Origin of the sequence: Aquimarina agarivorans (assembly GCF_000218485.1) — a bacterium.
In the GTDB taxonomy this organism is placed as follows: Bacteria; Bacteroidota; Bacteroidia; order Flavobacteriales; family Flavobacteriaceae; genus Aquimarina; species Aquimarina agarivorans.
Genome location: NZ_AFPB01000138.1, coordinates 1 through 57,671, shown reverse-complemented (window position 1 = coordinate 57,671; position 57,671 = coordinate 1). Strand labels below are relative to the sequence as shown.

54 protein-coding genes (1 of these 54 running past the window's edge) are annotated in these 57,671 nt (G+C 33.8%); 25 read left to right on the top strand and 29 right to left on the bottom strand.

What is annotated here, in order from left to right:
* Positions 1-606, top strand: partial view of a BamA/TamA family outer membrane protein gene (locus tag GMC_RS0107970; protein WP_238527949.1) — the end only. Its footprint begins 966 nt before the window's first position; the window shows 606 of its 1,572 coding nt (coding positions 967-1,572); its start codon lies off the left edge, out of view; its stop codon occupies positions 604-606.
* Between the two features lie 102 nt (positions 607-708).
* Entirely contained in the window at positions 709-1,443 is a 735-nt protein-coding gene (rlmB, locus tag GMC_RS0107965; protein WP_029489671.1) for a 23S rRNA (guanosine(2251)-2'-O)-methyltransferase RlmB, read from the top strand.
* A gap of 489 nt (positions 1,444-1,932) precedes the next feature.
* Here the strand turns inward: rlmB and GMC_RS0107955 are convergent, their stop codons facing one another.
* The 4 genes from GMC_RS0107955 to GMC_RS0107940 all read right to left on the bottom strand — a co-directional run bounded on the left by GMC_RS0107955 (position 1,933) and on the right by GMC_RS0107940 (position 5,794).
* Complete coding sequence (locus tag GMC_RS0107955; protein ID WP_010521631.1) at positions 1,933-2,688, bottom strand: hypothetical protein; 756 nt, start codon at positions 2,686-2,688, stop codon at positions 1,933-1,935.
* 306 nt (positions 2,689-2,994) lie between these two features.
* Positions 2,995-4,347 (bottom strand): UDP-N-acetylmuramate--L-alanine ligase, encoded by a 1,353-nt coding sequence (locus tag GMC_RS0107950; RefSeq protein ID WP_010521630.1) that lies wholly within the window; start codon positions 4,345-4,347, stop codon positions 2,995-2,997.
* A gap of 44 nt (positions 4,348-4,391) precedes the next feature.
* The gene (locus GMC_RS0107945; RefSeq protein WP_010521629.1) at positions 4,392-4,892 is read right to left on the bottom strand and encodes a tetratricopeptide repeat protein; all 501 of its coding nucleotides are present in this window, start codon (positions 4,890-4,892) and stop codon (positions 4,392-4,394) included.
* 107 nt (positions 4,893-4,999) lie between these two features.
* Complete coding sequence (locus GMC_RS0107940) at positions 5,000-5,794, bottom strand: PhzF family phenazine biosynthesis protein (RefSeq protein WP_010521628.1); 795 nt, start codon at positions 5,792-5,794, stop codon at positions 5,000-5,002.
* 257 nt (positions 5,795-6,051) lie between these two features.
* Here GMC_RS0107940 and GMC_RS0107935 point away from each other — a divergent pair, with 257 nt between their 5' ends.
* The 5 genes from GMC_RS0107935 to GMC_RS0107905 all read left to right on the top strand — a co-directional run bounded on the left by GMC_RS0107935 (position 6,052) and on the right by GMC_RS0107905 (position 16,983).
* The gene (locus tag GMC_RS0107935; protein WP_040472486.1) at positions 6,052-7,086 is read left to right on the top strand and encodes a hypothetical protein; all 1,035 of its coding nucleotides are present in this window, start codon (positions 6,052-6,054) and stop codon (positions 7,084-7,086) included.
* Between the two features lie 41 nt (positions 7,087-7,127).
* Entirely contained in the window at positions 7,128-12,374 is a 5,247-nt protein-coding gene (locus GMC_RS20635) for an alpha-2-macroglobulin family protein (protein ID WP_029489668.1), read from the top strand.
* A 32-nt stretch (positions 12,375-12,406) separates the two neighbouring features.
* Positions 12,407-13,375 carry a hypothetical protein gene (locus GMC_RS0107925; RefSeq protein WP_010521627.1) on the top strand — a complete coding sequence of 323 codons (969 nt, stop codon included), beginning with the start codon at positions 12,407-12,409 and terminating at the stop codon, positions 13,373-13,375.
* Between the two features lie 647 nt (positions 13,376-14,022).
* A complete protein-coding gene (locus GMC_RS0107915) occupies positions 14,023-15,951 on the top strand; it encodes a hypothetical protein (RefSeq protein WP_010521626.1) in 1,929 nt (642 codons plus the stop codon).
* Between the two features lie 369 nt (positions 15,952-16,320).
* Positions 16,321-16,983 carry a hypothetical protein gene (locus GMC_RS0107905; protein ID WP_010521625.1) on the top strand — a complete coding sequence of 221 codons (663 nt, stop codon included), beginning with the start codon at positions 16,321-16,323 and terminating at the stop codon, positions 16,981-16,983.
* Between the two features lie 152 nt (positions 16,984-17,135).
* Here the strand turns inward: GMC_RS0107905 and GMC_RS0107900 are convergent, their stop codons facing one another.
* The 4 genes from GMC_RS0107900 to GMC_RS0107885 form a co-directional block, all read right to left on the bottom strand.
* Entirely contained in the window at positions 17,136-18,032 is an 897-nt protein-coding gene (locus GMC_RS0107900) for a globin family protein (RefSeq protein WP_010521624.1), read from the bottom strand.
* 426 nt (positions 18,033-18,458) lie between these two features.
* A complete protein-coding gene (locus GMC_RS0107895) occupies positions 18,459-18,971 on the bottom strand; it encodes a DUF4136 domain-containing protein (RefSeq protein WP_010521623.1) in 513 nt (170 codons plus the stop codon).
* 113 nt (positions 18,972-19,084) lie between these two features.
* On the bottom strand, positions 19,085-20,080 hold the full coding sequence (gene obgE, locus GMC_RS0107890) for a GTPase ObgE (RefSeq protein WP_010521622.1): 996 nt from the start codon (positions 20,078-20,080) through the stop codon (positions 19,085-19,087).
* A gap of 129 nt (positions 20,081-20,209) precedes the next feature.
* Positions 20,210-20,782: an adenylate kinase gene (locus tag GMC_RS0107885; protein WP_010521621.1), complete on the bottom strand. Its 573-nt coding sequence runs from the start codon at positions 20,780-20,782 to the stop codon at positions 20,210-20,212.
* Between the two features lie 473 nt (positions 20,783-21,255).
* Here GMC_RS0107885 and GMC_RS0107880 point away from each other — a divergent pair, with 473 nt between their 5' ends.
* From GMC_RS0107880 to GMC_RS0107860, 5 genes are all read left to right on the top strand, one after another.
* On the top strand, positions 21,256-22,413 hold the full coding sequence (locus tag GMC_RS0107880) for a 5-(carboxyamino)imidazole ribonucleotide synthase (RefSeq protein ID WP_010521620.1): 1,158 nt from the start codon (positions 21,256-21,258) through the stop codon (positions 22,411-22,413).
* 75 nt (positions 22,414-22,488) lie between these two features.
* The gene (gene purE, locus GMC_RS0107875) at positions 22,489-22,977 is read left to right on the top strand and encodes a 5-(carboxyamino)imidazole ribonucleotide mutase (RefSeq protein ID WP_010521619.1); all 489 of its coding nucleotides are present in this window, start codon (positions 22,489-22,491) and stop codon (positions 22,975-22,977) included.
* Between the two features lie 775 nt (positions 22,978-23,752).
* Positions 23,753-25,771 carry a M3 family metallopeptidase gene (locus tag GMC_RS0107870; RefSeq protein WP_010521618.1) on the top strand — a complete coding sequence of 673 codons (2,019 nt, stop codon included), beginning with the start codon at positions 23,753-23,755 and terminating at the stop codon, positions 25,769-25,771.
* A 43-nt stretch (positions 25,772-25,814) separates the two neighbouring features.
* Positions 25,815-26,369: a sigma-70 family RNA polymerase sigma factor gene (locus tag GMC_RS0107865; protein WP_010521617.1), complete on the top strand. Its 555-nt coding sequence runs from the start codon at positions 25,815-25,817 to the stop codon at positions 26,367-26,369.
* Positions 26,370-26,390: 21 nt separating this feature from the next.
* The gene (locus GMC_RS0107860; RefSeq protein ID WP_010521616.1) at positions 26,391-26,666 is read left to right on the top strand and encodes a hypothetical protein; all 276 of its coding nucleotides are present in this window, start codon (positions 26,391-26,393) and stop codon (positions 26,664-26,666) included.
* On the opposite strand, the gene GMC_RS0107855 is transcribed toward GMC_RS0107860, so the two are convergent.
* Positions 26,655-27,467, bottom strand: coding sequence for a UbiA prenyltransferase family protein (locus tag GMC_RS0107855; protein WP_029489666.1), 813 nt, complete (start codon positions 27,465-27,467; stop codon positions 26,655-26,657). The two genes, GMC_RS0107860 and GMC_RS0107855, sit on opposite strands and share 12 nt — an antisense overlap.
* Before the next feature lie 107 nt (positions 27,468-27,574).
* Here GMC_RS0107855 and GMC_RS23240 point away from each other — a divergent pair, with 107 nt between their 5' ends.
* The 6 genes from GMC_RS23240 to GMC_RS0107830 are packed head-to-tail and all read left to right on the top strand — an operon-like array spanning position 27,575 to position 33,769.
* On the top strand, positions 27,575-28,123 hold the full coding sequence (locus GMC_RS23240) for a hypothetical protein (protein ID WP_438829878.1): 549 nt from the start codon (positions 27,575-27,577) through the stop codon (positions 28,121-28,123).
* A complete protein-coding gene (gcvP, locus tag GMC_RS19475) occupies positions 28,069-30,420 on the top strand; it encodes an aminomethyl-transferring glycine dehydrogenase (protein WP_438829879.1) in 2,352 nt (783 codons plus the stop codon). Before GMC_RS23240 ends, gcvP begins: the two co-directional genes overlap by 55 nt.
* Before the next feature lie 11 nt (positions 30,421-30,431).
* Positions 30,432-31,013, top strand: coding sequence for an SMI1/KNR4 family protein (locus GMC_RS0107845; protein WP_010521614.1), 582 nt, complete (start codon positions 30,432-30,434; stop codon positions 31,011-31,013).
* A gap of 60 nt (positions 31,014-31,073) precedes the next feature.
* A complete protein-coding gene (locus tag GMC_RS0107840) occupies positions 31,074-31,439 on the top strand; it encodes a group III truncated hemoglobin (protein WP_010521613.1) in 366 nt (121 codons plus the stop codon).
* A 40-nt stretch (positions 31,440-31,479) separates the two neighbouring features.
* Entirely contained in the window at positions 31,480-32,535 is a 1,056-nt protein-coding gene (locus GMC_RS0107835; RefSeq protein WP_010521612.1) for a 3-oxoacyl-ACP synthase III family protein, read from the top strand.
* Positions 32,536-32,563: 28 nt separating this feature from the next.
* Positions 32,564-33,769 (top strand): glycosyltransferase, encoded by a 1,206-nt coding sequence (locus GMC_RS0107830; RefSeq protein ID WP_010521611.1) that lies wholly within the window; start codon positions 32,564-32,566, stop codon positions 33,767-33,769.
* Positions 33,770-33,993: 224 nt separating this feature from the next.
* On the opposite strand, the gene GMC_RS0107820 is transcribed toward GMC_RS0107830, so the two are convergent.
* Complete coding sequence (locus GMC_RS0107820; RefSeq protein ID WP_010521610.1) at positions 33,994-34,353, bottom strand: hypothetical protein; 360 nt, start codon at positions 34,351-34,353, stop codon at positions 33,994-33,996.
* Between the two features lie 246 nt (positions 34,354-34,599).
* On the opposite strand from GMC_RS0107820, the gene GMC_RS0107815 reads away from it, so the two are divergent.
* The 3 genes from GMC_RS0107815 to GMC_RS0107805 all read left to right on the top strand — a co-directional run bounded on the left by GMC_RS0107815 (position 34,600) and on the right by GMC_RS0107805 (position 36,827).
* Positions 34,600-35,181, top strand: a complete 582-nt coding sequence (locus tag GMC_RS0107815; protein ID WP_010521609.1) for an acyltransferase — start codon at positions 34,600-34,602, stop codon at positions 35,179-35,181.
* A 9-nt stretch (positions 35,182-35,190) separates the two neighbouring features.
* Positions 35,191-36,168 (top strand): Gfo/Idh/MocA family protein, encoded by a 978-nt coding sequence (locus GMC_RS0107810; protein WP_010521608.1) that lies wholly within the window; start codon positions 35,191-35,193, stop codon positions 36,166-36,168.
* 260 nt (positions 36,169-36,428) lie between these two features.
* On the top strand, positions 36,429-36,827 hold the full coding sequence (locus GMC_RS0107805) for a BLUF domain-containing protein (RefSeq protein ID WP_238527948.1): 399 nt from the start codon (positions 36,429-36,431) through the stop codon (positions 36,825-36,827).
* Here GMC_RS0107805 and hemF read toward each other — a convergent pair.
* The 6 genes from hemF to hemA all read right to left on the bottom strand — a co-directional run bounded on the left by hemF (position 36,805) and on the right by hemA (position 42,402).
* Positions 36,805-37,713 (bottom strand): oxygen-dependent coproporphyrinogen oxidase, encoded by a 909-nt coding sequence (gene hemF / locus GMC_RS0107800; RefSeq protein ID WP_010521606.1) that lies wholly within the window; start codon positions 37,711-37,713, stop codon positions 36,805-36,807. The genes GMC_RS0107805 and hemF overlap by 23 nt on opposite strands.
* 112 nt (positions 37,714-37,825) lie before the next feature.
* Positions 37,826-38,311, bottom strand: a complete 486-nt coding sequence (locus GMC_RS19470; protein WP_010521605.1) for a transposase — start codon at positions 38,309-38,311, stop codon at positions 37,826-37,828.
* Between the two features lie 235 nt (positions 38,312-38,546).
* A complete protein-coding gene (hemE, locus tag GMC_RS0107790) occupies positions 38,547-39,569 on the bottom strand; it encodes a uroporphyrinogen decarboxylase (RefSeq protein WP_010521604.1) in 1,023 nt (340 codons plus the stop codon).
* On the bottom strand, positions 39,562-40,215 hold the full coding sequence (locus GMC_RS0107785; protein WP_010521603.1) for a uroporphyrinogen-III synthase: 654 nt from the start codon (positions 40,213-40,215) through the stop codon (positions 39,562-39,564). Before GMC_RS0107785 ends, hemE begins: the two co-directional genes overlap by 8 nt.
* Positions 40,216-40,234: 19 nt before the next feature.
* Positions 40,235-41,149 (bottom strand): hydroxymethylbilane synthase, encoded by a 915-nt coding sequence (gene hemC, locus GMC_RS0107780; protein ID WP_010521602.1) that lies wholly within the window; start codon positions 41,147-41,149, stop codon positions 40,235-40,237.
* A 2-nt stretch (positions 41,150-41,151) separates the two neighbouring features.
* Positions 41,152-42,402: a glutamyl-tRNA reductase gene (gene hemA / locus GMC_RS0107775; protein WP_010521601.1), complete on the bottom strand. Its 1,251-nt coding sequence runs from the start codon at positions 42,400-42,402 to the stop codon at positions 41,152-41,154.
* A 201-nt stretch (positions 42,403-42,603) separates the two neighbouring features.
* On the opposite strand from hemA, the gene GMC_RS0107770 reads away from it, so the two are divergent.
* Positions 42,604-43,494, top strand: a complete 891-nt coding sequence (locus GMC_RS0107770) for a helix-turn-helix domain-containing protein (protein ID WP_010521600.1) — start codon at positions 42,604-42,606, stop codon at positions 43,492-43,494.
* Between the two features lie 344 nt (positions 43,495-43,838).
* On the opposite strand, the gene rpmA is transcribed toward GMC_RS0107770, so the two are convergent.
* The 7 genes from rpmA to mutY form a co-directional block, all read right to left on the bottom strand.
* Complete coding sequence (gene rpmA, locus GMC_RS0107765) at positions 43,839-44,099, bottom strand: 50S ribosomal protein L27 (protein WP_010521599.1); 261 nt, start codon at positions 44,097-44,099, stop codon at positions 43,839-43,841.
* 56 nt (positions 44,100-44,155) lie between these two features.
* Positions 44,156-44,794, bottom strand: coding sequence for a 50S ribosomal protein L21 (rplU, locus tag GMC_RS0107760; protein ID WP_010521598.1), 639 nt, complete (start codon positions 44,792-44,794; stop codon positions 44,156-44,158).
* A gap of 650 nt (positions 44,795-45,444) precedes the next feature.
* Positions 45,445-45,921, bottom strand: a complete 477-nt coding sequence (locus GMC_RS0107755; protein WP_010521597.1) for a DUF4199 domain-containing protein — start codon at positions 45,919-45,921, stop codon at positions 45,445-45,447.
* 100 nt (positions 45,922-46,021) lie between these two features.
* Positions 46,022-46,669 (bottom strand): gliding motility lipoprotein GldD, encoded by a 648-nt coding sequence (gene gldD, locus GMC_RS0107750; protein ID WP_010521596.1) that lies wholly within the window; start codon positions 46,667-46,669, stop codon positions 46,022-46,024.
* Positions 46,656-47,978 (bottom strand): gliding motility-associated protein GldE, encoded by a 1,323-nt coding sequence (gldE, locus tag GMC_RS0107745; protein WP_010521595.1) that lies wholly within the window; start codon positions 47,976-47,978, stop codon positions 46,656-46,658. The genes gldD and gldE overlap by 14 nt, the downstream gene beginning before the upstream one ends.
* 74 nt (positions 47,979-48,052) lie before the next feature.
* A complete protein-coding gene (locus GMC_RS0107740) occupies positions 48,053-48,529 on the bottom strand; it encodes a single-stranded DNA-binding protein (protein ID WP_010521594.1) in 477 nt (158 codons plus the stop codon).
* Positions 48,530-48,636: 107 nt separating this feature from the next.
* The gene (gene mutY, locus GMC_RS0107735; RefSeq protein ID WP_010521593.1) at positions 48,637-49,689 is read right to left on the bottom strand and encodes an A/G-specific adenine glycosylase; all 1,053 of its coding nucleotides are present in this window, start codon (positions 49,687-49,689) and stop codon (positions 48,637-48,639) included.
* Between the two features lie 117 nt (positions 49,690-49,806).
* Here mutY and GMC_RS0107730 point away from each other — a divergent pair, with 117 nt between their 5' ends.
* Together GMC_RS0107730 and GMC_RS0107725 are read left to right on the top strand one after the other, a co-directional pair.
* A complete protein-coding gene (locus GMC_RS0107730) occupies positions 49,807-50,097 on the top strand; it encodes an HU family DNA-binding protein (RefSeq protein WP_010521592.1) in 291 nt (96 codons plus the stop codon).
* A 308-nt stretch (positions 50,098-50,405) separates the two neighbouring features.
* Positions 50,406-51,947: an Rne/Rng family ribonuclease gene (locus tag GMC_RS0107725; RefSeq protein WP_010521591.1), complete on the top strand. Its 1,542-nt coding sequence runs from the start codon at positions 50,406-50,408 to the stop codon at positions 51,945-51,947.
* A gap of 26 nt (positions 51,948-51,973) precedes the next feature.
* On the opposite strand, the gene GMC_RS0107720 is transcribed toward GMC_RS0107725, so the two are convergent.
* Together GMC_RS0107720 and GMC_RS0107715 are read right to left on the bottom strand one after the other, a co-directional pair.
* Entirely contained in the window at positions 51,974-52,573 is a 600-nt protein-coding gene (locus tag GMC_RS0107720) for an NUDIX domain-containing protein (RefSeq protein ID WP_040472485.1), read from the bottom strand.
* A gap of 514 nt (positions 52,574-53,087) precedes the next feature.
* Positions 53,088-53,444, bottom strand: a complete 357-nt coding sequence (locus GMC_RS0107715) for a winged helix-turn-helix transcriptional regulator (protein ID WP_010521589.1) — start codon at positions 53,442-53,444, stop codon at positions 53,088-53,090.
* A 98-nt stretch (positions 53,445-53,542) separates the two neighbouring features.
* Between GMC_RS0107715 and GMC_RS0107710 the strand changes: the two genes are divergently transcribed.
* A complete protein-coding gene (locus GMC_RS0107710) occupies positions 53,543-54,529 on the top strand; it encodes a zinc-dependent alcohol dehydrogenase family protein (RefSeq protein WP_010521588.1) in 987 nt (328 codons plus the stop codon).
* 201 nt (positions 54,530-54,730) lie between these two features.
* Here GMC_RS0107710 and GMC_RS0107705 read toward each other — a convergent pair whose 3' ends face one another.
* The 4 genes from GMC_RS0107705 to GMC_RS0107690 form a co-directional block, all read right to left on the bottom strand.
* The gene (locus GMC_RS0107705; protein WP_010521587.1) at positions 54,731-55,492 is read right to left on the bottom strand and encodes a LytR/AlgR family response regulator transcription factor; all 762 of its coding nucleotides are present in this window, start codon (positions 55,490-55,492) and stop codon (positions 54,731-54,733) included.
* Positions 55,493-55,532: 40 nt separating this feature from the next.
* Positions 55,533-55,832 (bottom strand): 2TM domain-containing protein, encoded by a 300-nt coding sequence (locus GMC_RS0107700; protein ID WP_010521586.1) that lies wholly within the window; start codon positions 55,830-55,832, stop codon positions 55,533-55,535.
* Positions 55,833-55,837: 5 nt separating this feature from the next.
* Complete coding sequence (locus GMC_RS0107695; protein WP_010521585.1) at positions 55,838-57,178, bottom strand: 2TM domain-containing protein; 1,341 nt, start codon at positions 57,176-57,178, stop codon at positions 55,838-55,840.
* Positions 57,179-57,245: 67 nt separating this feature from the next.
* A partial coding sequence (locus GMC_RS0107690; protein ID WP_010521584.1) for a hypothetical protein occupies positions 57,246-57,671 on the bottom strand: 426 nt, incomplete at its 5' end.

Genomic DNA, 57,671 nt, shown 5'->3' with positions numbered 1-57,671 from the left:
GGCACTGTTACAGATGACTTTGACGCCAGTTTTTTTCATTTAGAATCCAGATACGTAAAAAAACAGAACAGTTTGTTGTTCCCGATAAAAACAAAGGTAATTGCCCATACCGAAATTGGAAGCAGATCACAAATAGACATTACTACTAATCAGCTAAAAATTGGATTACAATTCAGTCATATTTTTCAATTAAATAGGCGCAACAGTATTTATGTGGCTAATAACGCTCAATTTTTTAATTCAAATAATTTTTTAACTAACGAACTATTCCGACTTGGCGGAATTTTATCCATCCGCGGTTTTGAAGAAAATAGCTTAAGAGCTTCAATTTTTAACGTGTTAAATACAGAATATCGTTTTCAGCTTAGTGAAACAATTTACGCTCACAGTATTGTTGACTTTGCGTTTACTGACAATCAAGCTCCGCAATCAAGTACTAATCCTGAACCTATAGGTCAAAATCAACTGACTAGCTTTGGTGTTGGACTTGGGATGCTGACAAAGGCTGGTTTATTTAGACTAAACTACGCCAATGGCACCAGCGATGATATTCCTTTTGAATTTGGAAATTCCAAAGTAAACCTCAGTTTAACCGCATTTTTTTAAGGCTTTTTTGCTTCTACCTTTAACCAACCCCTCAACTGATAACAGATAACTCTCAACTAAAAAAAAATTCCTAATTCACAATTAACATATTACCTTTGCGACATGAGTAACGAATCACAACTTTTCGGTATCCACGCAGTAATGGAGGCAATAAAATCGGGAAAAACTATTGATAAAATTTTTTTACAGAAAGGACTTCAAGGGAGTTTATCCAAAGAATTAATTCAATTACTGAGAACACATAAAATAACTCCCAATACCGTACCAGTTGAAAAATTGAACAAACTTACTCATAAAAATCACCAAGGTGTAGTTGCTTTTGTTGCGCCTGTTGATTTTTACGATTTGGAAGAATTAGTAATCCGCACGCAAGAATCTGGTGAAACACCATTATTTATAGTACTCGACCAACTTACTGATGCCAGAAATTTTGGAGCCATCATAAGGTCTGCCGAATGCGTTGGTGCCCATGGAATTGTTATTGCAAAAACTGGTGCCGCGCCCGTATCTGCTGATACGGTAAAAACCTCCGCTGGAGCGGTGTTTAATTTACCCATTTGCAAGGTAGCCCATTTAAAAGATGCGCTTTTTTTATTTCAATCTTGCGGCATACAAACCGTAGCTGCTACTGAAAAAACAGAAGATAGTATTTACCAAATAAATTTTAAGCTACCTACTGCTATTATTATGGGTTCCGAAGGAAAGGGAGTATCGCTTGGAATTTTAAAACTTGTTGACCATAAGGCAAAACTACCTATGTTTGGCGAAATTAGCTCGTTAAACGTTTCGGTTGCTGCGGGTGTATTTTTGTACGAAGCTATTAGGCAGCGTATGTAAGCTGCTGTTTATAAGTGTTGTGTGTTTTTTATTTTTCGAGTTTCTTTTGTTTATACCAAGTTCTTGAATCAGATTTAAAGAGCAGTATAAGTGCTATTAATTGTAATACTGATTGTACTAATGAAAAGAATCCTACAATAAAACTAAGTCTAAAAGTGTCAGGGATTACAAAAGGAAACATTAAAAAACCAATCGAGGTGAGAACCGCGTAAATATTTCGAGAAGTAACACTTCCTCTTTTAATGAAATAAGCTAATAGCCCCAAAATAGCTGTGGAAAAAATAATGACGACTAAACTCATTCTATCTGAGGCTATATTGATATTGGTTGTTCCTCTATCAACCGATTACAGCCATAAAGAAATGTAAATATTGGTAATAGTATTATAAATTTTTTAGACATCAGATTTCTGCTTTGTCAAATTGTTTACAACGTTTTGTGTAAAATGCGTTTTAATGCATTTTTACATGGTGTTGTGGTGTCGTCTATTTAGTTGTTTCTTTTATAGTCAAGTTCATTTAACTTTTCATACGTCCAGTTTAGTTCGTTCAATTTCCATTCACCGAGTTCTTTTGGATCCATTATTATTTCCTCTATTTGATTCTTCAAGTCTGCAAGTCCATAGTCTGTGTTTAACCAATCGAATACAATTTTAGAAATCACACCATCTGCGAATCCACTTGACAAAGTATCGTTATTTGCTCCCTTAAATCCTCCACATACCAAATCACTTAAGTGTAATAAGCTGGAGCGATTTATAACCGTCCGCCATTCTCTTAATATTTCCAACATATCAACTTTAGCCTTGTAAAGCATAATGATTATAGAATCAATTTTTTCGAGTTCAGGAATAGGGTAAATAGAAAGAAAATGTTTAAATAACTCCTTCGAATAATTCTGAATTATCTCAATTTCTTTTACAGTCCATTCTTCTATGGAATAGTACTCAAATCTACTTAATATAAGCTCTGCAGAATGGTGTAAAAACTTCAATTCTGCAGTTAACTCCAAAAATCGAGGGAGAAAATGTTTGAACTCTTCGATGTTCGGTAAATCTGTTTTAGCGGCTGTATTATATTCATAAAGAAGTTCAAACGGAATCTGATTTACAGACATACCTGCTAATTCACTTTCCTGATTAGGTGTCATACAGCATTCTGTACAAATGTCTAAAGGAATAGTGACATCGTATTTACTGAAAACCGAATAGCTTTCATCAATTATATTTCTTAGTTCACTTGTCATTTTTTATGCACCACAACGGACTTGTAATCGAGTAGGCAAAGGGATTTTCACCCTAAGCCTCTCACAGAACCGTGCTTGAAAGTCTCCCTTCACACGGCTCTTGTTGTACAAATCTACGCAATACAATTTATTTGAGAGAAGTTCCAATGATAAAACAAAGTCGGGTATTGTTTCCGTACTGTTGCTAACCATTTATACCCCTTCTTAATACTGGTTTTGTAGCGTTTATACCTTTTCCGTGCCCACCAAACTAATCGTTTACTCAGTAGCCGAAAGACTTTTCCATTAGTATTTTCTTTTAATTATTTAAAACAACTCCTTTACAGCATCAAAATCCAAACCACCATAATTCCCACTACTCATTAGCAATAAAGTTTTATTGTCGAACTTTTGCGCAAACAAAAAATCCTTAAAGGCTTTCGACTCAGTATACACTTTTAGATCTGTCTTTTGAAAAGCCGTTTTAATTTGCCGTTCACTAATGGGTTTCATCTGCTTTATAGCTAAAGCTTCTGGCGAATAAAATACAACCGCTTCATCCGCTGCATTTAATGCGCCTTCATATTGTTTTAAAAATTCCGCATTCAAACTACTGTAAGTATGTAACTCCAGGCAAGCAATAAGATTTCTATTTGGAAATTGATTTTTAACCGCTTGTGTAGTTGCCAAAACCTTTGAAGGGCTGTGGGCAAAATCCTTATACGCCACAGCATTGGTAGCTTCGGCAATTTTTTCAAGTCTTTTGGATGCCCCTTTAAAGCTAGCGATGGCTTCATAAAAATCATCTTCATCAATAGCCATATTTTGACAAATCCATTTGGCTCCTGCCAAGTTACTCAAATTGTGCGCTCCAAATATTTCTAACGGAAGTGATCCTTCATTGGTTTCAATTAAAGTTTCACCATCCTTTACTGTATATTCAGGAGTGCGATAAGGTATTTTTCGAATTTGATTTTCGCTTGCTTCTACTAAACGCTTTACCGTTGCATCTTCTTCATTATAAATTAAAATTCCTCCTGGCGTTATTTGATTGATAAAAATCTCGAACTGCTCCTCATAATCTACCAAGGTTTTAAACACATTTATATGATCCCAGGCGATTCCACTTAACAAAGCAATATTGGGTTTGTACAAATGAAATTTAGGGCGTAAATCAATAGGCGATGACAAATACTCATCCCCCTCCAGTACCATAAAATCATTATCCTCAGTTAAATGTACCATGGTTTCAAAGCCTTCCAATTGTGCGCCAACCATATAATCCACCTCTTTATTATGATAATGCAACACATGTAAAATCATTGAGGTGATAGTTGTTTTTCCGTGTGATCCACCAATTACTACTCTGGATTTTAATTTTGATTGTTCGTACAAATACTCAGGATATGAATATATAGCTACCCCCAATTCCTGCGCTTTTAACAATTCTGGGTTATCTGCTTTGGCATGCATCCCAAGGATAACAGCATCCAAGTTGGTTGTAATTTTTGTTGCTTGCCAACCTGTTGACTCTGGTAATAAATTGTATTTTGATAACCTTGATTTTGAAGGCTCAAAAATAGCATCATCGCTCCCAGTAACGTGATATCCTTTTTGGTGTAATGCAATGGCTAAATTGTGCATGGCACTTCCGCCAATTGCTATAAAATGTACGCGCATATGTTAAAATTGTGAAGTAAATATACGCGGTTTACGGCAATTTTCTATTTATTCTTCCGAATATAAGCCATGGCTTTTTCTCCCTCAATAGCATTTAAAACCAATAATTCCTTAGCGTATTTTGTTGCTTTAGTCACGCTTCCGCCAAAAGTTGATGGCAATTCCATAAACAATTGCACCAAAGCTATTCTGGGTTCTTCATACGAGGTATCTAGGGTAGCCGCTTTTATAAAATGTTTTTTTATGTCGTCAATTAAAAAAACGGCACTCAATTTATTATTTTTTGCTTTCATTCCTATAGCGCCTGCGTATTTAAAATGATAACGTGCATTGGTAACATCATCCGTTAACAACGGTTTAAAATAGCTAGCCGCTAAACTCCACTTTTTATTTTGAAAAGCAATATCCCCTAAATACTCCATAGCTGTGGTGTTTTTTGGATGCTCGCTTAAATAGGCTTCAAAAACTTCCTGAGCTTCGTTATACTGGTGTTTATTGAACAACTCTATGCCTTTTTCCAATGACTCTGGTGTAAATGCTATCATTTTTGTCAAACTAAAAAAACTGCTAAAAAAAATAATTTCATAAATTATTACTTGATTTACTTTAAAAATTCAAACGTCTAAAATTAGTTGGTTTCTGTATGCAAAATTTACTTTAAAGTGGCTTTGAATACCGTTACGGCATTGCCCTTAATTTCAACAATATCATCAATCAATCCTACTTTTAAATGGCCAGTTCGTTGCGATAATTGCAAAGCATTAAATACTTTTCTTCCTGTTTTTATATGCCAAATGGGCACTAAGGCACATTGTGCCGAACCGGTTACAGGATCTTCATTAATCCCAGATTGCGGCGCAAAACATCGCACTACAAAATCAATATCTGGAATATTCGATTCAGCTGTTATTAACAAATGTCCTAATCCATTAACAGGCAATTTATCAAAAATTGGACCAGCAATTTCAATATCATTTTGGCTTTTGGCTACAGCCACCGTCCAATCTCCTGAATTAAAAAATTCAACGGGTTCAAAACCAACTAGCGCATTAAAATTTTCAGGTACAGCTACTTGCTCAATAGCATATTTAGGAAACCTCATTTTTATACCATCAGCCTCTTTAGTAACTTGCAATTCCCCTCCTTTTGCATTAAATTGAATTTGCTCTTGTGTAGCTGCTATTCCAAGTTCATACATAAGGTGAGCACTTGCTAAAGTGGCATGCCCACACAAATCAATTTCATTAGTTGGGGTAAAAAAACGAATATCATAACTTTCACCATTAGACATTACAAAAGCAGTTTCGGACAAATTCATTTCCATAGCTAACTGTTGCATCCATTTGGGATCAGTATTGTTTTCGGCAAATACCACTCCTGCCGGATTCCCTTTAAAAACTTCTGAAGTAAATGAATCTACCTGATAAACTATTTTATTATTGGTCATTTTAGTTGGTGTGTTTGGACTCCTTTCCTGAAAAGAATTAATTAAAAAATGAAATAATTAATTCAACATTTATAAAAATACGTTAATAATTCTATACTCCACTAAACTGCAACAAGTAATCCCAAAGTTAGTATCTTTAACCGTATAGTTTATAACGAATTCTATTCTAACTTATGACGCGCTTTCTTATTTTTTTTATTTGTTTTATTGTCAGCATCACTTCTACGTTAAGTGCACAAAATAAAAACTACTCCAGTATGTGGCAAACTATTGAACAACTTGAAATTGAAGGTAAAGTGACTACCGCGCTAAAAAAAGTAAACGAATTGCATCAAAAAGCAGTGAATCAAAAAAATGATGTACAGCAGCTTAAATCGTTGCTATTTCGTTGGAAGTTTATGCAAATTATTGATGAAAAATCGCAAATAAATACCCTTAATGAGCTGAATACTGCAATTGAAAAGCATTCCTTTCCCAACAAACAGTTACTACACATGTATAAGGCGCATTTTTTGGAGAGTTATTTAAATGACAATTATTTGCGCATAAGTGACCGTACAGCAACTGTTGATGCCAACCTCAAAAGTTTTCAAACTTGGGACTTGAACACATTTTTAGCTGAAATAAGTACCCAGTATAACAAGGCTTTAACGCCTGCCGTGGCTTTGGCTAATATTAACACCACTAGTATTAGCGAATTATTGATTACCGTTCCAATCTCGCGAAAATTTAAACCCACTGCTTATGACATTATTGCACACAAAGCCTTAAAATTTTATAAAAATCCTCGTAATCGAATTAATAAACCAAAGGATGAATTTTTGATTACCTCATCATCGTATTTTGCGACTTCTTCCAATTTTATAAAAAGTAAATTAAACACAACAGATCATGCTTCCCTACTTTTTAAAGCATTGGAAACCTATCAACAGCTTGAAAAAATTCATTCGCAACAAAAAAGCACCGTTGCGTGGGTGAATGCTGCTTTAAAGAGGCTTCAGTTTGTGAAAGCAAATCACCTTGGTCCGGAAACCGAGTCTTTGTATATAGAAAGTTTAAAAAATTTAACCTATGAATTTAAAAAAGCCAATGATATTGCAAAAATAAATCTAGCGCTAGCTAAAGCATACCGAAACAGTGCTTTTGCAAAAAATGCTGATGGTAAATTAAAACATCCTGACTTTAACACCCTTGCTTTAAATTTGGTCACTGCTGTAGAAGCACAAAATGTAGATACCCAAACCCTTATTGAAGCTAAAAATTTAAAAAATCAAATACTACAAAAAAAATAATTTGGCTAACGCAGGATAAGTATCTACCAAACAAACCTCATTTGGCACAAATTACTTTTACCAATTGCTCAAAAATTACCGTAAATGCGTATCGAGTTCCAGTGGCATTTAAATTGAATGATTTAGGCTATAAAAATCGAGATTCATTAACGGAAGATTACTTATCGAAACGTAAACTGCTTTTTACCAAAACTTACGCGTTGCCCAAAAAGAAAGATTACAATACTTATAGCACAGAGGTTTCTGTACCGCAACTTCCACTAGGCAATTATGTGTTTCGAATACAAACGGATACCTTAACTGACAGTTATAAATACCACCAAATTGATGTGACTGAAATTGGCGTAAACAAAACAGTACTTCCCGATGCCAATCGTTATCAAATAGTAAACCGATACACAGGAGCACCCTTAGTTGGGGCTAAAATAAATGTGGAAACCGAAATTAATCGACGTACAAATCAAAAAGTAACCACCAATTACACAGCGGATGCATGGGGTAATTTTGTGCATCGTAAAAAAAATAGTTACCAAAATCAAAAAATTAGTATTTCCACTACAAAGGATACTTTACTGCTAACAGATTATGCTTACGGAAGAGCGGTGAGCAATAATAATGAACATAATGCCTACCGTTCTAAAACATTACTTTTTTTGGATCGAGCCATTTACCGTCCGGGGCAACCTGTGTATTTTAAAGCCATTTCCATTAGCGAACTCAATAAAAAAAGTACTGTTATTGCTAATCAAAAAATTACAATTGAAGTCACTAACCCTAATAATGAAAAAGTCCATGAAACTACCCTGACAACTAATGAATATGGCTCCGTGCACAGTGAATTTAAACTCCCTGAGACTGGAATTACGGGCAATTTTGCCATTTCAGCCCGCTTGGAAGCCCCTAAAAACAAAAAAAATCATCAAAATGGTAGTGCGTATTTTTCTGTTGAAGAATATAAACGCCCCACTTTTGAGGTCTCTTTTTTACCCGCTACCGAAATATACAAACCGCTGGACAGCATCAAAATTATTGGTAATGCCAAAGCATTTTTGGGTACTGCTATTACCGATGCTACTGTAAATTATTCCATTTCTCGCACCAAACAATATCGCAATTACTGGTGGAGCCAGCCTGCAAATAATGAAAGTAAGCAAATAGCATTTGGAGAAGTAGATACTAACCAAAAAGGAGATTTTACCATTCAATTTAAAGCAGAAACAGATGAAGTGATTACTGCAGATAAAATTTACAAGTACGTTATTGAAGCCAAAGTTATTGACCTTAACGGCGAAACTAGGGAGGCGACCACTACACTAAAAGTAGCGGACAAAAATTTAGTTGCAACAATAAATACCGAAGCTATTTGGAAATCCTTTAAAACCAACATGCTTAAAATTAATACCACCGATGTTAACGACAACCCCATACTGACCAATGGCTCTTTAAAGGTGTATAAATTAAAGGCTCCTAATCGATTTTTAAATGCTCGTCCGTGGGCCACCCCTGATATTCAAACTATGGAACAAGCTGAATTTGCCGCGAAATTTCCACACATTCCGTACACTAACGAAAATGACACCAAAAACTGGAAAAAAGGACGAAGCTATTTTGAGCATTCGTACTCAAATAAAACGGAAGAAACAGTAAGCGTCAGCAATTTTAAACTTTGGCCTTCGGGCAAGTATCTTTTGGTTATTACAAGCACAGATCCTAATACCAAAACACAAACAACTACCGAAAAGGTAATTACATTGGAGCATATTGATCAACGTTTTCCTGCCGACAAACAACTATTTACGCACTCTGCTAGCATAAATTCAAAAAAAGCTTCCCAATTAGTTATTGACATGAAAACCGCAGTTCCCGATCTAACTACTTTTGTAGAGGTTTTTGATGGGGACATTTCCATTTGGAAGCAAAAAATAGAATTAAAAAAAGGAAGTAAATCCATTCCTATCAATTTTAAAAACTTAACCTACAATCAACTAAACGTAGTGTATCACTATCAAATTTTTAATCATTTTTATACCGCAAAAGACCTAATTGACTTAAGCAAAAAACCAGCTACACTAAACATTACAAAAAAACATTTTACGGATAAAATAAGTCCTGGTGCTAAAGAAACCTGGAGTTTTAATGTTGAAAGCTCAAACAAAAAAGCTTTTAATGCTGAAGTTTTGGCAACAATGTACGATGCTTCCTTGGATCAATTTCGCACCCATTCCTGGAATACTAATTTCGGTTTTTATCACTACATCCCGCAACCAAACGCAGCCAGTGAATTGCAACGACTAAATACCAATACAATTAGTTTTAGGGAAACTATTCCAAATTTACGCTATCCAAATATTCCAAACGAACAGTTAAATCTTTTTGGTTTTGATTTTAATGTGATTAATTCATGGAACTACCGGAAGTATTTGAGGGAGTTGAAAAGTAAATACGCAACAAAAATTAAAAAAGAATTTAATATATCAGGAGTAATTCTTGATAATGATAAATTACCAATGCCCTTTGTCAATATTATTATAAAAAACTCAGAAATAGGAACCAACTCTGATCTAGATGGTAAATTTAGTATTCGAGCAGACAAAGGTGACACCCTCGTTATTTCTTTCATTGGTTTTGTTACTAAAGAATTCGTTGTAACAAAAGAAAATGAATTTCTTAAAATTAAACTTTTACCTGATCCCAACATAAACATAAGTGACGTCATCATCAATACTAAGGCCAAGCAAAACTGGAATGAATTTACTGGAGGTGTAAGCCGAATGCCTCGCCAGAAAATGTTAGCAAATGAATCTTTAGAAATGATGGATTCAGGCATTGCTTTGAAAGAAATAGATGCAGAATACGAAACGGCGGAAGGTAGTCTTGTAGATAATTCTGGAATAGAACAAGACCCTGATACAAAAACACCCGTTATAGAAACCCAAGACCTAAAAAACATCCGAGCTCGAACCAATTTACAAGAAACTGCTTTCTTTTTGCCTAATTTACGCACCAATAAAAAAGGGGATGTTGAATTTGAATTTACCTCCCCCGAAGCCTTAACGCGTTGGAATTTTAATTTGCTAGCGCATACACAACAGGCAGAAACTGGTCAACTTTCGGCGCAGACCATCACTCAAAAAGAATTGAGTATTGTTCCAAATGCGCCTCGCTTTGTGCGTGAGGGCGATAGTTTGCGCTTTACAGCAAAAATTACCAATCTTACTGAAAAACCAATTTCAGGAACTGCTCTGCTGGAATGGTCCAATCCTACCAATCAAAAAAATGTAGATTTACAGTTGCAACATACAGGGACTACCAAAAAATTCAAAATTGATAGCCATGGTAATGCACTTGTTGACTGGAAAATTGTTGTTCCTTCGGATTTATCCGCCATTCAGTATAAAATTGTGGCACAAGCAGGACAGTTTACGGATGGAGAGCAAAATGTGATTCCAGTACTTTCCAACCGCATGCTGGTAACCGAAAGTATTCCTATTTGGGTGCGTGCTGGCGAAACTGAAAGTTACGAGTTAGCAAATTTTGACCCATTAAGCAATACTCAAAAACCACATGCCATTACCTTGGAATATACCACTAATCCTGCTTGGATGGCTATAAAATCCTTGCCCTACTTAATGGAATTTCCGCATGAATGTAGCGAGCAAACTTTTTCCAGGCTTTATGCCAACGCCGTGGCAAGTCACCTTATAAACTCCCAGCCAAAAATTAATGCTGTTTTTAAAAGCTGGGAAGCAAAAAAAGGAAGTTTACAAAGTCCGCTAGAAAAAAATGAAGAATTGAAAAGCATTTTAATTTCGGAAAGTCCTTGGCTACAAAATGCTAAGTCTGAAACCGAACAGCAACAACGTTTGGCAACACTTTTTAACCTTAAAAAAACAGCTCAAAACCAACAAAAGGCGATTAATAAATTACGTCAATTACAAAATACTGACGGAGGATTCCCTTGGTTTAATGGTGGGCAATCAAATCCATACATTACCAGGCATATTTTAGCTGGATTAGGTCATTTGGAAAAATTGGGAATTACCAATCAGCAAACCAAAACGGACAATATTGTTAAAAATATGATTCGCTTTTTGGACAGTGATTTGTTATATCATTACAATGAGTTCCTAAGGCATAATAAAACCCCCGATAATTTTTACAAACAAGTACAGTGGCTTCATTTGGCTTATGCCAGAAGTTTTTTCCTGACTCGTTTCCCCTTAAAGGGAGAAGTAAAAACAATTATCACGAAAGCCCTCGATTTTCAAAAAACAACTTGGCAATCGCGCTCCATTTATCAAAAAAGTTTGATAGCCTTAACATTACATCGTTTTGAAAAAAGTCGAGTAACACAGCAAATTTTAACCGCATTAATTGAATCTGCAGTAAATTCTAAAGAAAACGGCATGTATTGGAAAGAAAATACCAACTCCTGGTGGTGGTATCAATCGGAAATTAGCACACAAGCGCTTTTGATTGAAACGTTTTCCGAAACCAATCAACCAAAAAAATACCTTGAAGAATTAAAGATTAATTTACTTAAAAACAAACGCACAAATCGTTGGGAAAGCACTATTGAAACTGCCGATGCCACCTACGCCCTTTTATTGCAAGGTAAAGATTGGCTTTCGTTAAAGGACAATACTACTATTACTGTAGGCAATCAAAAAATAGCTACAAAAAAGCTAGCCGAAACAGAAAAAGAACAAGGCACAGGCTATTTTAAAACACATTGGAGTGCCAATGAAATTACACCGAATTTTAAATCAATAAAAGTATCTAACAAAGGAAAAGTGACCAATTACGGTGGCTATTACTGGCAGTATTTTGAGAATTTGGATGCCATAAAAACATCCAATCAGTCGCCACTGGCTATTGACAAAAAATTATATAAAAAAGTAATTACTAAAAAAGGAACGGAATTACAGCAAATTACCACAAGTACTCCTTTACAAATTGGTGACAAAGTAACTGTACGCTTACTTATAAAAAATGAAAATCTTATGGAATTTGTACACCTCAAAGACATGCGCGCTAGTGGTTTTGAACCTGTAAAAGTACTTTCAACATACCAATATAAAGATCGTTTGACCTATTACCAAAGCACTAAGGATGTAGCCACTCACTTTTTTATAGATCGCTTACCTAAAGGCAATTTTGTACTAGAGTATGACGTTATTGCCAATCAAACAGGTAATTTTTCAAATGGAATAACCACCCTGCAATGCATGTATGCCCCTGAATTTAGCAGCCATTCTGCTGGACAGCGCGTAATCATTACTGAATAATTATTATATTCTTAAATCCCAAAACTTAAACTATGTTTTTCAAAAACATAATCTACATATTTTTACTTTCATTCGGCGCTTTATTATCAGCGCAAAATAGTCATAAAGTAACCTTTGACTTTGATGCTTGTGATAAGGGAAATTATTCAAAATGCTATAAAAATTTGCCCATTAACCTTTTTTCAGATTTAGATGGTGCAAAAATGCAAAAAGAAGCGTTTGATTTAAAAGTAAAACAGCTGATACAGGAATACATTTCACATCATATTGGAAAAGAACTTCTGAAAATTTATACTAATTCAAATTCAAAAAAACTGGGCATCACTTTTTGGGTAAACAGCTCGGGACAAATTGAAAAAAGACTTTTTAGTTCTACTATAAAAAAGCATCGCGCTACATATAAAAAATTGAAATTTTTATGCTCAAAATTAGACTTTGATAAAAAAGTGAACCCTTTGTTCAAAGATTATTTAAATGAACAGTATACTTTGATTTCCGAAATTAATCAAGACACTACAGCTACTAAAGACCAAATTTTACAAATGCCACCTAACAAACCCGCTTTTGATGTATCCAAAACGCTTCCAATTTACAGTGGGTGTCATAAACTTGGTAGTGGCTATACGCCCGAAGAAAAGTACATAGCTGAAAGAAAGTGCATTGAATACAATATTAGTCAATTAATTCAAAAGAAAATTAATCATCCCGTAATTTGGTCTGTAGAAAAGAAACTGAGTTCAAACTATAATATGTATGAATCAAAAATCACTACATACCTTATGTTTTCCTTTGATAAAAAAGGAAAACCAAGCAACCCCAAAGCCCTTGGCATTTTACCTGAACTTGAAAACGAAGCTTTAAGACTATTTACAATGATACCTAAAGCTATTTTACCAGGAACACTTGACGGCAAACCCGTTGGATTTTCGTTTAACCTACCGATCACTTACGTTACCGCAAAAAAAGATGTTACACAACAGTTGCCCGAATTTAAAAACTAATATTCCATTTTCATGAAAATTTCATTTTAATTTTCGCTTTAGCAATAATGACGCTTTATGATGCCAAAAGACTCATATCAATTGCTTGTTTTTTATGGTAGCTTTTAAATAATTTGGGTTATGATTTTGAATTACTCAAATAAAAATTAGGAAATTTTGCTAAGGCAGGAAAGTAAATATAAGCGTAACCCCAAATACAGTATATTGTTTTTTGAGATATCAAGTAAAAGTGAAATTTATGTTGTGGGTTTTATCATAAATTTTTCTAATTGACAAGGGTTGAATGCAAAAAAAATTCGCCAATTATATGAGCTAACTATTCATTATACGAACAGCAAAACCACGTAGTGATTCTAGAAAATCTTACTTAATTTTTGGGTCTTCATTTCACTCAAAATTTACTTTACTGTTAACAAAAAATACTTTTTAAGTCCAAAATATTGAGAATTACCATGTTAAAATCCTTTATTTTTAATAAAAATCTCAATTTTAACATAAGCTTATTCTTTCAAGTACTACATCACCTATCTCATTTTGTAAGCCAAAAAACTGTGGATTTTTACAATTCATCGAAAACTGAAAAACATTAAATCCATCAATTAAAAACCCTCCCATTTATACATTACATTTACGTATAAAAAAAAGTTATGAAAAAAATTAATTTATCAATTTTAGCAGCTGCGGCTACTATTATTAGTGCACAGGCCATTGCGCCAACAGCAAATGGCCTATCAGCTGATGCTGTAAAGGCAGCAGCTACAAACCTAGGTGATATTTCTAATGTTGTTACTCTATCGGCTTCAAGATCTACTAGTCGAAGTTTAGATATTGTAATCAACAGTGACATTGCTGATAATGTGCGATTAGAGGTACTGAATGGTGGCCCCTCAAGAATATTTATTAGGTTTGTCGATCAAAACATTTCCCTAGTAAAAGGTACAAACACAATCAGCGTAGACTTGGATTCTTCGCCAGGAACGAGATTGGCAATAAAAGTATCATCTGATAATACTAGTGGTTCTGAAGTTATCGAATTTTTAGAACCTGAATTAGCAGCTTCTGGATTAGGAGATATTAATGACTTAGTAAGTATTGAAGCTTCTAGTGCTAACGGAAATTTGGACCTTGTTATCAATAGCGATATCAGAGATAACGGTAGTTTAACTATTAGAACTACTGGTTTTAATAATAATGGAAGTATCATTGACAGAGTTGTACCTTTAGTTACTGAACGTTCAGTTCCTTTGGCTAGAGGCGAAAACAACCTTTCTTTAGATCTTGACCTTATCCCGGGTATTATTCTTGATATTACTTTTACTTCAGCGAATACAAGCGAAACTGTTATAAAAGGATTTACCGTACCTGCACCAGTAGTTTCTGGATTAGGGGATATTAATGACTTAGTAAGTATAGAAGCTTCTAGTGCTAACGGAAATTTGGACCTTGTTATCAATAGCGATATTAGAGATAATGGTAGTTTGTCCGTAACATTTTTTGGCTTTGAAAGAAATGGAAGTATTTTGACCAGACCTGTGAATCTGATTTCAGAACAATTAGTTCCACTTGTAAGAGGGGAAAATAAGTTATCTTTAAATTTAGAGCTTGGCGCTGGCGCTATACTAGATATTTTTTTCGCATCTGCTAACACAAGTGAAACTGTAAGTGAACGTTTTATTGTACCTGCGCCAGTAGTTTCTGGGTTAGGGGATATTAATGAATTAGTAAGTATAGAAGCTTCAAGTACTGATGGAAATTTAGACCTTATTATCAATAGCGATATCAGAGATAATGGTAGCTTAACAGTTAGAACCACTGGTTTTAATAATAATGGAAGTATCATTGACAGAGTTGTACCTTTAGTTACTGAACGATCAGTTCCTTTGGCTAAAGGCGAAAACAACCTTTCTTTAGATCTTGACCTTATCCCGGGTACTATTCTTGACGTTACTTTTACCTCAGCAAACACAAGTGAAACTATTGTAGAAGGATTTACCGTACCTTTTGGACTAGGTAACATAAATGACTTAATTAGTTTGAGGGCTAATCCAAGTAGATCAACCAGAGGAAGTGTTGATTTAGTAATTAATAGTCAAATTAGCGGTGATGTAAACATAGAAATTTCAGGTACTGATGTCCTTTTTAACAGATTAAACAGAATTTTAATTGAGCAAACTGTTTCACTAACTAAAGGTATTAATAGATTATCTTTTGATATTGGGCTTGAACCAGGACAATTTGCATTTATTAGATTGGATTCAGATAACACAGATGATCAAATAACGAAAAGATTTGTTGCTCCTGAATTTGCTACAACTGATATTCGTAGTTTGGTTGACCTAAGCGTATTTACCCCAAGTAGAGGAAGCGCAGTAATTGAACTAAAAAGTGACTTAAGAGATAATGCTAATTTACTATTGATTAATTTGGCTACAGGCGAAAGAACAAGACAAAGAGTTTTAATTTCAAGAGGAGTTTCTTCAATTGAACTTGATAATTTAAAATCTGGTGCTTATGTTGTTCACCTAAGATCAGTAAATACTGAAAAAAGAGTTTCTAAAAAATTCATGGTAAAATAAATTTTATTAAAAATTTTATTTATAAAGCCGCTACTTCAAGTTGCGGCTTTATTGTTTTTAATAATATGACATTACAACGTTTATACAACAAAGGATGATTGCAAAAAAAGTTTTTTTTAGCTTAAATACTGGAAAAAAAGTAAATACTGATAGGCTGTTTAAAACTAATAATGTAAATCGATTTTAAAAAACACTTGAAATAATAGCGTTTATACAATAAATGATTTTCCTTACATGGAATCCAATTCGTACAAATACTACAATACTTATACTGAAAATTACAACCAATCAACTAATATTCAAGGCAAACGACTAATAGCAAAAAAAATCTAAAAAATTTTGTTAGTTTAAACAAAAAACATATATACCATGAAAAATTTTAATTCTTTTTTACTTACAACAGCACTTGTTTGCTCTGGATTATTGGGTTATGCATCTAACTCAAATCATAATTTAAACACTAACGAGTCAGAATTTAGGTTAGGAAATATCCGCCAATTTGTAACAATCAATACCTCTAGCTCCATAAGAGGTAATCTTGATCTAACAATAAATAGTGATATCAGAGATAACGGAAATTTAGTTGTGCAAACAGCAAATGGTAGACTGTTAACAATTTTGGACAACAGGTCAGTACCATTAGCAAGAGGTGAAAACAAAGTCTCTTTAAATTTGAACCTTCAACCAGGAGAAACTGTTTCCATTCGATTTACAACAGCAAATACAAATGGTCAGTTACAATCATTTTTTACCGTACCACAATTTAATGCAAATGATATTCGTAGCTTAGTTGATTTAGATGTATTTACACCTTCGCGAGGAAGAGCGGTAATTCAACTAGACAGTGACCTTAGAGATAATGGAAACTTACTTTTGATTAATTTATCAACTGGAGTACGAACAAGAAGAAGAATACTAATTTCTCGAGGACAATCTAACACTAACATTAACTTACCTTCTGGTCCTTATGTAGCACATTTACGTTCTGCCAATACCGTTAGACGAGTTTCTAAAAGATTTATGGTTAGATAATTAACTGATAAAAATCTTTTAAATTGAAAAAAGGCTGTCATTAATACTTTGACAGCCTTTTTATATGTTATTATTTTTTATGCTTCATGCAGAAACTCGCTTATACTAGTGCTAACTTTAAATTACCTGAGTAAAATTAGAATTTTCTAAGACTACCAAAATTTCCACCATGGCTTTTCTGCATCAGTAACTGCTGCGCCCACTGGCTCCTGCTTCATTGTCGTACTTGCAGCATCTTTCATAGTAGTAGCTAATACGGAATAAACTTCCGTCCATGCATCTTTAACATTAGGAGTAAAATCGTCTCCTAAACCTGTTTCTAGAGTATACAATAATGCTGATCCTACAGTATCATAATGTTCGTTTTTAACACCATAAGCCAAGTGATTTTTTCCTAAATTTTGAACAGCTGGCACTATGGCCTCTAAATTATCTAAACCGTTTACGGCGGTACCAATCATGCTCATTAATTTAGCTCCTTGCTGTTTCATATCGCCTTTAAACATAGGCTTTACCGAAGGATCTAATTCAAAAAGTTTATTGTAAAAAATTTCAGCAGCTTTATCCGCAATTGGCGCTACTTTAGTAAAACTAGATTGTACTAATCTTTTTTTACGCTCCGTCAATCCTTTTTCTTTTGGTAAGCTATTTGCTGCATCTTTCATAGTTGTAGCTAACACGGTATATACTTCAGTCCAAGCCTCCTTAACTTCAGGCGTAAAAGCATCTCCCAAACCTACATCTAATGTTTCCAATAAAGCCGCTCCTACCGTATCGTAATGTTTGTCCTCCACACCATAACCCGCATGTCCTTTTCCTAAATTTTGTACAGCTGGCACTAACGCTTCCAAATTATTTAAACCATTTACAGCAGTACCAATCATAGCCATCAATTTAGCTCCTTGCTGCTTCATATCACCTTTAAACATTGGTTTTAATGAAGGGTCTTTCTCAAATAATTTACTGTAAAAAATCTCCGCCGCCTGATCTGCTATTGGAGCTACTTGCTTAAATGTACCCTGTACTAATTCAATAGTCTTACTTTCCATAGTTGCTTACTTTGCTGGTTAACAATTTAAAAAGCAATATACAAATTTAACTAAGTATTAATACTTAATTTTAATACGTATTTATACTTAGTTAATATTTTTATGAAAAAAGCAACACAGCACTACAAAAAATCAATAAAGCTCAAAAATTAGCGTATTTTAATTAAACTTTATGAAAGGAAATCAGTAAAAATGAACCACTATGGATTAAAAGTACCATAGTTTCGGTTATGAATAAAAATCATTACTTTTTAAACATCCGTTTTTTGTAATTTAAAGCCAACAGCTAATTACTAATTACCAATAACTCTTGTAATATTTATAGAAGCTAAAAGCGAAATGCTTTAAAAATGCATAGTTTTAACTAAACCTGAGACCAATAAAGAAATTCCATAAAAAACTTCATTCATGAATAGACAACATCATTTATTTTGATTGAGGCGGATATTTAGAAAAAACTTTTTGCATCATCACATTAAAAAAACCAACCCTATTTTCTGGAGTTTGTCGGGAGTTTTGAGTGTCGTCAGCCTCCGCTTGCCAAATAAGTTCATCATTGGCAACATCCACAAAATCTACAGTCAACTGAATATGTTGATCAGGACCTCCAAAAGGAATAGTACTTCCAACATTAATAGGACCATTACCCACTCCCACCCCAATGCCAGTACGCGAAGGTGTTTGATACTTTGCACTTTTAAAATTCACATACAATTGCGGTGTATCTGATTTTGTAAATCCTTTTTCCTTGAGCGCTTTATCCGTAGCATCAAGCAAGCGCTTGGTATCTAAATCGCTTAACCCCGTTTTTAAATCTGGGTAGTAATTATAAGTTTTGTACGCAGAAAATGTAGTTTTTGTATCATAATCATACACAACTCGTGGACCAGTACAAGAAATCGATAACAACACTACCATAAAATAGACTAAACGCTTCATAAATTAAAGTTTATATGAATTTATTAAAAAAATGGGTGAAATGTATTACTTATAGCAAAAAACGTGCTAATTCTAATGAATAAGCACGTTTAATTATTTTTGACAACTTCTTCTTATTGCAACATTTTCCAAAGTGCATCTTTAAGTTCCGTTAATCCTTCCTGCGCAACCGAGGAGATAAATAAAAATGGCACATCTAGTGTTTCCGTTATTTCTTTAGTAATTTCTGTTTTCAACTCATCATCAAGCATATCTGATTTCGATATCGCTATAAAACGTTGTTTATCCAACATTTCAGCATTGTAGCGTTTTAATTCATCCAGTAAAATATGATATTGCTCAACAATATCTTTAGCATCCGCCGGAATCATAAACAACAAAGTGGAATTACGCTCAATATGACGTAAAAATCGATGTCCAATTCCTTTACCTTCAGCTGCACCTTCAATAATTCCAGGAATGTCAGCAATTACGAAAGATTGAAAATCTCGATATTCAACAATTCCTAAATTGGGTTTTAAGGTAGTAAATTCATAAGCTGCTATTTTAGGTTTAGCAGCAGTAATTACGGATAATAGGGTAGACTTTCCTGCATTAGGAAAACCAACCAAGCCAACATCGGCCAACACTTTAAGCTCCAAAGTAACATCTGCCTCCAAACCAGGCATCCCTGGTTGTGCATAGCGTGGCGTTTGATTGACACTACTTTTAAAATGCCAATTTCCTCGGCCACCCATTCCGCCTTCTAAAATAATCAACTCCTGACCAGCGTCCACCAACTCGTGTAAAATTTCCTGAGTTTCGGTAGCTCTAACTACCGTTCCCATAGGAACATCAATATAAACATCTTCGCCATCAGCTCCCGAGCTTCGGTTTTTACTTCCGTGTTCGCCATGACCTGCTTTTACATGTCGCTTGTACTTTAAATGTAACAACGTCCACATATTAGAATTTGCACGCAAAATCACATGACCTCCTCTTCCTCCATCACCCCCGTCGGGACCACCTTTTGTGATGTATTTTTCTCTATGTAAATGTGCTGAGCCTTTACCCCCGTTTCCGGAGGACAAATGCAATTTTACATAATCTACAAAATTCCCTTCTGTCATATTCTTTGTATTGCGTACCTTCTAGCAGCCATTAACGATCAATTTTATTGAACAATAAATACTACAATTAATGTTGCTTTTCAATTCTTAAAACAAACTGAATGATTCTTATCAAAAATGTCTTAATTATTACAATTTATCTATTACGCTACTAATACGCTCTGTAATTTCAGGAATATTCCCTACTCCATCAACTCCGTGATACTTGTTTTGCTTTTCGTAATAGTCTTTTAAAATTGCAGTTTCGGAGTAGTATACTTTTATTCGGTTACGAATAATATTTTCATCCGCATCATCTGCCCTACCTGATGTTTTTCCTCGTTCTAACAAACGCCCTACCAAAACTTCATCATCTACCTCCAAAGCAACCATACCACTCACTCCCGTATTTTTTGTTTCCAATAATTCAGCTAGTGATTCTGCTTGCGCCTCAGTCCTTGGAAAACCATCAAATATAAAACCTTTAGCCTCCTTATTTTTTTCCACTTCTGCGTTAAGCATATTAATAGTAACCTCATCAGGTACTAATTGCCCTTTATCAATATATGATTTTGCCAATACCCCTAATTCAGTAGCATTTTTTATGTTATGCCTAAACACATCTCCTGTTGAAATATGCACCAACTGATACTTGTCTTTTAAAAATTCAGCTTGTGTGCCTTTACCTGCACCTGGAGGACCAAAAAGTACTACGTTTATCATTTATTTGTTTTTAATTCCTATTTTTTGCAATAATCATGAATTGATATGCCAAAAATAACAATGGATGTGTAAAATTAAAGAAACGCAAAGATAGTAATTTACTACTTAAGCCTTAACACAACCTAATAATAGTATAATTTGAACAAGAATAGCTACTCAATTATAAAGTTGATACACAATTTGAAAGTTAGGCGTTTGTCATCTATAATTTTATCATCCAACAATTACTATTATTTAAACAACAATTAATCAGTAACAAATTGATAACATAAACCAAAGTTTATATTAACAATTGCATTCTGTTGACTTATTCCTTTTTGCCTCCAACCATAAGTACAAAAATCGTATTCACATGAGTAACAATTTTATAAATAAATCATCTTCTTTTTTTTTCGCATCTTTTAATTCAACCTAGTTATTACTAGTTTAGTATAAAAGAAAAAAGTAATTTTGCAACTTAATTATACGCATTTATGCAACATTTTTTTTCATCGGATTTCAAGTTGGGAATTCTAGGAGGTGGACAACTTGGTAAAATGTTATTATACGAAACTCGCAAATATGACATTAAAACCCATGTTTTAGATCCTAGTAATGAAGCCCCTAGCAAAATAGCTTGTAATTATTTTGAACAAGGTGATTTATTAGATTTTGACACTGTTTATAATTTTGGAAAGCAAGTAGATGTACTTACTTTTGAAATTGAGGCTGTTAATGTTGAGGCGTTAGAAAAACTTGAAGCAGAAGGAAAAAATGTATATCCATCCGCAGCTACGCTAAAAAAAATTCAAAATAAAGGAAAGCAAAAACTTTTTTATCAAGAAAAAGGAATCCCCACTGCTGATTTCGAAAGATTTGAAACAAAAAGTGATTTAGTAAAGGCAGTGGCGTCAAATAAAATTACTTTACCATTCGTATGGAAATGTACTGAAGGTGGTTATGATGGCAACGGCGTTAGTATTATTAAACAAAATAATGATATTGATAAACTCCCAGATGCCGAGTGTATTGCTGAAAAACTTATTGATTTTAAAAATGAATTGGGAGTTATTGTGGTAAGAAACCCCACTGGAGAAGTAAGCACTTATCCTGTTGTTGAAATGGAGTTTCATCCCGAAGCGAATCAGGTGGAATATGTAATTTGCCCTGCTCGTATTGATGAAAATGTTACCCTAAAAGCCAGAGCGATCGCAAAAAAAGTTTCTGAAAGTTTTGAACACGTTGGCGTCCTTGCTGTTGAGATGTTTCAAACAAAAAATGATGAAATTTTAGTTAACGAAGTAGCCCCCAGAACACATAATAGCGGTCATTTTTCAATAGAAGCCAGCTACACCAATCAATTTGAACAACATTTGCGCAGTGTGCTTAACCTTCCTTTAGGAAATACCGATAGTAAAGTTGCTGCTGTAATGGTTAATCTTGTTGGAGAAGAAGGCTTTGCTGGAAATGTACGTTATCAAAATATTGATAAAATTATGTCGTTGCCTGGTGTGACCCCGCATATTTATGGCAAAAAAGAAACCAGGCCTTTTAGAAAAATGGGACACGTAACCATAGTTAGCCCAAATGTTAATGATGCTAGAAGTGTAGCTGAAAAAGTAAAAAAGTCGATAAAAGTAATCAGCAGTTGAATGCATTATTTCATTAACTTAGTAAGCCAAATTCATATTAATCAAAAGATTAGATAATACGTTATAAAATTACACATGGATAAAGTAGGAGTAATCATGGGAAGCAAAAGCGACTTACCTGTAATGCAACAAGCTATTGATTTTTTGCAAGAAATGGCAATTGAAACCGAAGTTGATATCGTATCTGCTCACCGTACCCCCGAAAAATTAATTGAATACTCATCTAACGCTCACTTAAGAGGAATTTCAGTTATAATAGCTGGAGCAGGAGGCGCAGCTCATTTACCTGGCATGGTAGCCTCCATGTCACCATTACCTGTAATTGGCGTACCCGTTAAATCCAGGAATTCAATTGATGGTTGGGATTCTATTTTATCAATATTACAAATGCCTGGTGGTGTGCCCGTTGCTACCGTGGCCTTGGACGGCGCTCTTAACGCTGGCATACTTGCCTCGCAAATATTAGGAACTAAAAGTGAGAAAATTCAAAAAAGAATTTTAGAGTACAAAAAATCTTTGAGAGAAAAAGTGCTACAAACGGCAGACGAACTTAAAACTAAATAACAATTATGTTAGGAGGAGGTCAGTTAATACAAGTATACAGATAGTAAGCATCGCTAGTATTGCATTCTGTACGCTTGGAATTAGGCTATATTATTGATTAAAATGGTTCTAAAATAAGGTTATCTCGTAAAACCAACTGCTTTATTTATAACTACCCCCTTAGATAAGTTATTTGTGCAAAAGCTGATAATAGTCTACAACAACCTTATTGAACTACAATATAAACAATACTTTTAAAAGTGGATACAAAACGTATCCACTTTTCTTTTGACTTCATAGGTTAAAAAAGTAACCAACTTAAATATTAACACAACTAAAAAGCCAAGACAAAAATAATGCAACCTTATGTTTTTCAAATCATTGATAAATAATATACAATACAAAATCGATAAAAGGCAGTAAAATAGGTCAACCCACATATTGTAGACTAAATTTTATGCAAAAACAAAAAAGCTATTCAAAATGAATAGCTTTTTTTAAAGTTGGACCTTACTTTATGAAGAATAAATATTATTAACCAACTTAAATATATTACACAAAACTTCGTAAGATCCGTTTTTTACACATTCAAATATAAGATAAAATATTGAATAAACAAGACTAAATGCATTATTATTCGTTAAAATAACTTTTTTTAAAAAAAAATTCGTTTTTTCTTACACTAAAATTTCACGTATATTCTAAGATACAACTAAAATTTAATGAAACCAATCATTGAAATTGAATTTATAAGTTTTTATCTTGGTCTGCATTATTTTTTATAAAAAAGCATCTAATGAGCAATCCTCTTTTAACAATATTCGATCAGGCACCTTTTTCAAAAATTAAAACCTCCCATTTTTTACCCGCTTTTAAAAACGCTATAGAATTAGCAAAAAGTGAAATTGAAGGTATTTGCCAATCAAAAGCACCTCCTACTTTTACCAATACTATTGAAGCCCTTGATTATGGTGGCGCACTTTTAGGTAGGGTTTCCAGTGTATTTTTTAATTTAAATAGCGCTGAAACTAATGACGAAATTCAAAAAATTGCTCAGGAGGTTTCTCCAATGCTTTCTGAATTTAGTAATGACGTTACCTTAAATGAAACATTGTTTAAAAAAGTTAAGCAAGTTTTTGATGCAAAAAACTCATTAAAGCTAACTAAAGAGCAACTTCAATTACTAGACAAACATTACAAATCCTTCACTAGAAATGGTGCCCTATTAAATATTGAGCAAAAAGAGGCGCTTCGTAAAATTGATAAAGAACTTTCACAAAAAACACTTCAATTTGGGCAAAACCTTCTAGCAGATACTAATAATTTTGAATTGCTACTTACTAACGAAAGTGATTTAAAAGGACTACCTGAGGGCACAAAAGAAGCCGCAAAAAATTTAGCTAAAAATAAAGATAAAGAAGGCTGGTTAATAACATTAGATTATCCTAGTTATATTCCTTTTATGAAGTATGCTGAAAATAGAGCACTCAGAAAAAAATTAGCGATTGCTTTTGGTGCAAAAAGTTTTAAGGATAATCAATTTAATAATGAAAAACTCATTAAAGAAATTGCAACACTTCGCTTTGAAAGAGCCAATTTACTAGGGTATAAAACTCACGCCCATTTCACTTTAGAGGAGCGCATGGCTCAAACTGCCGACAATGTACTTTCTTTTTCAAAAGATTTACTTGAAAAAGCAACTCCAGCAGCTAAAACCGAATTTGAGAACCTGACTGATTTTGCCAAGGATTTGGACGGAATTGAAACGCTTCAAAAATGGGATGGTGCATATTACAGCGAAAAACTAAAACAAAAGCTGTTTAATTTGGATGATGAAACCCTTAAACCCTATTTTAAACTTGAACATGTTTTAAATGGTGCTTTTGCTGTAGCTGGAAAATTATTTGATTTAAATTTTGAAGAAAATCATACAGCCGACAAATATCATAATGAAGTAACGGTGTACAATGTGTACAATTCGAATGGGAAATTCATCTCCTTATTATATACTGATTTTCATCCTAGACCTGGTAAACGTGCCGGAGCATGGATGACCTCATACAAATCCCAGCAAATAAAAAACAATCATAACGAAAGGCCGCACATTTCAATTGTTTGTAATTTTACCCGGCCTACTGAAACAAAACCATCGTTACTTACTTTTAATGAAGTTACTACCTTGTTTCACGAATTTGGTCACGCTTTGCATGGCATGTTAGCCAACACCACTTATCCAAGCCTATCAGGAACAAGTGTTTTTTGGGATTTTGTTGAGTTACCAAGTCAAATTATGGAGAACTGGTGCTTTGAAAAAGAAGCATTAGAACTTTTTGCTCATCATTACGAAACTGGTGAGCTTATCCCCATGGAATACATAAAAAAAATTAAAGAATCAGCAACCTTTCATGAAGGTATGGCAACACTACGACAGTTAAGTTTTGGATTACTAGATATGGCTTGGCATACAACACCCCCAAAAGGTGATTTTAATGTAAAAGATTTTGAAATGGAAGCTTTTAAAAACACACAATTATATCCCGATGTGGCTGAAAATTGTATGAGTACCTCGTTTGCTCATATTTTCCAAGGCGGATATTCTTCAGGTTACTACTCTTACAAATGGGCTGAAGTTTTAGATGCCGATGCTTTTGCTTATTTTAAAGAAAATGGTATTTTCAATAAGGAAATAGCCACCAAATTTAAATTAGAGATACTTGAAAAAGGTGGTACTGAACATCCTGCAACATTATACAAAAACTTTAGAGGGAAAAAGCCCACTAATGAAGCCTTGCTTAAAAGAGCTGGACTTGCATAATTTAAAAGTATTTATTTAGTACATTTGATACTTATAAAAAAAAATGGCTGAACATCAATTAAACCCCAATACATGGATAAAAAAGTATAGTGATTACTTATTTAATTATACTATTGTTCGTGTTGATGATCGAGAAATTGCCAAAGATATTGTTCAAGAGACTTTTTTTGCTGGATTACGCTCAATGAAAAATTTTAAAGGGGAAGCTTCTGAACGTACTTGGTTAATTTCAATTTTAAAAAGAAAAATAATTGACCACTACCGAAAAATAAATAGTAATAAAGGCAAAGCAGAAGTACGTATGGCCTATAATTCTGATTCCGAAACCGAAGGTGACTGGTTGGAAGAACGCGTTGCAGACCCTTACGCATCTAATGCCGAAAACAAAATTGAAAATAGCGAGTTAGGGAAAGCCATCAACAACTGCCTAGATAGCTTACCTGATAAGCAAGCCACAATTTTTAGAATGAAAACCATTGATAATTTTGATACTGAAACTATTTGTAATGAATTTAATATTACAGCGTCTAACTTATGGGTAATCATCCACAGAGCAAGAACTGCAATGGCATCTTGCATGGAAAAAAATTGGTTTTAAAAAATTATTATGAGTATGTCGATGAAAAAAAACTATAAACTATTCATACCTTGTGATGAGGCTCAGCACGTTTGTGATAAATCACAATACAATGAAGCTACTTTGTTAGAAAAAATCAAATTAAGTATACACTTGATATTTTGTAAAGTATGTCAAAAATATGTTTCAAGCAATAACAAGCTTACAAAAGCAATGCAAGAAGGAAAAGCACCTAGTTGCGCTATGGAAGTGAATGAAAAAAATAGCCTTGAAACGATGTTTGAAAAAGAACTTGCAAAACAACAGTCAGGCAATTAATCCCACAAACATCCAATATACTATTGGGATTGATTCTATAAAAAATGAACAGTAATATTTAGGATTAGTGTCTTTTGTATTGTAAATAAAAGACACGGTCATAAAACTCACCAAGCCTGAAATCCAAAAACTCTCAGGCTTTTTTTGTATCGCAATTTCTATTATTACAAATAAAACTAGTAAAATCCCCGCTATAATTTTTGCCTTTTTTACTCCAAAAACCTGAGGAAGTGTGCGCAAATTTTCAGTATCATATTTTAAATCCCGGATATCAAAAGGAATAATTAACGCTACAACAAGCACAAATATTTGCAAACAGTGCATTACAAATTTCCAATCCGTTTTTAAACCAAAATGAACTGTTGGCGCAATCACCACTGTAAGCACCCAACATAAAGCTACCACATAAATTTTTGCTCCTGAAAACGACCTTAAATTTTTACTCACAACTACAGGGATAGCATATAAAAAAATCAATGCTCCACCCAGGGCAAAAACTAATAATGTTTGTATTGGTAATTGCGCCCCATAAAAAACCAAAAGCAAAAAACTTAAAAACGAAAAAAACTGAATTCCCCTTAAAAAAGCGGTTAAACTACGATGATGAAGCTTAGCCAAAGGTGCATATTTAACAAAATTATACCCAGTAATTGATCCAAATAGCACAACTGCTGACAATGGCAAATAGGCATTAAGATTATTTTTTAACAAGAATATTTGAAATAATGCAAAAATAGCTATCGAAACATGGATACTTGCTTCTATATAGAATCTAAAAATTGACATTAGAAAACGCCTCATTACACCGTTTGTAAAAGTTGAAAACTTAACAATTGTACGTTATTTTTTTCTAAAATCTACTAGATAATATGTGTATTTTTGCAGCGTAAAATTCAATGTAGTAGCACATGAATGTCCCTCAATTTAGTAATCGACATATAGGAGTTTCTGAAAATGAACTGCAAACCATGCTAAAAACTGTTCAAGTAAACAACTTAGAACAACTAATTTACGAGACCATCCCTGATGGCATTCGATTGCAACATCCGCTGCAACTTGAACAGCCGATTTCCGAATACGAGTACCTAAAACACATTCATGAATTAGGCTTAAAAAATAAAGTTTTTAAATCCTTTATTGGATTAGGATATCATGAGGCATGTGTCCCTGCAGTTATACAGCGTAATATTTTAGAAAATCCTGGTTGGTACACAGCATATACCCCATATCAGGCTGAAATTGCACAGGGCAGGCTTGAGGCTTTACTAAATTACCAAACAATGGTTGTGGAGCTTACAGGTATGGAACTTGCTAACGCTTCCTTGCTTGATGAAAGTACCGCTGCTGCAGAAGCAATGACCATGCTTTTTGCATTACGCAATAGAACTCAAAAAAAGAAGGTATTTGTAAATTTTTTGTTTCATCCGAAACTTTACCGCAAACTATTTCATTATTAAAAACCAGAGCAGTTCCTTTAGGTATTGAAATAGTAGTTGGCAATCATGAAGCTTTTGATTTTTCAGCTGCTTATTTTGGCGTTTTGCTTCAATATCCAGGCAAAACAGGACAAGTATTTGATTACTCAAATTTTGTTTCCAAAGCAAAAGAAAACGATATTAAAGTTGCTTTTGCCGCTGATATCATGAGTCTGATAAGCTTAAAGTGTCCTGGAAAAATGGGAGCTGATGTTGTTGTTGGCACTACGCAACGTTTCGGTATTCCATTAGGGTATGGTGGCCCACATGCTGCTTATTTTGCTACCAAAGCAGCCTACAAGCGCAATATTCCAGGGCGAATTATTGGCGTATCTAAAGACCGCCTAGGCAATCGAGCCTTACGCATGGCTTTGCAAACAAGGGAACAGCACATAAAACGTGATAAAGCAACTTCAAATATATGTACTGCTCAGGTATTACTTGCAGTTATGGCAGGCATGTATGCTGTTTATCACGGGCCAAATGGACTTAAAGCTATAGCAAATGATATTCATTTAAAAGCGGTAACTACCGAAAATGAACTGAAAAAACTAGGTTACAAGCAACTTAATGATTCATTTTTTGACACCTTACTTTTTGAAGTAGAAAATAGCAAGGACATAAAAGTAGCAGCAGAAAAATTAATGCTTAATTTTTATTATCCGAATGAAAAATCAGTTTGCATAGCCATTAATGAAACTACTTCAATCGATGATATAAACGCTATATGTAATGTTTTTGCTTCTGTTATTCAAAAGAAACACCAAGGAATAACCACACTTGTAACTGATCCTAAAATTGAAAATAACGTCAAAAGACTCAGTCCTTTTTTAGAACACGAAACCTTTACATCCTACCATTCGGAAACTGAATTAATGCGCTATATTAAAAAATTAGAGCGTAAAGACCTGTCCTTAAACCACTCCATGATTGCATTAGGCTCATGTACTATGAAATTGAATGCTGCTGCAGAAATGCTTCCGTTAAGCAATCCGCAATGGAATAATATACACCCATTTGCTCCACTGGAACAAGTTGGAGGGTATCAGCAAATGCTTTCTGAACTTGAAAAAATGTTATCAGAAATTACTGGATTTAGCGCCACGTCATTGCAACCAAACTCTGGAGCACAAGGGGAATTTGCTGGCTTAATGGCAATTAGGGCTTATCATGAAAATAATGGAGATCACCACCGTAATATTTGCTTAATACCTTCATCAGCACATGGCACCAACCCCGCTTCAGCAGTAATGGCAGGGATGAAGGTAGTAGTTACAAAAGCAGCTGATAATGGCAATATCGACATAAACGATTTACGCGAAAAAGCGGAGTTACATAAAGACAACTTAGCTGCCTTGATGGTCACTTACCCGTCTACTCACGGGGTTTTTGAATCTGAAATTAAAGAAATAACCAGCATTATACATCACCACGGAGGCCAGGTATACATGGATGGCGCAAATATGAATGCACAGGTTGGCCTGACTAATCCAGGCGCTATTGGCGCTGATGTTTGTCATTTAAACTTGCATAAAACTTTTGCAATTCCGCACGGTGGCGGAGGGCCTGGTGTAGGTCCAATTTGTGTTGCCGAACAATTAGTCCCTTTTTTACCGGGCAATCCGATAATTAAAACTGGCGGCACAAAAGCAATATCAGCAATTTCAGCAGCTCCGTTTGGTTCAGCTTTAGCTTGTTTAATTTCATACGGATACATTAAAATGCTTGGAGCAAAAGGACTTACACAAGCTACTGAATATGCAATTTTAAATGCCAACTATATCAAAGAGCGACTTGCGGGGCACTACGACACTTTATACTCTGGCATCATGAATAGGGCTGCACATGAATTGATTATTGACTGCAGGCCTTTTAAAGAGCAAGGCATTGAAGTTTCCGATATAGCAAAGCGATTAATGGATTATGGTTTTCATGCACCTACTGTTTCATTCCCTGTAGCGGGCACATTAATGATTGAACCTACGGAAAGTGAAAGTTTGCTAGAATTAGATCGTTTTTGCGAAGCAATGATTGCTATCAGAAAAGAAATTAAACAAGCTAATATTGATGAACCTAATAACATTGTAAAAAATGCACCTCATACACTAACTATGCTTACGGATGATGTTTGGAATTTCCCTTACAGCCGAAACCAGGCTGCATATCCATTAGATTTTGTAAAGGAAAATAAGTTTTGGCCAAGTGTAAATAAAATTGATGAAGCACACGGGGATAGAAATTTAGTTTGCAGCTGTACTCCTATTGAAGCATATGCTTAAAATGTAATAAAATGTTATTTACCAAAAGATTAGTATCCCTAAAAAAAGAATTGGAATCTCATCCGTTAGTAATATTAAAAAAATTTAACATTAGATCACCTCAGGCTTTTGATTTAGGCATTTATTCTAAAATTGACCCCACTATCATCAATTTCTATACTGAAATGGATGGTTTTGAAATTGAATGGGATTTAAAAGATTCTTATGAGGACAGAGATAGCTATGGTAATATTCAAATTGCCCCAGCAGGAACTGTTTTTACAAAGCCATCGGAATATATTGATCCTAGGTACCTAGGCTTTGATTATTTTATAGCTGAAGCCAATTGCGGATTATGGTTTGATCCTAAAAATGATTCAAACCCAATATATTTTAAAGATGGTGATGACAACTATTGTCCAATTGCTTCTAATTTTAATGAATACTTTGAACTACTCATCAAATCTCGTGGATTTTGGTATTGGCAAATGACAAAAGCTACCCCTAAGCTTTTCCCAGAAATTACTAGCCCTGAAGAGCAAGAGTTTTTTCAAAAAATGCCTTTGTTATTTGCAGATTTTGATCCTTCTGATTTTAACAAATTCAATTCATAAGTGTAGCATCCAAAAAATGCACCTATATTATCAATAGTAAAAATTTAGACTGTATCGCTAATGACTGATATCCAAAACCGTGCTGATTTAGAATTTTTATTCAATTCTTTTTACGAAATCGCAATGAGCGACCCAAAGATTGGATACTTTTTTACTGAGGTTGTCGCCATTAACTTACAAACACACCTCCCTATTATTATTGATTTTTGGGAATATAATCTATTTCACAAAGGCAGCTATACCAAAAACCTGTTAGAAATACACAAAAATATACATTCAAAAGCTACAATGGATTTTTCTCATTTTGATCATTGGCTTTTCTTATTAAATAAAACGGTAGATCGTTACTTTTGTGGAACAATTTCTGACAAATTAAAAACTAATGCGCTCTCCATAGCAACAGTTATGAAAACCAAAGTCATTTAGGTTTTGTAAATTTGTTAGTACAACCAAAAAAAACCTCACATTGAGTATTAAAATTACAGGACTTGGAAGCTATATCCCTAACAAGGTTATTGCTAATGAAGATTTTGAAAATCATTCCTTTCTAAATATTGATGGATCAAACTTTAAACAAAATAATAAGACTATAATAAAAAAGTTTGTTGCTATAACTGGTATTGAAGAACGTCGCTATGCCTCAGAAAATTTAAACACCTCTGACATGGCTTACGTTGCTGCGCAACGCGCTATTGAAAATGCATCATGTGATCCTGAGTCTATTGATTATATTATTGTATCGCATAATTTTGGCGATGTAAAATATGGTGATGGACAAGCAGACATGATCCCCAGTTTGGCATCGCGCGTAAAACAAAAGCTGCAAATTAAAAACCCTAGTTGTGTTGCGTATGATCTGATCTTTGGATGTCCTGGTTGGGTTGAAGGAGTTATACAAGCAAATGCTTTTATAAAGGCTGGTATTGCTAAAAAATGCTTAGTTATTGGTGCCGAATCACTTTCAAGAGTTATTGACCCGCATGACAGAGACTCTATGATATATGCTGATGGTGCAGGAGCGAGTATTATTGAAAGTACTACTGAGATAGGCGGAATTATTAGTCATGAAACCGCAAGTTTCACCTTGAATGAAGCAAATTTCATATTTAATGGCAAAAGCTACAATGCTACTGCTGATAATACTTACTTCATAAAAATGCATGGGCGAAAAATTTATGAGTTTGCGCTTACAAATGTTCCTTTAGCCATGAAAAAATGCCTCGATGAAAGCAAATTTAATATTCAGGATATTAATAAAATACTAATCCACCAGGCAAATGAAAAAATGGATGAGGCCATTGTAAAGCGTTTTTACCAGCTTTTTGATATGGAAACGCCTCCCCAAATAATGCCAATGTGCATAAACAAACTTGGAAACAGCAGTGTAGCCACTGTTCCAACACTTTATGACTTAATTTTAAAAGGTAACCTGCATCCTCATGAAATCAACAAAGGTGACGTGCTTTTACTGGCAAGTGTTGGTGCTGGTATGAATATTAACGCTATTGTTTATCAACATTAAAATCAACTGATCTTTATCTTTATAAAGTATGCTTAAAATTGGTGTTGTTGTAGATAACGAATTTGACCATGACCATCGGGTTCAGAAAGAAATACAATTACTTTTAAATCAAGGACATCAAATATGCGTACTTTGTTTTGATTTTGGTGATAATTATCGACACTACTCAAATTTTACAGTAGTACGAGTTAAAATTCCTAAAAAAATAAAAGACCTACTTGTTCTTTTAAGCACGAACTTTAATTTTTATGAGCAATTTTGGGTTAAATCAATTGCCAAGTTTATAACTAATTTTGAACTAAATGCAATTCATACTCATGATTTGTACATGAGCAAGGCTACTCATTTAGGTATTAAAAAAAGCAATAAAAAAATACCTTTGATACTAGATTTGCATGAAAATTATCCTGCTGCAATCAACAGTTATCAGTGGGCAACAAAGGGCTGGCGCAAATACATTGTACAACCAAAAAAATGGTATATAAAAGAAGCTTCTTATTTAAAGTATGCGGATTACCTGATTGTTTTGAGTAATAGTTTTAAACAAAATCTTATTTCAAGATATTCCTTTCTTGCTACTGATGCTATTTTTGTAAACCCAAATATGCCAAACTTGAATAGTTTTAAGCATTTCGAAACACAAAACTTGCACGTTGACTACACTTCATCCCTACCAACGTTGTTCTATTTTGGAGTAGTTGCCAAACGTAGAGGGATACTTTCTATTTTACCCTGGATGGCCTCACTACTAAAAGAAGGACTTCGGTTTAACTTACTTATTATTGGCCCAGTAGACAAAGCAGACAAAAACGAATTTACTACCTTAATAAACAGTAAGGACTTAAAAAACAACATCACTTATTTACCGTGGGCTGATGTTAAATACCTGCCTGCCTACTTGAAAAAAACACAAATCGGGCTAGCTCCTTTTGAAGTAAATGCACAACATGATTCAGGTGTAGCAAATAAGCTATTTCAATACATGTATGGAGAAATACCCATTTTAGCCACACCCTGTAAAGCACAAAAAGAATTAATTGAAACTAACAAATGTGGATTAATTTATAAAGATTACAAAAGTTTTCGCCGAAATTTAATGCTGCTTTTAGACAAAGCATATGCGCATGAACTTGGAACGAATGGAAAAAAGGAATTACAAAACCTGTACAAAAACAAAGAAGACCAGCAATTTTTGAAAGCTTATGAATTAATTGAAAAAAGCTATTTCAAGTAATACCTTTACAATTCATACTTTAACATAAAAAATATAAGCATAGCCTTAGCTACAATATTGATTTGCCTTAAAGTATCAAGCAGAAAAGAACTATTTTTAATGGGAAATTTGATTTCGGGTACGGTATTATGTCCGTGCAACAGAACAACTATATTTCGGATTTTTACCATACCTCATTTTTGAAAATAAAAAAGCCTAGTTACAACAACTAGGCTTAAAGCTTTTTAAACTCCTTTTTTAGAATCAGCGATAGCCGCAATAAATTTCTTCCTTTGAGCTTCAGAAAGCTCTTCTTCAATCCTTTTATGATGTGCTTCTTCTAATTCAGAAAGCTTTTTATTCTTCATTTCCATTTCATCTTTTGATAAATAGATTTCATACTTTGCTGTTTCGTATTTGGTAACGTGTTCTGTAATTTTTTCAGTTTGACTTACAGACAGTACCAATTTATTTTTTAAGGTTTTTACATTTCTAATCACACTCTTTTTCACCGATTCAGAAGGATTAGTTGTATCTTGTGCTTGGAGTGTATTAGTAAAAATTAATAATAAACACGCTAAAGCAATATTTTTCAAGTGTCTCATTTTAATATATTTTACATTTCTAAATATAATAATTTTATGCATTAATTAGCTCTTATTCGTTAAAACAATTCCTAAAAAGTAAGAATTTACAAAGTTTACTCAAATCCAAGACTAATATAAGAGCAAACTGTTAAAAATTTTCTTTTAAAAATTTGAAATAACAAATTTTTAAAACCTACCGTTTTAGCTTGAATTTAAGCTTTAATAAAGTAACCAAATTATTATCTTTAATATAAAATTATTTAATTGAATAATCCAAATAAATATGTTGCTCATGAATCTGCAATAATTGATCATGGCGCTGAAATAGGATCTGGAACTAAAATTTGGCATTTTTCTCATATAATGCCGCATGCTATTATTGGTAAAAATTGTAATATTGGACAAAATGTTGTTGTTTCACCCAATGTAAAACTTGGTGATGGTGTAAAAGTGCAAAACAATGTTTCAATTTACACTGGGGTAATTTGCGAAAATGATGTTTTTTTAGGTCCATCCATGGTATTTACCAATGTTATAAATCCAAGAAGTTTTATTGTTCGAAAAAATCAATTTTTAGAAACTTATGTGGAAAAAGGAGCTACAATTGGTGCTAATGCAACCATAATTTGCGGTAACAGAATTGGCGCTTACGCCTTAATAGGAGCAGGTGCCGTAATAACGAAACCTATTTTACCCTATGCGCTTGTAGTAGGAAATCCTGCCAAACAAGTTGGCTGGGTAAGTAAATATGGACACCGATTGCAATTTAACGAAGAGCAAATAGCCGTTTGTCCCGAAAGTTATGAAAACTATAAACTAACTGAAAACGGCGTAATTGCTGTTTAAAAATTATCGATGAAAAATTTTGCCATTATGGGGGTAGCTGGTTTTGTTGCTCCCAGACATTTAAAAGCCATAAAACACACCGGAAACGAATTACTATCATCCTTTGACCCCAACGATAGTGTTGGCATTATTGATTCACACTTCCCAAAAGCACGTTTTTTTACTGAATTTGAGCGCTTTGACAGACACATTGAAAAAATTAGACTTGAAAACAATAAGGCTGTAGATTATATGTCTATTTGTACACCTAATTATTTGCACGATGCACACGTTAGATTTGCACTTAGAAATGGCGCCCATGCCATATGCGAAAAGCCCTTAGTGTTAAATCCATGGAATGCTGAAGCTTTAGCTAAATTGGAAGCCCACTCTAATAATAAAGTAAACACTATTTTACAATTACGTTTGCATCCATCTATAATTGCGCTAAAGCAGAAAATAGAAAGTAGCCCAAAAGAAAAAATTCATGATATTGATTTAACCTACATTACCTCACGAGGAAATTGGTATTATGCATCATGGAAAGGAGCTATTGAAAAATCTGGTGGTATTTGCTCAAACATAGGAATACATTTTTTTGATATGCTTATTTGGATTTTCGGCGATGTCGAAAAAAGTACGGTACACTTAATGGAACATGATAGAGCTTCTGGCGTATTGCGATTGAAGAATGCTAATGTTCGTTGGTTTCTTTCTATTAATTCAAGCACTTTACCCGAAGAAGTTGTCGCACAAGGGCAGCGTACGTTTAGAACGATAAAAATTGATAATGAAGAACTGGAATTTAGCGCTGGTTTTACAGATCTTCACACTGAATCCTACAAACATATTTTAAAAAATAATGGCTTCGGAATTTCAGAAACACTTAAATCATTAGAATTGGCTTATAACCTAAGACACTCAAAATCTGAACCTTTAAAAAATGATTTCCATCCTTTTGCCAAATTACCTTCAATAAATCATCCATTCCAATCAAAGCCTCGCTAACTTTGAAACTTCTCAAAAAAATAACTTTTTAAAAGTTTTCACTCCTAAAAAAAGATATTTGCACAGCAATTTAGCTTTTTAGAATAAAATTATATATTACAATGATTAAATAGCAAAAAATTTGAAAAAAAACCAAAATAAAACACATGTTAAAAAGTAATCAAAATACTACAAATAAATGCTAATTTTGCTATTTTTTTGTATTTTGTCGCATAATAACTAATTAATTTGCTTTTTATATGGTTCATGTCATTTGTTTTGTGAGCAAAATATGTAAATCTGTTTCCAAAGAGGAACAGGATCATATTTTAGAAGCTGCAAAACAATACAATAACAGAAATAAAATTTCAGGTGTGTTATTGTGTTCTTCTGGCTTTTTTTTTCAAATACTCGAAGGTGAAGAAACTATAGTTAAAGATTTATTTTATAATAAAATTTTAAAGGATTCAAGACATAAGGATATTTATACCGTTTTACAAAAATCCACCAGAATTACCTTTTTCAAAGGCTATTACTCCAAGTTTAATTGCTCCGACCATCCTGATTTAAAAATTTGTCAACTAAAAAAATATATAGAAAAGCATAAAATTCAAGACAATCCTGACCGTTTTAGACGCTTACTCATCCCTCATTTGGCTACTGCGCTAACCAATCTATAGGTTTCTTAAGTATTTCTATCAACCTGGCTTCTTCTGTTTCTGGTTCTGGAACGTGATTATAACGCCATTGTACGCTTGGAGGTAAACTCATCAAAATACTTTCGATACGACCATTGGTTTTCAAACCAAACAATGTTCCTTTATCGTGTACCAAATTAAATTCTACATAACGACCACGACGAATTTCCTGCCAATCACGTTGTGCTTCTGTAAATTCTAAATTTTTTCTTTTCTCTAAAATTGGGACGTAAGCAGACGTAAAACTATTACCTACTTCAGTTACAAATGCATACCAGTCATCAATACTTCGGTCTTGGGTAGCTTTACAATAATCAAAAAATAAGCCTCCTATCCCACGACCTTCTCCTCGGTGTGCATTATAAAAATATTCATCACATTTCTGCTTGTATAATGGATAAAATTCGGCACCATGTTTATCGCAGGCTATTTTACATGTGCTGTGAAAATGAATAGCATCTTCATCAAATAAATAATAAGGTGTCAAATCCTGTCCTCCACCAAACCATTGATCTACAATTTCGCCCTGTTTGTTATACATTTCAAAATAACGCCAATTGGCATGAACTGTAGGAGCCATTGGGTTTTTAGGATGAATAACCAAACTTAAACCACATGCAAAAAAATCCACATCTTCAACCTTAAAATAAGCTTGCATGGTTTTTGGCAGTGACCCATGAACTGCGGATATATTGACTCCTCCTTTTTCTATAACGCCCCCATTTTCTATCACACGGGTACGACCACCTCCACCTTCAGGGCGCTCCCAAAGGTCTTCCTGAAAAGTAGCTTTAGCATCTACTTTTTCTAAAGCAGTAGTGATTTCGTCTTGTAGATTTTGTATGTATTGATAAAATTTTTCTTTCATTTTAATTAAAATGTTTGATTATTATAGTCTGCTGTAACCGTCCAATTCTAATCTAAAGTGTACTTCTTACTTAAAACATCTGTATCTTGGCTGTGTGCTGCGATAAAATTCTCTATACCCCAAATAATTCTAGGACTTCTATTCTTTTTAATTTTGTTGAATTTTTAGATACCATTCCTTTATAAGAGGAAAAATTATAGCTCTCAAAACTCAACCCTAAGTGATTTTTTGGGTTCAAATGAACATATCGGATAAGATTCTTTAAATAATGTTCGTTTTTAAGTTTGATTCTTTTAAAATGTTTTTCAAATAAACTACCTGTCCTACCCTCTTGCTTATTGAAAGCTTGTGCATATGAATTGAAAAAATTAGAAAATTTCTGAATGACCTTTTTTTCATCGGAAATTATTTCAACAACAAAATGAAAATGATTATCCATTAAGCAATAAGCATAAACATTAACCGCATCTTTCAAATATTTATCAAATTGTCTTAAAAAATAATACTTATTTTCTGCTATGGAGAAAATAGCTTGACCGTTAATCCCTTTATTATAAATGTGATAAAAGCAATCTTTTTCTATAACTTCTAACTTCATCTGTATTATGTTATGCTATTTTTAAATACTAAATACGAAACAATTAAACACTTCCGCAAGGTTTGAAAACTTTGCAGGATATACTAGGTAACTATTCAATATAATTTCAAAATTAGCACAACACGCTTCCTGCAAGGTTTGAAAACCTTGTAGGATACTCTAGGTAACTATTCAATATAATTACAAAATCAGCACAACACCCTTCCTGCAAGGTTTGAAAACCTTGCATAACATTTTATCTATACCCCTTAACTGCATCAACAAAAGCCTGTGCATTTGCTACTGGAATATTTGGCAAAATACCGTGTCCAAGATTAGCGATGTAACGATCTTTTCCAAACTCGTTAATCATTTGAGTCACCATCTTTTTTATTTCTGCCGGAGGCGAAAGTAAACGCGAAGGATCAAAATTACCTTGTAATGTAATATTTCCCCCTGTTAAATAACGTGCATTACGTGCCGAGCATGTCCAATCCACCCCTAAGGCCGATGCTCCAGACTTACTCATTTCCTGCAAAGCAAACCAACAACCTTTTCCAAAAGCTATTACTGGTGTTTCTTCTTTTAAAGCATCAATTATTTGTTGAATATATTTCCATGAAAATTCTTGATAATCCACTGGGGATAACATTCCTCCCCAACTATCAAAAACTTGAACTGCATTTACCCCTGCAGCTACTTTAGCTTTTAAATACGCAATAGTAGTATCCGTAATTTTTTGTAATAACGAATGGGCTGCTACTGACTCTTGAAAACAAAAGGCTTTAGCTTTATCAAAGTTTTTGGATCCTTGCCCTTGTACCATATAACACAAAATTGTCCAAGGCGAACCTGCAAACCCTATTAAAGGTACTTCATCTTTTAACGATTCTTTTGTCATTTTAATAGCACCCATCACGTAACCCAAAGTTTCTTCAATGTTAGGAATGATCACTTGATCAACATCTTTTTGAGATCTGATTGGATTTGGCAACCAAGGTCCAATACCATCTTTCATTTGCACCTCAACATTCATTGCTTGTGGTACTACTAAAATATCACTAAACAAAATAGCCGCGTCCGTACCTATTTGATGTATTGGCATAACTGTGATTTCGGTAGCTAGCTCTGGAGTTTGACAACGTGTAAAAAAGTCATATTTAGCTTTTAATTTCATAAAGTCAGGAAGGTAACGCCCCGCCTGACGCATCATCCAAACTGGCGGACGCTCAACAGTTTCTCCTTTAAGCGCTCTCAAAAATAAATCGTTCTTAATCATTGCTTCTAAAATGTTTTATGGCTTTAATTAGTACATTTTCAATACTAGGCTGTGAAGCCACCGTGTAATTTTTTGTATATTTTTTTAATGCCTTTGCTGTAGTTTCACCTATGCAGAAACTATGTAGCGGCTCTTTATTTTTTGCAAAATAACTTGCCACACCTGATGGACTGAAAAACAACACTCCATTGAATTGTTGTTCATATTTTTTTGGTGTTAGAATGGTTTTATAAACTGGAATTTCATCCCAGTTAATTTTATTTTTTGTCAATGCATCGGGTAACGTATTTAAGCGGTCTTTAGCGCAAAAGTAATGATAGTGCTTATCCCTATATTTTGTTATTATATATTCTGAAAGTGCCTGAGCGTTTGGTGCACAAAATTGAACGGCAACACCCAAATCGTGTAATAACTGCTCAGTTCTATTGCCTACACAAAGACTATTTTCAATAACTATTTCCTTATCAATAACTGCTTTTACTCCATTCAAACTAGTAAAAATGGCGTTTTCAATTTTAAATTTGGGGACTAAAAATGGAATAGGCGTAGTTGCAATAAAATTAACATCAACAACAGCCAATTGCGCATTTAACAAATGTTCCTTTTGCGATAAACTTAATTTTTTTGTTGATAAAATTGTTTTCAATTATTAAATTCTTATGCAACTACTTTTTCAAGTTTGCCTTGATTTCTTTCATTAACATTGCTCCTCCTTGTGCTAATAATTCCTCAGCATATTTGACACCTATGACTGATGCCTCTTTTAAATCACTTGTTTTTGAAATACTAAGCTTTTGTTTTCCGTCGAGCGAGAAAAGCACCCCTTCAAAGTGAATTTTATTATTCTTAATTTCAGCCAGCGCACCTATTGGTGCTGTACAGCCCCCTTCTAAACTTCTTAAAAAATCACGCTCTATGTGCACACATAATTGCGTTACGGGGTCATTAAGTTGTCCTAAAGCTTCTTTACAATACGTATCATTTTCCATGGCAACAACCAACATGGCTCCTTGTGCTGGAGCGGGAATCATCCAATCTAGCAAAATTACCTCTTCTGGCGCAAGCCCAATACGCTCTAAGCCAGCTGCTGCAAAAATTGCTCCTTGCCAATTATTATCTTTTAGTTTTTGCATGCGAGTATTTACATTCCCTCGCAAATCAACCACCGTATGACTTGGGTATTTATGCAACCACTGAGCTTGCCTACGCAAACTTCCTGTGGCAATTGTTGCATTGGCAACCTTATAATCATTCCCTTTGGTCACTAACACATCAGCAACATTGGCACGTTTTAGCACCGCCGCCTCAACAATTCCTTTTGGAAGTGACGTTGGCACATCTTTCATGGAATGTACTGCAATATCAACTTCACCATTAATCATAGCAATATCCAATGTTTTGGTAAAAACACCAGTAATTCCCAACTCATATAAAGGTTTGTCTAAAATCAAGTCGCCAGTTGACTTAACAGGAAGTAACTTTGAAGGATATCCCAAATCTGCAAGCTGTTTTTGAACTGTTTTGGCTTGCCACATAGCCAACTCACTATCACGGGTTCCTATCCGAATTACTTTGCTCAATCTTATAAATTTTGAAGTTGAAATACTTTTTGAATAAACTCTATACTATCCGTTGAGTTATGTTGCTCTTCGCGCAAATGATTTGCAAATTGCGAAGTAATTTTATGAATAATACGATCACTTACTAATGCCGCTTCATTGGCATCAAAATCACCTTTCTTTTTTCGCAATTGATTTATTTCGCTGTCGCGAATTAAGGTCAGTTTTGTTTTTAATGCTTTTATTGTAGGCGCAAATTTTCTCGTTTCTAACCAAGCGTTAAAGTCATTTACAATTTCATCAATAATTTTTTCCGCATTTGGAATTTGCAACTCACGCTTTGCTAGAGTATCATCCGTAATTTGCGATAAATTATCCAAATGTACCAAACTTACGTTTGGCAATTCCAACACATCATCGGACACATTTCTTGGTACTGATAAATCAAGAATTAAAAGTGGTTTTCTCGTATGAATTAACTGTTTTGAAATTGTTGGATTTTGTGCTCCAGTAGCCACAACTAATACATCGGTTTGTTTTATTTCCGCTTGAATATTAGCATAATCTTTGACCACTAAATTAAATTTGCCTGCTATTTTTTCGGCTTTATCTTTCGTACGATTGATCAATGTAATATGATCATTTTTAGTATGCTTAATTAAATTTTCACAAGTATTGCGACCAATCTTTCCGGTTCCAAATAGCACAATTTTTTTTGTAGAAATAGCATCCACATTTTGCATTATGTATTGTACTGATGCAAAAGATACCGACGTAGCTCCAGACGAAATTTCAGTTTCATTTTTTATTCGCTTACTTGCCTGAATTACAGCATTTACCAAGCGTTCCATAAATGGATTAATCATGGTGTATTGTTTAGCCAGCTTAAAACCATGCTTTACCTGACTAATAATTTCAAAATCCCCAAGTATCTGACTATCCAAACCTGTGCCCACTCTAAAAAGATGTTTTACTGCCTTAGAGTTTTTAAATACATAAGCTACTTTTTCAAACTCTTCAACAGTTCCATGCGTATGTTCGCAAAGTAATTTTATGAGTTGAAATGGATGCTGTGCAAAACCGTGCAATTCGGTTCGATTGCACGTGGACATAATGAGTAATGATTCAACACCCTCTTTTTTAGCCTGCTTTAAAATATTCTTTTTAGCCTCATCAGTAATACTAAAACTACCGCGTGTTACAACATCGGCTTTTTTATAACTAAGTCCAATACTGTAAAAGTTTGTTCCTTTTGCTCGTAAATGGGGCTCCATAAATATTTTATCGTTAAGGATGTCACAAAAATACTATAATCGTAGTACTTTTCATAACGCTGAAAGTTTTATAAATGTCGTTCAAAGCCTTTTACCTTGTCACTTGTCAATAAATTACTAAAAATTAGCCTTAATTATTGTCAATACTGTATATTTGAGTAGCTAATAAGGCAAACTGCTCCCACAAAAAAATAAGAACACATGGAAATTGTATCAAAAAACATCGCAGAAGGGTTAATGGAGGAAATTCCTTTAGAAAATTATTTTTTGATTTTAAAATTCCAAAATGAAACCGACAAAACACAAACTGTTGTTCGGGATATTGACAGCAGCTTTATACAATTTCATTACGCCATCAAGGGCAATGGACTTTTTAGTTTTAACAACGGGGCGTATATGATGCCCATGAAGGAGGAAACATCGCTCCTACTCTACAATCCAAAAAGGGAGCTGCCAATGAACCTTCAGATTGAAGCAAATTCATGGTTAATTACCTTACTTGTATCAATTAAAAAATTCCACAGTCTTTTTTCTGCAGAAGCGAATTATATTCCATTTTTAAGTTCCGAGAATAGCGACAAAAAATATTATGCCGATAAAGCCATTTCACCATCTATGGCAGTAGTATTAAATCAATTGATGAATTTTAATGTACACAGCTCCTTAAAAGACCTGTACCATAAAGCAAAAGCGTATGAATTATTGAGCCTTCACTTTAATAAGCCTGAAGATGCCGATATTGAACAGTGTCCGTTTTTGGCTGACGAGCTTAACGTTCAAAAAATTAAACACGCTAAAAAAATTATTATCGACCGTATGGCCGAACCACCAACGTTACAAGATTTAGCTATGGAAATTGGTTTACCTTTGAAAAAATTGAAAAATGGATTCAAACAAATTTACGGCGAACCAGTTTACACTTTTCTTTTTGACCACAAAATGGAACTAGCCTGCAAATTACTTGCCGAAGGTAACAATGTAAATGAAGTTGGCCATAAGGTTGGCTATAGCACATCAAGTCATTTTATTGCTGCTTTCAAAAAAAAATACGGAACAACACCAAAAAAATACATCACCACTTTAACCTCATAAGGTTTAAATTAATCTTAACAATTAACAAAGGCATTGAACTGCTTATTTTTTTTAGCCAAGCTCTCATAAGCACCCCTAAAGACTTCACTTTAGAAAACTTGATTAGCATTTCCTCTATACAATTTCTCGTTTTAAACAAACAGAAAGCAAATCAATATACCGCTATATAATTATTATATAGCAATCCATTTAGATGATGCCTCAAATTGATTGCGCCAACGTTTATGGCTTGAATTTGGCTTAAAATTACACAGAGCCCCTTACAAAACAAGCTAAAAACAGGAAACACAAAAAGCCCTCTGTTTACACAGCGAGCTTTATATCTTATAAAAAACTAGATTCAATTATGCCTCAAAAGGAACAATTGAAACATAAGATTTATTATCTTTCTTTTTCGTGAACTTTACTATACCATCAACTTTAGCATGTAAAGTATGATCTTTACCAGCATAAACATTTTCACCTGGTCTGTGAGCAGTTCCTCTTTGACGAATGATTATGTTACCTGCAATAGCAGCTTGACCACCAAAGATCTTAACACCTAATCGTTTCGATTCTGATTCTCTACCATTTTTCGAACTACCTACCCCTTTTTTATGAGCCATCTTATTTCGATTTGTTTTTTACGTTACCGCAAAAAGGATTAAACTTTAGAGCGGAATTACTTCCCTCCGTCTAACTTATCTTGTAATACTTTTAATTCATCCCAGTTACCATCAGCGGCTAATTGAGATTGCTGAGGCCAAGTTCCTGGCTCCAAATGCGCTAAACGAGAACTTGCTGCTACTAAAATTTCTTTAATATTAGCTGGATCCGCTTTTGCTAGTTTAGCAAAAGTATCAATACCTGCATTTACTAAAGCTTCAGCTGCCTTTGGCCCAATACCTTCAATTTTTTTTAGGTCATCTCCTTTAGCCGTTTTTTTGGCTGCTGACTTTTTAGCTGCTGCTTTTTTTGGCGCTTCGTCTTTTTTTACTGGCTTAGCTCCACTTACCACAATACTTTCAATTACGATTTCAGTAAGTGATTGTCTGTGTCCGTTCTTTTTTCTGTAACCTTTACGTCTTTTCTTCTTAAAAACGATTACTTTATCACCTTTAAGGTGTCTAGAGATCTTTGCTCCTACTTGAGCTCCCTCTATAGCTGGGGCGCCTACAGTAATTTGTTCTCCTTCAGCAGCTAGTAATACATTATCAAATGTAACGGTATCACCTTCGTTCCCTGCTAAACGATGCACAAATACTTTTTGGTCTTTTGCAACTTTAAATTGCTGCCCTGCTATCTCTACAATTGCGTACATAGCGTAAGTATTAATAATTTATTTTTCCAATAATGGTTTGCAAAAGTACAAATAATCTATCAATCTACAATATATTCTAAAAAAATAGTCCTATTTAGTAATTTACATCCCCAAAAAAAATAATTTTTTACTTTTGACCCTAATACTTTCAGAAGAATATTAAGAAATATTCAATATGATACATTCCGACATTAAATTACTCATCTAAATTGGCTCATTTTTGTTTGACATTTCAAAAGGAAACTACAACTCCCTTTGTCATTGCACACTATTTACTATTACTGTTTAAAACACAACAATATGCAACGCTCTTTTTACCCAACCTAAATACTGTTTCCGACATAACCATTCTTATCTAACAGACAGTTTATGTTGTAGCTAAAGTCAACGTGTTATTTCACCATTAAACAAACAAAAAAATTATAATTCTACTTAAAGAACCAGTATTAAATTCAAGCGACAATTAACGTTACTTCCTGAAGAAAGCTCCATACGAAACCAAAAAGAAGCCTTGCTTTTCTATAAAAACAAGGCTTCCACTTAGCTGCCACTTTACTTATCAAAAATAAGTTTCCACGAGATAAAATAAACTTTATAAAGTTAATATTTAACTTATTGTAAGTAATTAACAGCCTATTTATACACTAATTTCAAATACTACCTAATTCAATTTTCGGTTTTGCCTGATGTGTATTCCAGCTTGGTTTAAATAATTGCATAAATGCTAAAGTTAACACCATTGTTGTTGCCATACCCATTACAAACACGACAAAAACCACCAAACCTTCAGGAGTATTGTAATGCGAACTCCAATTGCCTAACATTACTGAAATGTAATCAGGTTCAATCATACTACCATAAAGGGCAAAAAATATCGTAAAAATAATTGTAGCATTTAAACCTGTTAAAAATGTAGCCACAAAACCTTTCTCATACTTAAAAAGGTTCCCTTTTTCCTTTTTATACATTTTTACTGAAAGAAACATGCCATAAGCCATGAACACACCATTTATTAAACTATAAATTGGATTGGTATGTAAACCAAATGATGCAAAAATTAAAAAAGTTAAAATTAACACCACTGCTATTCCAATACCGAAAACTACAGGAAGCTTAGATTTATTCATAACACCAATTTTATAATTCAACTAATAAACACAATTAAATTTACTGATATACTTAAAATTACAAAAATATACAGCTTAAATTATCAAAATAAGTGTTAAATTATTTAAAAATAGTAGATTCATCCTTTTCCCACCGAATAGTCTCCATCAAATGACGCATATCGCGTTGAAGGTATTTTGCAGCTGGATAAATCGAATCGTAGTTGGGCTTTGCATTAAAATAGATAGAACCTAATAGAAAATGCCGAACACTGTCAGTAACATAAAATTGCGACTGCGAAGCTGCATTACCTAAAACATCATAAAACATCCCGTACACTTTATGCGCATCATTCACATATTCTTTAGGAATAATCTCATCCGCTTTAACCACATGCTCTTGCGTTAAGTTTTGGGCATCGGTAAGTAATTTGCGTAAATCATTATTAACCGCTCTATATGTTAAATACATGGAAGCATTTAAATTTGGATAATTGATTATATAACCACACTTATGCTTTTTTAGGGCTTTTTTTAGCAATGCATATTTATTTTTCTGAAAACTAAACCCACATTCAGCGATACTTTTTTCATAAACAGGCTTGTCATATTCCAAACTCAACATCCCCTTTGGTTTAGGCAACACCTCTTGCTTACAACTTATTAAACAAAACATAACTCCCAAAAACACACCTGCTGTTTTAATTGCAGTAAATGCATAATGCTTTAGAAAATCCTTTTGTTTTGGCTTATTATTATTTTTTTGCATTCTTGATTGTAAATTTTATCTCTTTAATTCTCTTTCGATCGACTGACTCAATTTTAAAAACATAGTTCATAAAATATATTTGATCGCCCCTTTTTGGTAAGTTGTTTGAAATTTCTAACAAAAAACCCGCTAGTGTTTCCGCTTCTCCTTTATATTTTTCAAAAGCAATCGTATTTTTTAACCTGACCACCTTATAAAAATCTTTTAAATGCGTACGCCCACTAAAAATATAATTGTTATCGTTTAATTTGTTGAAAATTAAATCATCATCATATTCATCACTAATATCACCTACTATTTCACTAATAATGTCATCCATTGTTACCAAACCGCTTGTTCCACCATATTCATCTACAACGATGGCTAAATGATTTTTCTTTTCCTGAAACTCAGTTAAAATATCATCCAACTTTTTATTTTCAGGAACAAACATTGGCTTACGCACTAATTGCATCCAATTAAATTTCTTTTTATTTAAATGTGACAACAAATCTTTAACATGCAAAACCCCAACAACCTTATCAAGACTGCCCTCAAAAACAGGCACCCTAGAAAAACCCTCTTCAGCAATTGCGCTCACCACTCTTTCAAAGGTTTCATCGCTTGGTAGCGAAAATAGATCCAACCTGGGACACATCACCTGTTTTACATCGGTATTCCCAAAACTAACAATACCTTGCAAAATACGCTTTTCGTCGGATGAAGTATCCGTATCCGAGGCCACCTCAAGCGCTTGAGAAAGGTGCCCTACACTGATATCAGATTTTTGATCTGCAAATTGATTGTGAATTTTAAGCGTAACGTAGTGCATTGGTGAATTTATGAAAAATAACATTCTATTTAATAGACGCAATGGTCGCACCATGAAAATAGCAAAAGATAAATTATTCCTATTGGCATATATTTTTGGTAAAATTTCGCCAAACAGTAAAATAAGAAAGGTTACTAAAACAACTTCTACAAAAAAACGAACATGCAACCATCCCCAAATAATTTTATCAATATCATCCAAAAAATACCCCCCCAAGGAATCAAATAATAGCACAATAGCAATGTTTATAAAATTATTTGCTACCAAAATTGTGGCCAACAACTTTTTTGGCTTTTTTAATAGCTTTTTTATTCCCCGTATGGCTTTTTGCTTTTTATTATCATCACAAAGCTCTAAGTCCGAAGGGGCTAATGAAAACATAGCAATTTCGCTGCCTGATATTAATGCCGACATGAGCAAAAGCACCATCAGCAATAACACTTTAATTAGTGGTTCAAAAGGAATTATGTAAATTAAATTTATGGGATCAGGATCCAATTAAGTTGTGTTTAGTAATCGAATTGGTTTAAACTTTTAGACTAATATTTGTATTTAAAATAAGCCGCATTTCATTAAAATGGCAAATCACCCTCATCAACAGCCTTATCAATTGACTCACTTTTAATTATTGCATTAGGCTTACTACTTGGTTGAGCAGTTTGACTTGAGGGCATTTGATTTTGCTGAACTTTACTCCCGCTTACATTTTCGCTTTTAGGGTTTAAAAAGGTAAATTCCATACATTGAATTTCAGTACTATAACGATCCTTACCTTCATTATCTTGCCATTTACGAGTTTTTAATCTTCCTTCAACATAGACCTTATCGCCTTTTTTTAAATACTTTTCACAAACTTCCGCAGCCTTATTACGCACCACAATAGTGTGCCATTCGGTATTTGTTACCCGCTCGCCCGTACTTTTATTGACATAATCTTCATTTGTAGCTAGTGGAAAACGCCCAATAGCTCCGCCTCCTTCAAAATACATCATTTTAACATCATCTCCTGTATGCCCAATAAGCATAACTTTATTTAATGTGCCTGCCATAATAAAATTATTAGAAAGTAAATTTACAAAAAAACACAAACAGAATTTTCAACATTAACCACAAGAAGATTACTTTTTAAACAATAGTAAGTATCAGTTACATTATCTTAAAACGAATAACTTTCTAAAAAATTTGAAATTAATACTGACACAGGAAAGGTTTCAATTTCAACAAAACACACCTTTTGATACATATTAGTTATAGGCAATTCTTTTAATTGCACCTCATAAAAACTAGCAAACAAATGCTGATGTGATAATTTATGTGCTTTTTGATTTTTTTGAATTAACCGAAAACCATCAGCAGATTCTCCAAATAATTGATTAAATTCTTTTGTAGCCGCTTCAGTATTTAGCTCATTTTCAGAAACAACTAAAGGAAACTCATACAAACCCTGCCATATATCCTTAGGTCCTCGTCTATGCAACAGCAGCTCATTTTTACATCTTACTATATAATAGGTAAAGTACCTTTTTTTGACTTTTGTTTTTTTTAGCTTTACTGGAAGCTCTGCTATGGCTCGTTCCTTAAAAGCATAACAATTCTGCTGAAAAGGACAATCATCACATTTTGGTTTTTTAGGCGTACAGTGCAATGCACCAAACTCCATGATTGCCTGATTGTGCGTTGCTGCATCTTTTGTATTCAAAAGTAATAAAGCCAACTCATTAAATTCCTTTTCACCTTGCGTACTATTAATAGGAGTAAATATTCCAAAAATCCGTGCAAGAACTCGGTATACATTTCCGTCTACCACAGCCACAGCTTCGTTTGACGCAAATGATGCGATTGCACTTGCCGTATATACACCTACTCCCTTTAACTTAATCAATTCTTTATATTTTTTAGGAAACTCACCGTTATACAGATCAACCACCATTTTAGCGGCAGCATGCAAGTTTCTTGCCCGGGAATAATACCCCAAACCCTGCCAAAGTTTAAGTATTTTATCCTCCGGAGCAGCTGCCAGATCAAAAACAGAAGGAAATGTTTCTGAAAATTTTAAAAAATATGGCAAACCTTGCGCCACTCTGGTTTGCTGCAGTATAATTTCGCTAAGCCATATGTAGTAAGGGTTACGGGATTTTCGCCACGGCAAGTCTCTTTTGTTTTCTAAGTACCAGAATGACAATATCTTATAAAAATTTGCAGGCCACATACTTTTTTCACAAACATAAGCGTTTAAATAATATAAAATAATCGTTATCTGTTGATAATTTGAGTTTTAAATTCATATATTTGCAGGTAAGTTAACCCCGAAAATAATTATTATATTATGACAAAAGCAGATATTGTTGCAAACATTACAGAGAAGTTAGGAATGGAAAAAAATGATGTTCAAGCTATCGTTGAAACATTTATGTCCGAAGTAAAAACATCATTGGAAAGCGGTGACAACGTTTACCTAAGAGGTTTTGGTAGTTTTATCATTAAAACTAGAGCTGAAAAAACTGGAAGAAATATTTCTAAAAATACCACTATTAAAATTCCAGCTCACAACATTCCTGCGTTTAAGCCAGCAAAAGTTTTCATTGAAGGTGTGAAAACTAATGTAGAAGTACAGTAGTAAAATAACCAATAAATAATTTAATATATGCCAAGCGGTAAAAAACGTAAAAGACATAAAGTAGCAACTCATAAGCGTAAAAAGCGAAGAAGAGCTAACCGTCACAAGAAAAAGTAGTCTCGTACTACTTTTTCTTTTTTTTAAAAAACAGTTCATTGAAATAAAACACATTTTATTATGTGTTTAATGGAAAATACAGTAAGTACATCACCTAATTATTTGTTGCAAGATAAATGGTAATGTACTTATATATTTCCTGTGATTAAATTTGTAATAACCGCGTTTTAATAACGCATAAACCTAATAAAATGAATAAAGAATTAATTATTAGGTCGGGTTCATCTACAGATTTTGCCTTACTAAAGGATGGAAAACTAATCGAACTTCACAAAGAGGAAGACAACAGCGACTTTTCAGTTGGTGATATTTTTATTGCCAAAATTAGAAAACCTGTTGCTGGGCTAAATGCAGCTTTTGTAAATGTAGGCTATGAAAAAGATGCCTTTTTACATTATCATGATTTAGGCCCTCAAATTAACTCTTTGATAAAGTTTGTGAAACGTGTAAGCACAGGTAAATTAAAGGAATATTCACTTGAGAATATTCGCACTGAAAAAGACATTGAAAAAAGCGGTGTAATAACCGATGTTTTCAAAGCAAATCAGTCTGTATTAGTACAAATAGTAAAAGAACCAATATCCACTAAAGGTCCGCGTTTAAGCTCCGAAATTTCGATAGCTGGACGTTATATCGTTTTAGTTCCTTTTTCAAACCGAGTATCTATATCACAAAAGATTACCAGTAATGAGGAAAAAGATCGCTTAAAACGATTAGTAAAAAGTATTAAACCTAAAGGATTTGGTGTTATTATTCGTACTGTTGCAGAAGGCAAAAAAGTAGCAGAACTAGACAAAGATTTAGAAAACTTAGTGGAACGCTGGGAAACTATGTGTAGCAAATTACACAGAGCGGAACACCCTTCAAAAGTACTAGGCGAAATGAATAGAGCTTCCTCTATTCTAAGAGATGTTTTTAACGATACCTTTACAGGAATTCATGTTGATGAAGAGGATCTATACAATCAGGTAACAGATTACCTAACCGAAATAGCACCCAATAAAACATCCATTGTTAAGCACTACAAAAACAAAGAACCTATTTTTGAAAAATTTGGCATCGAACGCCAAATTAAAACAAGTTTTGGACAATCTGTTTCTATGAGTAAAGGCGCATACCTTGTAATTGAACACACTGAAGCACTACATGTAATAGATGTAAACAGTGGTAACCGTTCAAACAAAGCCCGAAATCAAGAAGACACCGCGCTTGAAGTAAACTTAATAAGCGCAAAAGAAATTGCTCGTCAACTAAGGCTTCGAGACATGGGAGGAATTATAGTTGTTGATTTTATTGATATGGGAAAATCAGAAAATCGACGTAAATTATTTGATTACCTCCGTAACGAAATGCTTGATGACAAAGCAAAACACAAAATTTTACCTCCAAGTAAATTTGGATTGGTACAAATAACGCGACAGCGTGTTCGACCCGAAACAAACATTAAAACCCGCGAGGTGAACCCTAATGGTTCTGGTAGCGAGGTAGAAGCACCAATTGTTTTGGTGAATAAAATTGAGGTTGAACTTAAGAAACTCATTAACAACAAAAAGAATAAAAGTGTTAGCATTACTGCTCACCCTTTTATTGCAGCTTTTTTAACTAAAGGCTTTCCATCCATCCGTGCTAAATGGTCCTTAAACTATAAGCATTGGATTAAGATCTCACCAAGAGACGCTTACACGTATTTAGAATACCATTTTCATAACGAGAAAGGGAAAACTATAAAATAAATTAAAGCCACTTAAAACTACAGTTTTTAGTGGCTTTTTTTGTTGAAAATATTCATGCAAGCATACTGTAGTAAAATAATAGATTTGCCATCTACAATTTCCCCTTTAGCTATCATATTATAAGCGATATCAAAATCCAATTCAAGCACTTCAATATTTTCTTGTTCTTCAGCTAAACCACCACCCGATGCAACTTTCATTGATTCGTTATAAACCGCTGTAAAGTAAGATACTTTTTCCATCACTGCTCCTGGTGTCATATAAGCATCAAACAAAAAATTAACTTTATCAATTTGGTAACCTGTTTCTTCCAACGCCTCTTTTTTAGCGCAACTTTCTGGATCCAAACCTTCTAAAAGCCCTGCACAAACTTCAATGACCATGCCGTTTTTTTCACCTTCATTAATATAAATAGGCAAACGAAATTGACGTGTTAAAATTACTGTGCGTTTTTTGATATTGTAAAGCAGAATCGCCGCCCCACTTCCTTTATCATACACCTCCCTGATTTGCTCTTCGGTGCTACCATCATCTTTTTTGTAATCAATTGTTATTTTGTTCAATACATAGTAATCTTTTGACAGCGTCTCCTTGGACTTAATTGTTATTTCAGGGTGTTTTTCCATGGTTAAAATTCTTAAATCAAATATAAACAAATCAAGCAAATGGTGGTGCTACAATTAATGAGTCTGCGACTCTCTAATCACCCTTTTGGATCATTCTTTATTTAAAAGAACTATATTTACTGTTTAAGATACATACACTGGAATACCCTGCTAAATGATGTTAGAAAAGCAAATCTCGAATTACAACAGAGCCAAAAGAGACTATTCAACATATTACAAATTTATTCAAAGCATTATCGGAAAAATAATCTAAAATTTCTTAAACCTTTAAAAAAACTTATAACAAAATAACATGTTACAACACCCAAAGCATTCCTCTTGCCTATAGCTATAGAAGAATGCTTCGTTGACAAACGCCAAAAAAATTACAAAAAAATAGACGCAAATACTTATTTTTTTTCGATAGCTGCATTGTGTTCTATTTCTATAGCCAAAGCTATTAAAATCATCCACGCTTTAACCTTAAAAAAAGCAACGGCATATTTTCAGGCTCATTTTATAATCTATTTTACACCTATTTCGAAAATTTCCCGTAAACAAAATCACCCCAATCAGCAATAGATTGGATCAATGGGATTAAAGTTTTACCAAAATCAGTTAAGGAATACTCAACTTTTAAAGGCGGTTTTGATGTATAAACCTTTCTTTTAATCAAACCATCTTCTTCTAAAGCTTTTAGTTGTAAGCTCAATGTTCTTTCAGTAACTGTAGGCATTGATTTTCTTAATTCATTATACCTTAATTTTTCATTCATCAAATGAAAAAGAATAACTGTTTTCCATTTTCCACCTATAATTCCCATCGTTAAGCTTGCACAACAAGGGTATTCATTACCTCTGAAATTAAGCATTTTTGGCGCTGCTGCTTCCATATAATTTATACTATCATTTTTGACCGTTATTGCAAAGATATATTACTATACTTACTTTTGCAACTATAATTTATATAGTAATTAAAAAACAACACAATATGAAAGCAATGACAATTAGAGAATATGGAGAAAACGCAACCTTTGAAGCTAAAGAAGTTGAAATACCCTCTTTACAAAGCGATCAAGTATTAGTTAAAATTTCTGCATCAAGTGTTAATACAGTAGATACAATGATTAAAAATATGGGAAAGGACTTGCCTTTTTCACCTGATACACCGGCAATTTTAGGGATGGATTTTGCTGGTACCATTGAAAAAATTGGAACAAATGTTACTGAATTTTCAATTGGAGACGAAATCTATGGCTGCGCAGGTGGATTAGGAGATTTACAAGGAACATTGGCAGATTATATCGCTGCCGATACTAAACTAATTGCTAAAAAGCCCAAAAATCTAACCATGAAAGAAGCCGCCTCTCTTCCTTTGGTCGGAATTACAGCTTACGAAGGTTTAATGCGTGCCAATGTTAAAAAAGGACAGAAAGTTTTGGTACACGGCGGAACTGGTGGAGTTGGGCATGTTGCAGTACAGCTGGCTAAACATTTTGGTGCGAAGGTTTATTCTACCGTGGGTAGTAATGAACAAATGGAAATCATCAAAGGCTACGATGCTGAACCAATAAATTACAAAACAGAAAAGGTTGAGGATTATGTGAAGAAACATACTAATGGAGCAGGTTTTGATGTTGTGTATGATTCTGTAGGTGGAGAGAACTTAATTAAATCCTTTGAGGCAGCTGCCTTAAATGGTCAAGTTGCAACAACTGTATCTTTATGCGAAATTGATTTGAGTACGGTCCATTTTAAAGGATTATCGTTACACGTTGTATTTATGCTTATTCCTATGATACACAATTTTAAGAGAGAACAACACGGAGAAATTTTAAGTAATATTACTACAATTGCTGAAGCAGGCTATTTGAAACCATTATTGGATGAACAACACTTTTCATTAGAAAAAGTAGGAGAAGCTTATGCAAGACTTGAAAGCAAAAATGCAATAGGAAAAGTAGTTGTTGAAAATTAAAAAAAAAGATATTATGAACTTAAGAATAGCATACATATCGCTTATAGTTTCACTTTTGTTTACGGTCTCGTGTAATGTAACACTAAGACAGAAAACACCATCGTTAAAACTATTGTAAACCAGTATTTCAGCTATTTTCGAACAACATTTCAAAAAAATCGAATCTATTTGCATGAACTAGTTACCGCAAATTGTAAAGAATTACACTTGACCTTCCAACCAAGCTTTAAAATCTTTTACTTTTTCCCTACTCACTATTACCTCTGAAGCATCAAAGTGATTGAGCTTTAATTCCAATCTGGAATTGGTGTAAGCGACTATATCTTTAATGGCGGTAATGTTGATGAAAAATTTTCGGCTGATCCTGTAAAAACAGGTGATATCCAATTCGTTTTCCAACTGTTCTAAGGTAGTATCCATCAAATAACTTCTATTTCCTGTGGCATGCAAATAGGTTCCTTTATTTTCCGAATAAAAACACTCAATATCATCAACATTAAAAATTTTAAGATGCTGCCCTACCTTAATAGTATATCGCTTTTTGTAGGTAGTGGCAGGCGGAGAGCTTAACAGCTTTGTAAGCGCCATAAAATCTACTTCTGGTTTAGAGGTTTTAATTTGCGATTTAAATTTTTTAACCGCAAACTCCAATTCATCTTGATCAATTGGTTTTAGCAAATAGTCAACACTTTTAAGCTTGAACGCCTTTAATGCATATTCATCATAAGCCGTGGTAAAAATTATGGAGCTTTCAATAGTTACCTCATCAAAAATTTCAAACGAAAGGCCATCGCTTAACTGAATATCCAAAAAAACCAGGTCCGGATGCGTATTGGCTTTGTACCAAACAATAGCTTCTTCTACCGAATGCAGCACCTGAAGCACATGAATATCCATTGCCTCCACCATGCGTTTAAGCCTTCGAGCCGATGGTTTTTCATCTTCAATAATTACAGTGGTCATACTTATACTTGTTATTTTTTTAATTTCAAACTAAATGTCATTATTCCCATCGCTCTTTTAGCGCTTCCTTTTCTAAAAACTCGTTCATCTTTTTTTGCTCCCAGTTTTTATTGAAAAAAGGATTGACACTAAATACTGAAATTGCATTAAAAATTAATCCTAATCCCCAACCAAATGCGGGCCATACTACCCAAGGATACACCAACTTATTTTGATAATAATTTAAGGCTACCAATCCTAAAATTACGGCAGTATAAGAAATCAAATTTTGGTAAAATCCTTTCACTTTTTTAACGTGCTCTTTTGCTTTTTTTAATTTTTGTTGTTGTAAATTTTCCATAACGATCAGTTGTTATCATTTTCCATAAACTCTTTTAACTTACGCTCCTCCCAATTTTTTCCTAAAAACAAATTGTTATTAAAGGTATTAAATGCATGCAAAATCACCCCCAAGCCCCAACCAAACATGGGAAAGAAAAACCAATAAAATTGAGGTGATGTTATATGATTAAATATAGCCAAACCAGGGATTGCAATACAATAGGCGATCAGATTGGCGTAAAAACCTTTTATTTTTTCCACATATTCCTTAGCTCTTTCATACTTAAAATTATCATTGGTATCCAATATTTTTGTTTGTTCCATAACGGCAGTTATTTTTTTAGTTAAAATGGGCAGTTTTGCCACAAATTCAGTTCGTGTTTTTTGTGTACTAAACACTCTGTTAGTAAGCAAGGCATAGCGTTGCGCAATGTTAGACAACCCTACGCCACTCTCGCTTTGCATCACTTTTTTTGGTTGCAAATTATTTACAACATATAAAAAGCCTGCTTTTTCATAAATTTCAATTTTTAAAGGCTTGCTAGGCATTACCGTATTGTGCTTTACGGTGTTTTCCAAAAGTAATTGCAAAGACAAAGGCACAATTTTAGCTTCAGGATTTACTATACTTTTCGGCAAGGTTAGCTCAATACTATCTTCAAACCGCATTTGCAATAAAGACATATATGTTTTAGCAAAATTTAGCTCCTCATTAACCGAAACTAGATCTTTGTTTTTTTGCTCCAACACATAACGATATACTTTTGATAATGATGTGGTAAACTTACTGGCAGCCTCGGTATTTTCTTCAATTAATGAAGTAAGCACATTTAGGCTATTAAATAAAAAATGAGGATCCAGTTGATTTTTAAGCGCATCAAATTTTGCCGAAGCAGTACCTGCAATAATTTTCTGTTCATTAAGTTTTTTTTCCTGATAGGCTTTATAAAAACCTACAGCCTGAAAAGACAAAGACACTGATATAGTAAGTATGGCCGAAAATAAATAATTTGTAGAACCCTCATTTGCCAAAAAAGTTTCAAAATCATACTTTTTAACTATATAAACCAAATGAACAATTCTGCACAAAAAATAAACTGGTAATACTACCACTAAACTGCCAAGTACTCCCCAAATCAAATTATTAATTCCCTGTTTTTCCCAACTTATTTTTTTATACAAAACATGAAAAAAAATCATGCAAGCCGAAGCTATAGAGCCATTATATAAAAACGAGATTTTTAAAGATTGTATACTAAAAAGTGCTTCAAAAAAAGGCGCTTCAAAAAAAAATATAACATTGATCAAGTGAACAATTAGTGTTAAGCTGACACTTGTAAATGCTATTTTTTTCAATAATTTCATTTTATTCTATTTACTATTAATTATATCACTGTTCATATTTAGTAAGCAACTACTAACTTAAAATGCATTACTTACCACATTGTTTTAACATCATTTCCACTCTTTCCTTTCCCCAGGTAGGACCAAAAGGCACTGTTGATTTGTCCTTTTCAAATAAAAGTAAGCTTTTTTCAAAATCTTTACATATGGGTGTTGTATCTTCTTTAAAAAACTTTGCTGAACCTAATTTCCACTCTGCATAACTGGCATTTACCCGTGGATTTTCAGGCGCTATTGCCATTGCAGTTTCGTAAATTTTAACAATTTTAGGCGCCAACTTTTGCGACAATACTGCTGGATTTTCCATCATTTGTGCCGTATACAAAAGCGCTTGGAGTACCATAATTTCCGGATTGTTAGCAGAATAGGTAGTCGCTGAATTTAAATTGTTTTGGGCTTTTTCCAATTGCGCATTAATAATTTTTCGATCCTTTGTCCTAAAACTATTATTAAC

Excerpts from the sequence above, each read along its gene's own strand:
- rlmB (WP_029489671.1), top strand. The coding sequence starts at position 709 with ATGAGTAACGAATCACAACTTTTCGGTATCCACGCAGTAATGGAGGCA.
- GMC_RS0107955 (WP_010521631.1), bottom strand. The coding sequence starts at position 2,688 with ATGACAAGTGAACTAAGAAATATAATTGATGAAAGCTATTCGGTTTTC.
- GMC_RS0107950 (WP_010521630.1), bottom strand. The coding sequence starts at position 4,347 with ATGCGCGTACATTTTATAGCAATTGGCGGAAGTGCCATGCACAATTTA.
- GMC_RS0107945 (WP_010521629.1), bottom strand. The coding sequence starts at position 4,892 with ATGATAGCATTTACACCAGAGTCATTGGAAAAAGGCATAGAGTTGTTC.
- GMC_RS0107940 (WP_010521628.1), bottom strand. The coding sequence starts at position 5,794 with ATGACCAATAATAAAATAGTTTATCAGGTAGATTCATTTACTTCAGAA.
- GMC_RS0107935 (WP_040472486.1), top strand. The coding sequence starts at position 6,052 with ATGTGGCAAACTATTGAACAACTTGAAATTGAAGGTAAAGTGACTACC.
- GMC_RS0107925 (WP_010521627.1), top strand. The coding sequence starts at position 12,407 with ATGTTTTTCAAAAACATAATCTACATATTTTTACTTTCATTCGGCGCT.
- GMC_RS0107915 (WP_010521626.1), top strand. The coding sequence starts at position 14,023 with ATGAAAAAAATTAATTTATCAATTTTAGCAGCTGCGGCTACTATTATT.
- GMC_RS0107905 (WP_010521625.1), top strand. The coding sequence starts at position 16,321 with ATGAAAAATTTTAATTCTTTTTTACTTACAACAGCACTTGTTTGCTCT.
- GMC_RS0107900 (WP_010521624.1), bottom strand. The coding sequence starts at position 18,032 with ATGGAAAGTAAGACTATTGAATTAGTACAGGGTACATTTAAGCAAGTA.
- GMC_RS0107895 (WP_010521623.1), bottom strand. The coding sequence starts at position 18,971 with ATGAAGCGTTTAGTCTATTTTATGGTAGTGTTGTTATCGATTTCTTGT.
- obgE (WP_010521622.1), bottom strand. The coding sequence starts at position 20,080 with ATGACAGAAGGGAATTTTGTAGATTATGTAAAATTGCATTTGTCCTCC.
- GMC_RS0107885 (WP_010521621.1), bottom strand. The coding sequence starts at position 20,782 with ATGATAAACGTAGTACTTTTTGGTCCTCCAGGTGCAGGTAAAGGCACA.
- GMC_RS0107880 (WP_010521620.1), top strand. The coding sequence starts at position 21,256 with ATGCAACATTTTTTTTCATCGGATTTCAAGTTGGGAATTCTAGGAGGT.
- purE (WP_010521619.1), top strand. The coding sequence starts at position 22,489 with ATGGATAAAGTAGGAGTAATCATGGGAAGCAAAAGCGACTTACCTGTA.
- GMC_RS0107870 (WP_010521618.1), top strand. The coding sequence starts at position 23,753 with ATGAGCAATCCTCTTTTAACAATATTCGATCAGGCACCTTTTTCAAAA.
- GMC_RS0107865 (WP_010521617.1), top strand. The coding sequence starts at position 25,815 with ATGGCTGAACATCAATTAAACCCCAATACATGGATAAAAAAGTATAGT.
- GMC_RS0107860 (WP_010521616.1), top strand. The coding sequence starts at position 26,391 with ATGAAAAAAAACTATAAACTATTCATACCTTGTGATGAGGCTCAGCAC.
- GMC_RS0107855 (WP_029489666.1), bottom strand. The coding sequence starts at position 27,467 with ATGAGGCGTTTTCTAATGTCAATTTTTAGATTCTATATAGAAGCAAGT.
- GMC_RS23240 (WP_438829878.1), top strand. The coding sequence starts at position 27,575 with ATGAATGTCCCTCAATTTAGTAATCGACATATAGGAGTTTCTGAAAAT.
- GMC_RS0107845 (WP_010521614.1), top strand. The coding sequence starts at position 30,432 with ATGTTATTTACCAAAAGATTAGTATCCCTAAAAAAAGAATTGGAATCT.
- GMC_RS0107840 (WP_010521613.1), top strand. The coding sequence starts at position 31,074 with ATGACTGATATCCAAAACCGTGCTGATTTAGAATTTTTATTCAATTCT.
- GMC_RS0107830 (WP_010521611.1), top strand. The coding sequence starts at position 32,564 with ATGCTTAAAATTGGTGTTGTTGTAGATAACGAATTTGACCATGACCAT.
- GMC_RS0107820 (WP_010521610.1), bottom strand. The coding sequence starts at position 34,353 with ATGAGACACTTGAAAAATATTGCTTTAGCGTGTTTATTATTAATTTTT.
- GMC_RS0107810 (WP_010521608.1), top strand. The coding sequence starts at position 35,191 with ATGAAAAATTTTGCCATTATGGGGGTAGCTGGTTTTGTTGCTCCCAGA.
- hemF (WP_010521606.1), bottom strand. The coding sequence starts at position 37,713 with ATGAAAGAAAAATTTTATCAATACATACAAAATCTACAAGACGAAATC.
- GMC_RS19470 (WP_010521605.1), bottom strand. The coding sequence starts at position 38,311 with ATGAAGTTAGAAGTTATAGAAAAAGATTGCTTTTATCACATTTATAAT.
- hemE (WP_010521604.1), bottom strand. The coding sequence starts at position 39,569 with ATGATTAAGAACGATTTATTTTTGAGAGCGCTTAAAGGAGAAACTGTT.
- hemA (WP_010521601.1), bottom strand. The coding sequence starts at position 42,402 with ATGGAGCCCCATTTACGAGCAAAAGGAACAAACTTTTACAGTATTGGA.
- GMC_RS0107770 (WP_010521600.1), top strand. The coding sequence starts at position 42,604 with ATGGAAATTGTATCAAAAAACATCGCAGAAGGGTTAATGGAGGAAATT.
- rpmA (WP_010521599.1), bottom strand. The coding sequence starts at position 44,099 with ATGGCTCATAAAAAAGGGGTAGGTAGTTCGAAAAATGGTAGAGAATCA.
- rplU (WP_010521598.1), bottom strand. The coding sequence starts at position 44,794 with ATGTACGCAATTGTAGAGATAGCAGGGCAGCAATTTAAAGTTGCAAAA.
- GMC_RS0107755 (WP_010521597.1), bottom strand. The coding sequence starts at position 45,921 with ATGAATAAATCTAAGCTTCCTGTAGTTTTCGGTATTGGAATAGCAGTG.
- gldD (WP_010521596.1), bottom strand. The coding sequence starts at position 46,669 with ATGCAAAAAAATAATAATAAGCCAAAACAAAAGGATTTTCTAAAGCAT.
- GMC_RS0107740 (WP_010521594.1), bottom strand. The coding sequence starts at position 48,529 with ATGGCAGGCACATTAAATAAAGTTATGCTTATTGGGCATACAGGAGAT.
- mutY (WP_010521593.1), bottom strand. The coding sequence starts at position 49,689 with ATGTGGCCTGCAAATTTTTATAAGATATTGTCATTCTGGTACTTAGAA.
- GMC_RS0107730 (WP_010521592.1), top strand. The coding sequence starts at position 49,807 with ATGACAAAAGCAGATATTGTTGCAAACATTACAGAGAAGTTAGGAATG.
- GMC_RS0107725 (WP_010521591.1), top strand. The coding sequence starts at position 50,406 with ATGAATAAAGAATTAATTATTAGGTCGGGTTCATCTACAGATTTTGCC.
- GMC_RS0107720 (WP_040472485.1), bottom strand. The coding sequence starts at position 52,573 with ATGGAAAAACACCCTGAAATAACAATTAAGTCCAAGGAGACGCTGTCA.
- GMC_RS0107715 (WP_010521589.1), bottom strand. The coding sequence starts at position 53,444 with ATGGAAGCAGCAGCGCCAAAAATGCTTAATTTCAGAGGTAATGAATAC.
- GMC_RS0107710 (WP_010521588.1), top strand. The coding sequence starts at position 53,543 with ATGAAAGCAATGACAATTAGAGAATATGGAGAAAACGCAACCTTTGAA.
- GMC_RS0107705 (WP_010521587.1), bottom strand. The coding sequence starts at position 55,492 with ATGACCACTGTAATTATTGAAGATGAAAAACCATCGGCTCGAAGGCTT.
- GMC_RS0107700 (WP_010521586.1), bottom strand. The coding sequence starts at position 55,832 with ATGGAAAATTTACAACAACAAAAATTAAAAAAAGCAAAAGAGCACGTT.
- GMC_RS0107695 (WP_010521585.1), bottom strand. The coding sequence starts at position 57,178 with ATGAAATTATTGAAAAAAATAGCATTTACAAGTGTCAGCTTAACACTA.